Consider the following 57,671-nt stretch of genomic DNA (forward strand, 5'->3'; position numbering starts at 1 on the left):
TTCCCAAGCCATTTCTATGATACGATCGATCGACCGCTGGTCCAGATCTTCTAAAAGTTCTTTTGCTTTTGCCATGCCTTAAAAGTCGGAATATTACTGCAAGCTTACCGTTAGTTAAATGTAAAAATTAAGCCTCCCTCGATCCCTCCAGTGGAGGGAAGAATAGACGCAGCCACTCAGGTGTATCACATCACCACCTTCCTAAACGTCAGATTAATCCTCGGCTCGATCTTCCGGGCGGTTTTTGCGATTTGATGTTTGTAGGTATGCTGGGTCTGACCCGCCATGATCAGTAAACTGCCGTGATGCAGCTGGAATTTGAACCGCCATTCCTTATTGTGGTTATGTCGTAAATGAAAAAATCGCTCCTGGCCTAAGCTGACCGAGGCAATCACAGGATTTTCTCCCAGTTCCTTTTCATTGTCTGCGTGCCAGCCATTACTGTCTTTGCCGTCACGGTACAAATTCACTAGGCAGATATTAAAGGTCATTTTTGCGACTTTTTCTACATCTATTTTAATACTTTTCATCGTCTCAGACCAGGGCAGAGCTGCGAAGTCTATGCCGCTGTAGCCGTAACTGATACCCTCATCTCCATATAATTGAGTAAGTCTTGGTTCATCGTATTCCTTCCCAAATATCTTAATCTTATTCTGTCGCCAGGGGACTTCTTCAAGCAGGGTGTTTTTGAGGTGTTCCGCTTTCGCGAAAGCGTAAAAATCTTCATGATATTCTACCCGTGCATCTGGAATTTTGGGAAAAAGGTTAGGGAAGAACATATTATGCGTGCATACTAAAAGTGAGGTGGAACTCGCAAAAAACCTAGTGCTGAAAGTTATATTGCGGGAATGTACCAAAATTAAATTATGTACCGTTCAAAAATTGCAGGAGTAGGAAAATATGTGCCAGAAAATGTCGTGACTAATGACGATCTGAGCAAGGTGATGGATACAAATGACGCGTGGATCCAAGAGCGCACGGGTATCAAGGAGCGCAGGCACATTGATAAAAGTACGGACGACACTACAGCGACTATGGGCGTTAAAGCTGCCGAAATGGCGCTGGAACGTGCCAAAATCTCAAAAGATGACATAGACCTGATCGTTTTTGCAACGCTCTCTCCAGATTACTATTTTCCTGGCTGTGGCGTTCAGGTACAGGATTTAATGGGAATTCACACCTGTCCAGCGCTGGATGTACGCAACCAGTGTAGCGGTTTTATCTACGGTCTAAGCGTTGCTGACCAGTTTATTAAAACCGGTATGTATAAAAATGTATTGGTTATAGGTTCTGAGAATCATAGTGGTGGTCTGGATTTTTCCACAAGAGGTCGTGGCGTGACGGTAATCTTTGGTGATGGAGCGGGAGCAGCAGTACTCACCAGATCAGATAAAGACGAGCAGGGAATTCTCTCTACGCATTTGCACAGTGAGGGAAAACATGCGCTGGAACTTTCACTTAAGGGACCATCAACTAACCACTGGGTTCCTGAAATCATTGAGGAGAATCCGCAAGAGGATATTCCTTATTATCCTTATATGAACGGTCAATTTGTTTTTAAGAATGCGGTAGTGCGTTTTTCTGAAGTGATCATGGAAGGTTTGAAAACCAATAATCTTCAAGTCAGCGACATCGATATGTTGATCCCACATCAAGCCAATTTGCGTATTTCCCAATTCATTCAGAAAAAATTCCAACTCTCTGACGATAAGGTGTATAACAATATTCAACGCTACGGAAACACCACGGCAGCCAGCATACCTATTGCGCTTTGTGAAGCATGGGAAGATGGTAAGATCAAAGAAGGCGACACGGTGGTTCTTGCGGCTTTTGGTAGTGGATTTACTTGGGGTAGCGCGGTCTTGAAGTGGTAATATGATTAATAATTCAATATTGGATATTTTATATTTTGAACCTAAAATTTACCAATGATGCATTTTCTTTAATAGATTAGATTATTAGAAGAAGGATAAATATTTAATGGTTTATAAAACATTTCAAAAATGATTAGGTAAATAACTCATTTTTAGTTAGTTTACGAACTCTAAATTGTCATTATGAAATACCTATCCATCTTTTTGCTCATCTTTATCACAATTTCATGCTCCGAGCATAAACCAAGTATTGAGGAAAATCAAAATGAAAAAACAACTTTAGGGGATGCGATAACATCATCCAAGCAAGTAGACTTGAAACATAGAATTCAATTCATCAATCAAGTTCAAACTAATATTTCTAATCCTGACGCTCTTATTTCGATACTCAAGGAATTGAAGTCAAATTATCAATCGTCTGATTTTTACAATAATCATTTTGAAATGGGTGTTGCTGAAATTTTTAGGTCAAATGTTTATTTGGACTTCGATCAGGAGCAACTAAGCTTTCTACTTTCTGAATTTGACGAGGTAGATTCTGCTTTGCTAAATCTTAAGAATATTCAAACGATAGTAAAAATTTTAAAAGTAAAATATCCTGAGAACTATGACGATAGTAAATCCTTAGCTTTAAGAATCGTTAAAAAGAACAAACTCATGATCGAAAGTATGGAATGGGACAATTCGGATATTAAAGCTCAGAAGATCAAAGAAGTCAATCAAATTGAATTAAATCTCAATTATTATCGAGCCCAGATTTACCAGAATATTTGATGTTCAAGCAATTCTTAATATTTTGAAATTGAATCCCCATTTCTCCTTCTTATTTTTATTGTTCGTCGGTCTTTCAAACGCTCAAAACGACAAGGCTGCTTTTGAACATTTTAAAGACAGTTTGAATCAAAATTTCCACGGCGTGCAACTGTCGCCTTTGAGTCCAGCACAAAAGACCATTTTCAATCAGCTGAATTTTTATGAATTCAATCCTGATTTTGTAGTGGAAGCGAGATTTGAGCGAAATTTAAAAGATGATACTGTAGCCTTAAAAACAACCACTGCACGTATTCCAGTTTATGAGGTTTACGGTTACCTGCATTTTGAGCTGAATGGTAAAAAGCAAAAGCTAGCCGTTTTAAAAAGTTCAAATACCGCTCCTGATGATGAATATGCAGACTACCTAAGCGTGATGTTTACTGATGAGACTTCGGGTAAGGGTAGCTATTCTGTAGGGAGGTACATGGGGCTTCATGCGCCGCTTCCCGAAAAACTGGTTCTCAACTTCAACCATACCTATAATCCGTACTGTGCTTACAGCAACAGGTATTCCTGTCCCATACCACCCGCAGAAAATCATATCAATGTAGCGGTAGAGGCAGGAGTAAAACCCGGGTTTGAGTAATTGAAGATTTTATGTCTTTACTGACTTCTTACCACATTATTAACTACTCTTTGGCTTGTATGAAATTACTTTAGTCTCAAAATTCCAAGCATGGCATTACTGGGACCACTCGTCAAGACCGCACTCAATATTCACGACCGATTCACCACTACCACAGATCACGTTCAAGCGCAAGAAAAGGTGTTGAAACATCTGTTGGAACGCGCAAAGGATACCAGTTTTGGTCTGTATTACGGTTTTGATTCCGTTTTGAAAAGTGATGATATAGAGTCCGCTTTCGCGAAAGCGGTACCTTTTCACGATTATCACAAGATGAACGAGGAATGGTGGGAGCAAATGAAAACGGGAAAACCAGACATTACCTGGCCCGGACTGCCAAACTTTCTCGCTCGTTCCAGCGGTACGACCGGCAAAAAGTCCAAGACCATTCCCGTTACTGACGAGATGATCGACGCGATCAAGTCGGCTGGGACCAGACAAGTTAGTGCCTTGACACATTTTGATCTGCCTGATGAGGTTTTTGAGAGTGAGGTTTTAGCTTTGGGAAGTTCTACAGATCTGGATGAAAAAGATGGATTCACGATAGGGGAGATCAGTGGGATTTCTGCCAGTAACATTCCAGAATTTCTAGACTCGTTTTACCGACCGGGTAAGGAGATATCCTCCATTGAAGACTGGGATGAGCGCGTACAGCGCATTGCAGAAGAAGCTAAGAACTGGGATATAGGCATGCTCAGTGGGATCCCATCTTGGCTCGAGTTGATGCTGAAAAAGGTGATCGAATACAACGATCTGGAATCCATTCACGATATCTGGCCTAATCTGATGGTTTATACATCGGGAGGCGTGGCCTTTGAGCCGTACCGATCCAGTTTTGAAAAATTGTTCTCAAAAAAAGTACACGTGGTAGACACTTATCTCGCCAGTGAAGGTTTTCTCGCAGCGCAGCAACGACCAGAGACTGACGCTATGCAATTGCTTACAGATGGTGGTATTTATTTTGAGTTTGTCCCCTTTGAACCAAACTTCGTAAATCAAGATGGAAGCATTGCAGATGGTGCACCTGTATTGACCCTTAACGATGTTGAAGAAGAAAAAGACTACGCTCTGATTATCTCTACGGTAGCGGGTGCCTGGCGTTATCTAATAGGAGACACCATAAAGTTTACCGATAAAGAACGTGCGGAAATCAAGATTACCGGCCGCACAAAATTCTTTCTCAACGTAGTTGGGAGCCAGCTTTCCGTTTTAAAGATGGAGACGGCCATTACAGAGCTACAGCAAAAATTTGACACGACGATTAAGGAATTTACGGTCTGTGCCAAGAAGATCGACGGTGATTTCCATCACGTCTGGTATCTAGGTACAGATACAAACACTAGTGAAGAAGAACTTGCTGATGCACTTGATCAATCTCTGAAAGATGCCAATAAAAATTATTCAGTCGCAAGATCAAAGGCTCTGAAAGGTGTCCAGGTCCACAAAATAGATCCGTCTCGCTTTTCAGACTGGAACGATCACCAAAAGAAAAAAGGAGGTCAGGTAAAAATGGAAAAAGTGATGGACGAGGAGAAATTTAAAGAATGGGAAGATTTTCTTGCTAGCTAGATTAGAAAAGATTTCTCTAGAACCACTATTGACATTTCCGTAAGAAGATCGGTTCTTAATAGCGGCTGGAATTGCTTATTTTTGCGCACTTTATGGCGCGCATCCTTTCTATAGATTACGGCAAGAAAAGAACCGGCATAGCCGTGACTGACGAGCTGCAAATGATTGCATCCGGTCTCACCACGGTGTCCACTCGCGATCTTCAGAAGTTTTTGGAAGATTACCTGCAAAAGGAAAATGTCGAGACCATCGTTATAGGAGAACCTAAACAGATGGATTATACCGCAAGTGAGTTGGGAAGTGTGATTGACGCTTTCGCGAAAGCGTTACAACTCAAATACCCCAACCTTGTGATTGAGAGAGTCGATGAACGTTTTACCTCTAAAATGGCGTTCCAAACCATGATCGATAGCGGGTTGAAGAAAAAGCAACGCCGCAACAAGGCACTGGTTGATGAGATTGCCGCAACCATAATTTTACAGAGTTATCTAGACCGAAAAAGAATTTGAATAAACCCCCAATGATTCTACCTATAGTCGCATACGGTGATCCCGTTTTGAGAAAAAAAGCCACTGAAATCCCTCAAGATTACCCCAATCTGGATGAGTTGATTGAAAATATGTGGGAAACCATGGAAGATGCCTCTGGTGTAGGTCTTGCCGCGCCACAAATAGGTCTTCCCATAAGGTTGTTTCTTGTTGATACAACACCATTCTCACAAGATGATGAGCTCTCTGAAAAGGAGCAAAAAGAATTGGACGGATTTAAAAAGGTTTTCATAAACGCTATCATCTTAGAAGAAGAAGGCGATGAGTGGGCATTTAACGAGGGCTGTTTAAGTATTCCTAATGTGAGGGAAGACGTTTTTAGAAATGAAAAGATCACCATTAAATATTACGATGCCGATTTTAATGAGTACACCGAAACCTATGACGGATTACAAGCTCGCGTAATTCAACACGAGTACGATCATATCGAGGGCATTTTATTTACAGATCACCTCACCAGTTTAAAAAAACGCTTGATCAAAAGCCGCTTGAACAATATCTCCAAGGGCAAGGTTAAAGTAGATTACCGCATGAAATTCCCAGAATTAAAAGGTCGCAGATAGATTCTTTAACTTATCGGTCTTACCTTATATTTGGCCACGCTTAAAAAGAAAAATATGAGTTTGGGAAACATTCTTTCCATCACCGGCAAACCCGGTCTTTACGTTCTAAAAACCAAAGCCAAAAGCGGTTTTGTTGTTAAATCTTTACTTGACGATCGCACTTCTATCGTAGGTATGAATCACAATGTGAGTGTCTTGAAGGATATTTCCATCTATACCATGACGGGTGAGGTGCCTTTGAAACAGGTTTTTCAAAATATCGCCAAAAAAGAAGACAACGGTGCTTCCATAAATCATAAATCGAGTAAAGAAGAGCTTCAGAATTACTTTGAGGAAGTCCTCCCTGAATACGATCGCGACCGCGTTTATGCCAGTGACATTAAGAAAATCGTTCAGTGGTATAACATTATTCATAAAAATGATATGCTGGATAGCATTAGCGAAGAAGAATAGTCTTGTTTAGAGTAGATATCAAAGGGCTGGTGAAAACCAGCCCTTTTTTGTTGCAATATTTTGAATTATCTAAGTTATAAAAGGAATAGTTAATGGATAATGATACAGCCTCCCTTCAGAAGCTCTAACCGCTCCAATTACCGAAAAAATAACGCTGCAAATCACCACAGCGAGTATAATAAAATATCCTACAAGGAAACACGCCGTTATAATACCTATGAGGCAATATATAAAGCTGGAAATCATGAAGTTGATTACCATTTTACCATGAGCATCTATTTTAGAACTCATGTCTCTCTGAGTCAACCACATTACCAAGGGGAGAACAATTCCACCAAAGGGGATTATATATCCAGCAAACACTGAAAGGTGAAGAAACATACAGAATTGATCTTCACCGGTTCCCCAGGGTCTGTATTCACCTTGATTAAACGGATTATTGTTTGAGTAGTTTTGTTGTTCCATAAATTGATCGATTTACTTTTTATAAAGTGGAATGCGGTACAAGATTCCGTAAGAGTAACCCGAACCCACATTTCCATTGTCATAAGTCCTACCAAAACCGGGAACGTAGAGGTTGTCGAAGCCGTCTGGAATGGTTTCCGTAATCATTCTGCGCAACTGTATGTTTGCCACGAGATAGAGGTTATTTAATACCTCTACTTTAATCCCGGCATGTAATTCAAACCATACCGCACTCAACCCGGTAGTTTCTTGGTTGGTAAAGACATCTCTTGATGGCAGGTAAGTATTATCTGTGTTGTAGCTGTATCGTTTCAGAGTCTGGCTCATGTTTGCATAACCTAGTCTTGCTCCCGCATAGATCATGTTATCCATTTCCAGCCAATTATCGTAAAAATTATAATCGATACCCGCTTTTAGAAAACTACCATTGGTTTCAAAATCAACGCGCTCGTAACTTTCATCAAAAGTTTCATTACCTAGTTCTGCTGCAAAATAGATGTCATCAGTAAAGCGATAATCACCCATGATTTGAAATCCGGTATAACGATCATCCAGCACGGTGCGGGCTAGGCTTGCTGCATCTATACCCACGCGCAAACCGTATTTTTTCTGAGTGCGTAAGCTGTCTACGGGTTGCTCTACTTCTTGTTGCGCACTACAGAGACTCATTCCCGATAAGATTAAAAGACTAGTGAAAAATCTCAACATGCACTTCATTTCTATTGTTAACGGTACTGTCTATAACCTCTGTTTCAATAATCCAAGGTTGATTAGGAATTTCTTGTTGACGACTTGCTTGTAGGTCATTATAATTCACTTTGAAACCGCAGGCTCTGCTTACAAATTCATCTTGTCTCGTGTAGGAAAAATTGAGCCGGTCTATATTGAAGCCGTCTTCCTCATTATCGGTTTCGAAATCGTAAATGGTCTGGTCATCAAAATTTCGTAGTGGAATGTAAACAGTATCGGCCATTTCAAGTGAAGTGCTGCCCTCAAAATCCAGTGGTGCATATTCCGAAGCTCCTAAAACCCTCACTCTTAAATTTTCAACCGGTTTTACCGTATCAGGGTTCAAAAAATCTTTGAACACAACAACCATTCTGGATGAGGTTTCTTGATCTGGTGTACAAAGATCATCGCGCTCGCAACCGCTGGAAGCGAGGAGAAAAACAAAAAGAGTAAAAAACAGTAATTTATTCATCGGAACGGGTGAAGGCAACTTGGACACAAATCTAATTTTTAAGTTGCAGTAAAACCACATTTTCTACGTGATGTGTTTGCGGGAACATATCTACTGGTTGCACTTTTTGTATCTCGTATTTTTCTGCCAAAATCTCTAGATCACGGGCTTGTGTCGCACTGTTACAACTCACATAAACTATGCGTGGTGTCTCTAGTCGCAAGATTTCTGCAACGACATCTTTGTGCATACCATCGCGAGGAGGATCTGTGATGATTATATCAGGAGCGCCATGTTGATTGATAAAATCAGCGGTGAAAACATTTTTCATGTCTCCATCCACAAACGCGCAATTGTCTATTTTGTTATGTTTTGCGTTGCTGATCGCATCTTCTATGGCTACTGGAATGGCTTCTATTCCTACGACTTTCTTAGCTTTTTTAGCTACAAACTGAGCGATGGTTCCTGTTCCTGTATATAAATCGTAAACGAGCTCTTCTCCTGTCAACCCTGCAAAATCTCTCGTGATTTTATAAAGCTCATAGGCTTGTAAACTGTTGGTTTGATAAAAACTTTTTGCGCTGATTTTGAATTGGAGTCCTTCCATTTCTTCAAAAATGTGATCCCTGCCGTGATAGAGTACGACATCTTGATCGTAAATGGTGTCGTTTGCTTTCTCGTTAATGATGTACTGCAAAGAGGTAATTTCAGGAAACTCATTCTTTAGATGTTCCAGCAGTTTTTCTCGATCCTCTGGGCGGTCTTCAAAAAATTGAATCACCACCATGTTTTCGCCTGTCGAACTCATGCGCAACATCAAGGTACGTAGCATGCCCTCTTTGGTTCTAGGGTTAAAGTAGGGTAGGTTTTCCGCTTTCGCGAAAGCGTGAACTCCCAGCCTAATACGCTCTCCAATTTCAGGGTGAAGGTGACACTCATCCAGATGAAGGATCTTGTCCCACATTCCCGGAATATGAAAACCCAGCGCGTTTTTGTTCTCAATTTCACGATCGCTTTGAATCTCTTCCAGCGTGAGCCATCTGTTAGCCGAAAAGCTGAACTCCATCTTATTGCGATAATGGTACGTGTTTTCAGAACCAGCGATAGGAGTGATTTCTGGAAGGTCTAGATGGCCTATACGTCTCAGATTTTCAGAGACTTCCTTCTGTTTGAAATGCAGTTGATGTTCATAAGCCATGTGCTGCCACTTGCAGCCACCGCAAACGCCAAAGTGTTTACATACAGGCTCTGTTCTGCGCTCTGACTTCTTAATGTAATTGGTAACCTTGCCCTCGTAAAAAGATTTCTTCTTTTTGAAAGTCTGTATATCCACCACATCACCGGGTACCGCATCAGTCAGAAAGATGACTTCGCCGTTCTCGGTTTTTGCGACACTCTTTCCTCTAGAACCAGCATCTACTACTGGGACGTTTAGAAATGTTTTTTGGGCTCTTCTCCTACGTTTTGACATGCTGCAAAATTAAGCAAACCATACTCGCTGTCGCGACTTTTGAAATGGGATCAATTCTACTGTAGATGCAATTGAATTTATAATCATTTTGTAGTCCGTAAATGAACCTTTTGCAAAACAAAATCCCAAGCCTGCAAGCCTGGGATTTCTAAATCGTATCATAACACTAACCATTAATTATGAAAATACGATTGTGGTAAGGTTTTTCTTTTTCATAAAAACTTAGATCAATCAAATAAATCATGAGAACTTACCTCTCTCTATTAAAAAGACGATACCTTTATCAAATTGTTACAGTAAAAATGCTAAATGTCTAAGAAAACCCTCGTTTTAGGAGCGTCGTTAAAAGAAGTAAGATATTCTAATATGGCAATCAGGCGGTTGCGACAGAATAATGTTGAAACCGTAGCGGTAGGATTGCGAGAAGGCAGCGTTCTGGATGTTGAAATCGATACAGAAAATGTTCCTTATAAAAACATTCATACCGTAACGCTCTATCTCAATCCCACGAGACAAGAACCGTTTTACGATTACATACTTTCCTTGAATCCTTCACGAGTTATTTTTAATCCGGGAACGGAGAATCCTGAGTTTTACAAAATATTGGGTGATGCAGGAATCGAGGTTGATGTTGCGTGTACGTTGATTTTATTGAGCTCAAATCAATATTAATCAATCAAGTAGCACGGTAAGCTCATTCAGTTTAAGTTCAGGTTGATTTAAAGTTAGATTGAGATAGGTTTTTCCGTCTTGTTTTTTGATGCTCACCAGTACATCATCTTTAACGTGGTACAAATCCTGACCGCGATAGTTACCTATTCTCCCGTATAACAAATTAATCTTAAAAGTGCTTTTTTGAGCCGTGATTTGGTTTTCTATCACCGTTAGAGGCAAGAAATATTCCTCACGGTAGGGAGAATCAGCGATGGATGGGTCTTGGTTTTGGTCAAAAAGTATTTTCAGCTGGCGAGCACCTTCTTGCTGTTGAAGTTCTACATAACTTTTACTGAATTGATCCCTCTTTAATATGTATCGCTCATTTTCTAACACCTCTGTTTTACAGATTCCAGAGCTAGGACAATTCATGACCTGGGGCTGTTTGATGTTCAAACTAGAACAAGAATAAGTAAAGGTCACGAGAAGCCAGAATATAAGTAAAAAACGCATTAATTTCAATTTGTTCAAATAAATGTAGTGCTTTATCGAGAGTTTCGCTTTCGCGAAAGCGAAATTCTTAAAATTGCTACCGAAAATAGGAGATTACCGTATTTTAGGCGGCAAATTCCTCTAAATGTTTAAAAAGTTAATTTTTGGAACCTTGCTTTTAGCGTCAATTACGATAAACGCACAAATAAAACAGTTATGGTTCCCGTCCCAGATTCAAATTGATCAGCAAGATCTTAGGATAACTAAATCAGAGCCAGTAAAATTCCAGCAATTTATCCTGGACTTGTCTGGAATGGCGCAGCAACTGGAGTTTGCTAATGGCTTAGATCAAGATTCAAATCCCGTGGAACTTAAACTACCTACCGTTGCTGGGGAAAAGATATTTCTAATTAAAGAATCTAGCGTGATGGAAGATGCATTGCAAAATAGATTCTCTTCTATTAGAAGTTATAAAGGTACTAGTAAAGACGGTAGAGGTGATGTCGTTAGAATCAATATAAGTCCCTTCTCTTTTCACGCTGTAATTCAATCCATTGAAAATGGTCTACAATATATTGACCCTATAGACAAGGCTGGAAGTTTTTACAGATTATATAGCGTGGAAAGTTTGACTTCCCGAGGAGATAATGCAGTATGTCACTGGGAGGACGATGGATTGTCTCAAAGGTCGACACAACCGCAGACTACCGTATTAAATGCAAATGACAGTCAATTAAGGACCTATCGAACGGCGATTAGTGCCACAGTTGAATATTCCAGATTTCAATTCTTACAAGCAGGCTTGACTGTCGCCTCACCAGATGCTGATCGTCTAGCGGCGGTCTTGGCAGCTATTAATGTTACGCTCGCTCGGGTGAATAGTATCTATGAGAGGGATCTCGCAATTGAATTAATACTAGTAGCAAACAACGATCAGATTATATTTCTAGACACCGACAATTTGAATAACAACAGCGCGGGAATTGTTATCGATCAAAATCAAACTCTGATCGATAACGTAATAGGCTCTGCTAATTATGATGTAGGTCACATTTTTACTACAGGTGGTGGAGGTCTAGCTAGTTTAGGTAGCGTTTGTAATAGCCAGCGTAAAGCGCAAGGTGTTACTGGCAGGCCAGACCCTGTGGGAGATCCTTTTGATATTGATTTTGTAGCGCATGAATTTGGTCATCAATTTGGAGCAAGACACACTTTCAATGGTAATACTGGTAGTTGTCAAGGAGGGAACAGGAGTGGCTCAACAGCTTATGAACCTGGAAGTGGATCTACGATCATGGCCTATGCGGGAATTTGTGCACCTCAAAATGTACGACCCAATTCTGATGCTTACTTTCATCAGGCAAGTTTGAGGGAGATCTGGAGCTTTGTAAATCAAGGTGGCTTCTGTTCAACAGAATTGACAATTTCAAACGACCCTCCCACAGCTGAAGCTGGAGCGAATTTTACAATACCTGTAGGAACACCTTATCGTCTAACAGGTAGTTCTACAGACCCACAGGGAACGGCTTTGCATACCTACACCTGGGAGCAATATGATTTAGGACCTTCTGGATTACCTGATGGGAATAGTACAACTGGACCTTTGGTCAGATCTTTTGAAGGAACACTTTCCCCTACACGTTATATACCCAGACTTGAAGATGTAGTAGCAAGTGGTGGAAATTCTACAGAGTGGGAAAAATTACCTGAGGTCACTCGTGCCATTAATTACAGACTTACGGTAAGAGACAATGACGCTAGGGGAGGGCAAACCGCAGTTGATACAAAGCAACTGATCAGTGTAACGGCGGCGGGACCTTTTTTAGTAACCTCTCAAAACGCATCGGGAACTATTTGGCTGCCAGGTGCTCAAGAAACCATTACTTGGGATGTGGCAAATACTGATTCAGCTCCTATCAATTCTTCATTAGTAAATATTCTATTATCTACAGATGGTGGAGCTAATTTTGATACCGTTCTAGCTGCCAATACTCCTAATGATGGCTCAGAATCTATAACGGTACCCAGTAACATCGTTGCGCCGTTTTGTAGAATAATGGTTGAAAGTGTAGATAATATTTTCTTTAACGTTAATCAAACCGATTTCAGTATCAATGCTGAGGTGATCACTACCTGTAATACTTATGATTCTGGGGCGGTAAATATTGCCATACCTGATCGTGTCAATGGCCAAAACATTCAAGGAGTTGCTAATGTTATAACAGTAGGCCCATCAGTAATATCTACAGATGTAAACGTTTCAGTAGATATTAATCATACCTATATAGGTGATTTGATTGTAGAAGTGACTAATCCTGATGGGGTAACATCGAGATTGTTCAATCTTCAGTGTAATGACACAGATGATCTTATGGTCACGTTTGACGATCAAGGATCTCCATTTGATTGTAATAACAGTACGACAGGAACTTACGTACCCGCACAACCTATAGATCCTCTAGTGGGAAGTGATGCTCAAGGTAACTGGACTATGGTAATGGGTGATGCAGCGCCAGGTGATTTAGGAACTTGGAATACATGGTCTGTTGAGATTTGTTCTACTGAAGTGAGAGCGTTGAGTTCAGAATCTTTTGCTCAAATAGACTCATTTAAAGTTTATCCTAATCCATCTTTAGGATCTTTTACCATTACATCTTCTCTGTTTTCAAGAAGTTCTTCTCAATTAAATCTATATGATTTGAGTGGTCGACAGGTTTATGCTCAAAACATGACCGCGCAGACTTCTCAAGATGTGAATCTTCCTAGTCACATTTCCTCAGGACTCTATGTACTGGAATTGACTGATGGTGACACAAAGGAAAGCTTGAAAATCGTTATAGAATAAAACATAACTTCTAAAGCAATAAAAAAGGAGAGCTCACCAGCTCTCCTTTTTTATTGAAGCAAGAATTGTAATTAACTTTCTTGCGATGTTTCAGACCCTTTTTTGATATCGATCTTGAGTTCATTGCTGTTTTCATCCAGATCCATATGAATTGAGTCACCCTCGTGTAATTGACTATTTACAATTTCCCCTGCAAGAGCGTCTTCTATATACTTTTGGATAGCTCTTTTGAGTGGCCTCGCACCATATTGCTGGTCAAAACCTTTATCAGCGATATAATCTTTAGCTTTATCGGTAAGTGTGAGGTTATATCCTAAGTCTTTGATTCGAGCAAAAAGTTTCTCAAGCTCAATATCGATGATTTTGTGTATGTCCTCACGCTCAAGTGCGTTGAAAACAATCACATCATCGATACGATTCAAGAATTCAGGAGCAAAGGTTTTCTTCAAAGCAGACTCGATTACGCCTCGAGCATTTTCTCCTGCAGCACTTTTTCTTGCAGCAGTACCAAAACCTACACCAGAACCAAAGTCCTTTAATTTTCTCGCACCCACATTTGATGTCATAATAATTACCGTATTCCTGAAATCAATTTTGCGACCTAGGCTATCGGTTAAATAACCATCATCTAAAACCTGTAAAAGCATGTTGAATACATCTGGATGCGCTTTCTCAATTTCATCTAATAGTATTACTGAATAAGGTTTTCTGCGTACCTTTTCTGTAAGTTGACCACCTTCTTCATATCCTACGTATCCAGGAGGTGCTCCTATTAATCTTGAGATTGCAAATTTCTCCATGTATTCACTCATGTCAATTCTTATGAGCGAATTCTCAGAATCAAACAGTTCGCTAGCGAGAATCTTAGCGAGTTGAGTCTTACCCACACCAGTTTGACCTAAAAAGATGAAGGAACCGATGGGCTTGTTGGGATCTTTCAATCCAGCGCGGTTACGTTGTATAGCTTTAACAACTTGCTTCACGGCAGGTTCTTGACCTATTACTTTATCACCTATAATGTCACCGAGGTTGCTCAATTTCTTGAGTTCTTTAGTGGCAATACGGCTCACTGGAATTCCAGACATCATGCTCACGACTTCAGCAACGTTTTCTTCTGTTACCGTGTCCTTGTGAAGTTTAGACGCCTCTTCCCATTCCGCTTGAGCTTCGGCAAGTTGCTGTTCCAGCTTCTTCTCGTCGTCTCTCAGTTTTGCGGCCTGCTCATATTTCTGTTTTTTAACCACATTGTTTTTCTCGATCTTGACTTCTTCCAGTCTTTTCTCGATTTCAACAATCTGATCGGGCACTTCTATGTTGGTGATGTGGATGCGAGATCCGGCTTCATCGAGTGCATCAATCGCCTTATCTGGTAAGAAACGATCGGTTAAATATCGATTAGTCAATTTTACACAAGCCTCAATCGCCTCTTGTGTATATTCCACATTGTGGTGATCTTCATACTTAGCCTTAACATTATTAAGAATCGCAATTGTTTCCTCAACTGATGTAGGCTCCACTATCACTTTTTGGAATCTACGTTCCAGAGCACCATCCTTCTCAATACTGTTTCTATACTCATCTAGGGTTGTGGCGCCTATGCATTGAATTTCACCACGAGCAAGCGCAGGTTTAAACATATTTGATGCATCTAAGGAGCCTGCAGCCCCACCAGCTCCCACGATCGTGTGGATCTCATCTATAAAAAGAATAATGTCATCATTCTTTTCAAGCTCGTTCATAACAGCTTTCATGCGCTCTTCAAACTGACCGCGGTATTTAGTACCAGCAACTAGGCTAGCGAGATCAAGTGTAATGACCCGCTTGTCAAATAGCATGCGAGAAACCTTGCGCTGAACGATACGCAATGCGAGACCCTCAGCAATAGCACTTTTACCCACACCTGGCTCTCCTATTAGCAGTGGATTGTTCTTTTTACGACGGCTCAAAATCTGCGATACTCTTTGTATCTCCTCATTTCTTCCCACTACTGGATCGAGTTTGTCATCCTCAGCCATGCGTGTGAGGTCTCTACCAAAATTATCCAAGACCGGAGTTTTTGATTTTTTATTGGTTTTTTTATCTCCAGATCCGCCGAAGAGATTTTCCTTGCCTCCGTCTTTTCCAGCATCTCCTTCCTCTTCACTAAAGGATTGCGCTAGCGGTTGATCCTCACCATAATTATCATCGCTGGAAATCATGGCCTTGAATTGCTCTTTAGAATTGTCATAATCTACATTTAGCTTATTGAGAAGCTTGGTAGTAGGATCATTTTCATTTCTAAGAATACATAATAAGAGGTGAGCCGTGTTGATTGAAGTGCTCTGAAAAAGCTTAGCTTCTAAAAAAGTAGTTTTTAATGCGCGCTCTGCCTGTCGCGTAAGGTGCAGGTTTTTCTTCTCGTTGATGAGATTTTGAGGGTTAGGGTTAGCCGGACTCAAAATCTCTACTTTGCGTCTCAAATTATCCAGATCAACTGATAATTGATTCAAAATATCGATAGCCTTACCGTCTCCATCTCTCAGTACTCCCAGCATTAAATGTTCAGTTCCTATGAAGTCGTGACCCAGCCTCAGCGCTTCTTCCTTGCTGTAGGCGATCACATCCTTTACTCTTGGTGAAAAATTATCATCCATGTTTCTTTCTTTCTAATAACGTAATAAAGGTAAACATTCAAAAAGCATTCCGTATATAAAATGATGATAATAGTGTTCTCGCTTTCGCGAAAGCGTGCTCAAAAAAGTCCTTGTAGTCACACATACCGCCCGAGATTGAATTTATCCACAGTACATGTTGAAAAATGTTAATAAAAACAATGTGATAAACAGCATAAAGCTGCGTAAATACTGGCGATTTCAGTAAATTGCTTTCTGTTAAAATTTTATATCAATAAATCTGATTTTAGATGGCAGATGGAGAGAAGTTAATCCCGATCAATATCGAGGATGAAATGAAGTCAGCGTACATCGATTACTCGATGTCAGTCATAGTGTCACGTGCGCTGCCAGATGTGAGGGATGGTTTAAAGCCGGTTCACAGACGCGTACTGTACGGTATGTATGAGCTAGGTGTCCTTTCAAATAGAAGTTATAAGAAAAGTGCAAGAATCGTGGGTGAGGTTTTAGGTAAGTACCACCCGCACGGTGATACCTCAGTTTATGATACCATGGTGCGCATGGCCCAAGAGTGGTCATTGCGATACATGATGGTTGATGGCCAGGGTAACTTCGGTAGTGTCGACGGAGACCCGCCTGCAGCAATGCGTTACACAGAGGCGCGCATGCGCAAGATCTCTGAAGAAATGCTGGCTGACATAGACAAGGAAACGGTAGATACTCAGCTCAACTTTGACGATACGCTATCTGAACCTACTGTTTTACCTACTAAAATTCCTAATTTATTAGTCAACGGAGCCAGTGGTATCGCTGTGGGTATGGCGACTAATATGCCGCCGCACAACCTGAGCGAGGTAGTGGATGGTACTATAGCTTATATCGACAACCACGATATCGAGATTGACGAATTGATTCAACACATCAAAGCACCTGATTTTCCGACAGGTGGTATTATTTACGGTTACGATGGCGTGAAGGATGCCATGCATACCGGCCGTGGTCGTGTTAAGATACGCGGTCGAGTCAGAATCGAAGAGGTGAAGGGAAGAGAGTGTCTAATTGTAGATGAGCTGCCTTATCAGGTCAACAAAGCTGACATGATCAAGAAAACAGCTGATTTGATCAATGATAAGAAACTGGAAGGAATTGCGTCAATCAGGGATGAATCTGACCGTAAGGGGATGCGTATCGTTTACGTTTTAAAGCGTGATGCCATTCCTAACATCATTATCAATAAGCTGTATAAGCACACGGCGCTGCAATCCAGTTTTAGCGTCAACAATATTGCGCTGGTAAAAGGAAGGCCGCAATTGCTGAACATCAAGGAAATGATTCACCATTTTGTGGAACATAGACACGATGTAGTAACTCGTAGGACGACCTATGAATTGCGCAAGGCAGAAGAGCGTGCCCACATTTTAGAAGGCTTGATCATCGCAAGTGATAATATTGATGAAGTTATCGCCTTGATTAGATCCAGTAAGAATGGAGAAGAAGCCCGTGAGAAGTTGATCGAACGATTTGATTTGTCTGAAATTCAAGCCCGAGCAATCGTGGAAATGCGATTGAGACAGCTCACCGGTCTTGAGCAAGATAAACTGAGAACGGAGTATGAAGAACTTCTCAAAACGATAGAAGATTTAAAAGACATTCTTGCCAGAAAGGAGCGTAGGATGGCGATTATCAAGGAGGAACTTCAAGAGATGAAGGATAAATATGGGGATGAGCGTCGTTCTCATATTGAATATGCCGGCGGTGACTTGAGTATTGAAGACATGATTCCAGATGAGCAGGTAGTTATCACTATTTCTCATGCAGGGTATATCAAGCGTACCAGTCTTTCTGAATATAAAACTCAAAATAGAGGAGGAGTAGGTCAGAAGGCCAGTACTACCCGAGATGAAGACTTCTTAGAAGATTTGTTTGTGGGTACGAACCACCAGTACATGCTATTCTTTACGGAGAAAGGAAAATGTTTCTGGATGCGAGTTTATGAGATTCCAGAAGGTAGTCGTACTTCAAAAGGTCGTGCAATTCAGAACTTGATCAACATTGAGCAAGATGACAACGTTAAGGCGGTTATTTGTACTCAAGATATTAAAGATGAAGAATACATCAACAGCCATTATGTCATTATGTGTACTAAGAAGGGTGTTGTGAAGAAGACCTCGCTTGAGCAATATTCACGCCCTAGGACAAATGGTATTAATGCGATTACCGTGCGCGATGGTGATATGCTTCTTGAAGCAAAATTGACTACTGGTGATAGCCATGTAATGTTAGGTGCAAAGAGTGGTAAAGCCATTCGTTTTGACGAGTCTAAGACTCGACCTATGGGTCGTAATGCCAGCGGTGTGCGAGGAATCAAACTAGCAGATGAGAATGATGAGGTGATCGGTATGGTGTCTGTAAATGATATGGACTCTAATATTCTAGTGGTCAGTGAGAAAGGTTACGGTAAACGCTCGAGCTTAGAAGATTATCGTGAGACCAACCGTGGAGGAAAAGGAGTTAAAACGATTTCTGTCACTGAAAAAACCGGTGGTCTGGTAGCTCTGAAGAATGTTACTGATAAAGATGGTCTTATGATCATTAACAAATCAGGTGTTGCCATAAGAATCAATGTTGCAGATTTAAGAGTTATGGGACGTGCCACTCAGGGAGTTCGCTTAATAAATCTCAAAGGCAATGATTCTATTGCCGCTGTTGCAAAAGTCGTAAATGATGCAGACGCAGATGAAATCGATGAAAACGGAGACATCATCGTAGATGACCAAAACAAAGATGGCGCGGTTCCTGCAGATGATAGTGAAGAATAATTAAAAATGATAAACATGAAATATACTTTTTCAGCACTGTTTATAGCCATGACACTTATGGTAAGTGCTCAAAAACGTGAGTTGAGAAAAATTGAGAAGGCGGTTCAGTATGGTCAGATGACTGAAGCTCTTGAAATTTTCAATAGCATAGAAGAAAGTGAAGTTGAGGATAAATATAGTGGTCAGTATAAGTTTTATAAAGCTGCTGTGGTATCTGGGGTTGTAGGAGATAAAAAGCCTACTTACGAAGATATCCAGATGGCTGAAAATCTTATTGCTGAATCAAAGGCTGCCGGCTATGAGGACAAACAGTTAATGGCAATGGTAGAAAACGCGATCAATTCTCAAAAAATTCAGATTGTCAATTCAAAATTACAATCTGGGAAAACTGAAGAAGCGATCGTAATCGTTGAGGATATCTATGAAGCAGACAACAGTAATAAAGATATGTTGTTTACTTCAGCCCAGCTCTCTTACCAAGTTTCTGATTTTGATGCTGCCAGAAAGAAATTTCAAGAGTTATTTGATGCTGGTTACACTGGTGAGACCGTAACCTTTTATGCTAAAAACAAATCAACAGGTCAAGAAGAGGTTTTTCCGTCTAAAAAATTGGCAGAAGTAGCTATTAGCACAGCGAAATCCCACACTGATTTACGTGAAGATAAAGCGCCTTCTAAACTTGGTACAATCGTAAACAATTTGGTTTGGTTATATAAAAATGATGACCAGATGCAAAAAGCGAAATTTGTATTTGAAAAAGCGCAACAAAGATTTCCTGAAGACGCCTCATTGAAAATTGTCACTCCAGATATTTACAATACCCTAGGCATGACAGAGGAATATAAAAAAGCCATTGCAAATAGAGGTAATGATATTACTGATCCTCAAGTTTATAATAATCTAGCAAGTGCCGCCTTTAAATCAAAGGATTATGACAATGCTATTCAATATTATACTTCTAGTCTTGAATTGAAAGAGGATAGCTATGCAGCTCATGTTAATTTGAGTAATGCTTATTTAGAAAAAGGTAACTTAGAAGAAACTACTGCAAAAGAACAGCAAGTATTGTATAAGGAAGCTTTGTCTCATTTAGAAAGAGCTCATGAGCTTAAACCAGATGATAAGAATATTCTCCCTACTATGGTAAGTTTATACGGTGTTTTTGAAATGACTGAAAAAGCTGAGGCGATCAAAGCTAAGATGTAGATGAGCATAGGATAATCAAAAACAAAAAAGCTTCTAGATTAGTTCTAGAAGCTTTTTTTGTTTCCAGTTGATGTTAATGGGAGCAACGGTCTAGAGCGATTTAATAACTCTTAGTTTATGCGAGTGATAATTGAGCTGCTCGTTATATATGCCCGTTTGATCAATTCGATCCACTCGCACCTTGCCATGAGCATGAATGATATAGTTATTGGCCATAATGATTCCCACATGAGTAATAATGCCTTCAGCGTTGTCAAAAAATGCTAGATCACCTTCTTCCGCTTCTTCAACAAAACTGAGAGAATCTCCCGCTTCCGCCTGCTGACTGGCATCACGCTTGATTTCCTTCCCATTCATGCGATAGATGAGTTGCGTGAAACCACTACAATCGATACCAAACGGTGTCCTGCCTCCCCATAAGTATGGTGCATTTAACAAGCATAGAGCGTCTTTGACTATTCCCGCTTTCGCGAAAGCAGACTGGTTTCTAGACTTATGTATAAATGTATCACCTAAAAACACAGCAGACGAGATTCTGGAACCGTAGCTGATATGTGAAAGACTCTCATTGCTATGAGCCACTGGAGTCAGGATATCTTCACTATAAGATATGGACGAATTATTAAGGTTTTGAAAATCTTTTTCATCAATCTCAAGAACCATTTTTTTGTCTACCCAGCCCTCATATAAATCATGATGCAACCTTATGAGAAACCAGTTCTTTCTGGTGTCAATAATCTTAAACGTTTCACCATAGAGTAATTGAGACACCATTTCTGAGGCATCACTACATTCACTCCTCATGGGAGTTATGGAAGTAGGTGAGACTCCGTATCTCATATATTTAAGCTGGTCTTTCTAATACCATTGCACTAGCACCGCCACCTCCATTGCAAATGGCTGCAGCACCTAATTTCCCACCTTCTTGAGTCATGACACTCAACAAGGTACAAAGAATACGAGCACCACTACAACCTAGTGGATGTCCCAAACTTACAGCACCGCCATAAATGTTAATATTATCGTCTTTTAGTCCGAGAAGTTTTGTGTTGGCAAGACCAACGACCGAAAACGCTTCATTAAATTCAAAATAATCCACATCTTCAATCGCTACTCCAGCATTTTTCAATGCTACAGGAAGAGCTTTAGCTGGAGCTATCGTAAAGTCGACTGGCTTAGTAGCTGCATCTCCATATCCTTTAATGTAAGCAATAATGTCGAGTCCCAATTCTTTAGCTTTTTCTTCTGACATTAAGACTAAAGCTGCCGCTCCGTCATTAATAGTTGAAGCGTTTGCAGCGGTCACCGTACCATCTTTTGTAAACGCAGGTCTCAAAGCTGGAATCTTATCCATTTTTACATTTGAGAATTCCTCGTCTTTACTCATAACGATAGGTTCACCACGTCTTTGCGGGATTGAAACAGGAACTACTTCCTTATCAAATTTACCCGCGTCCCACGCAGCTGTAGATCTCTGATAGGATTGGATCGCAAATGCATCTTGATCTTCTCTGGAAAAATTGTGGTCTATGGCACACTGGTCTGCACATACTCCCATGGCTTGTTGATTATAAGCATCAACCAGTCCATCGCGCTGCATACCGTCCACCATAGTGTCAGGGCCAAATTTCTTACCGTTTCTTAAATGTAAATAGTGAGGGATCGAGCTCATGTTTTCCATACCACCGGCTACAACAACCTGTTGCTGACCTAGTGCTATGCTCTGTGCCGCCATCATTACTGACTTCATACCACTGGCACAAACTTTATTGATGGTTGTACAAGGCGTGTCCTCACTCATTCCAGCGCCTAGTGCGGCTTGTCGTGCTGGAGCCTGACCAGTATTAGCCTGTACCACATGACCCATAAAAACTTCTTGAACTTCCTTTGGGTCAAGGTCAATTTTTTTAAGAGCCCCTTCCGTCGCGATGGAGCCGAGCTTAACTGCAGATATATTTGAAAGTGACCCCATGAAACTTCCTATGGGTGTACGGGCGTATGATACTATGGCTACTTTTTTCATATAATTGTTTATCCAGCAAAAATAACGTTTTCGCCGTTGTTTTAAAATCAGTAAATACATAAGCTGTCCTGTATTTTATGGAAGATTTTAAGGATTGATTCGTTTATTTGTAGAATGCTTTCGTTTTTAAAGGATAATCAGATTACAACCCAGTGGATAGCGCGCATATCTCTCTTGATATTCTGCACAGCTTTTGTAATCTACTTTTTCCCAAAAAGCAATCGGTTTACCTATGAGTTTGAGCAGGGACAACCTTGGGAATATGAAACCCTATACGCTCCATTTTCTTTTCCTATTAAAAAAAGCGATGAAGAGATAAAGAAAGCTCAAAAGGAAATCAAGCAATCCACTCCTAGGTATTTTAAAAAGGATAAAGAGCTTTCTAAATTAGTGAAAAACGAGTGGAGCTCTAGGATCGAGCAATTAATCATAGATAGTATTATACCAAATAATTCGGGTGTAGGTAGAAATGGTATCTCACTTTTAGAATCCATTTACAAAAATGGTTTTCTAGAAAATCCCTTGGCCCTTGAGGATTCTCATCCTGTGTATATTGACGATGGCAACGAGGTGGTGACAGCAACTTATGGAGGTCTAATCTTACCAGCAGAACTCAATAAAAAACTCAATAGGGCTTTTAATACTCAGCCAGATTCGATCCAGCCTATTTTAAAAAGACAGCTTCTGGGAATCATTAGAGGTGATATTATCTATAATGAAGAACTTACTGAGCTCAACATTGAAGATGAGTTAGAAAACATAATTCCCACAAAAGGCTTGGTATCTCGTAATGCTAGGATTATCGCTCAAGGCGAAATAGTAGAGGGCGACAAGCTGCAAAAACTCAAGACCTTAAACGACCTTTACCAAGCTCAAACCTGGACAGAATCACAATACGGTTGGAAGCTGCTCGGTTACTTTATTTTGGTTGCTATGGCGATGATCATGTTGTTGCTGTTCATTCATAAATACCGGTACCAGATCTATCTCGACTTCAGGAAACTCGCTTTCGTATACTTCAACGTACTATTTTTTATACTACTCACTTCCATGGTGGTAAAGTTTCAGGACGATTATTTATACATCGTTCCGGTTTGTATGCTGCCCTTGATTATCAAAGCATTTTTTGATTCCAGATTGGGGCTTTTTACGCATGTGATCACCATCTTCGTTCTCAGCTTTATCGTCCCCAATAGCGCTCAGTATCTCTTCCTTCAAATGATGGCTGGTATCGTTACCATCCTCTCAGGATCTGAAATCTACAAACGAGCTAACCTCTTCATTACAGTAGGTCAGATCTTATTAGTCTATCTTGTTTCTTACACAGCATTCTATGCCATCAATCAAGGAGGAATCTTAGGTTGGGATTGGACTCAAGTTGCTTATTTCGGTTTGTCAAGTTTGGCACTATTGTTTGTATGGCCACTGATCTATGTTTATGAGCGCATTTTTGGTCTCGTGAGTGATGTATCCTTGTTAGAATTGAGTGATACCAACAGTAAATTGCTTAAAAAACTAGCAGACAAAGCGCCAGGAACTTTTCACCACTCGCTCAATGTTGCTAATATCGCAGAAACAGTTGCCAATGAAGTCGGAGCAAATGCTATGCTGGTGCGGGTAGGAGCACTTTACCACGACATCGGTAAAATGAAAAACCCTACCTATTTTGTGGAGAATCAGACCAGTGGAGTGAATCCTCATGATGATATGGATCCTGAAGAAAGTGCTCAAATCATCGTAAATCACGTGATTGATGGCATTGAAATCGCTCGCAAGAACAATCTGCCAGACCGTATTATCGATTTTATCAGAACCCACCACGGCGACAGCACGGTGTACTATTTCTATAAACAGGCAAAAGAGCAAGATCCTGAGGTTCCTAAAAAGCTTTTTCAGTACAAAGGCCCGCGACCGTTCAGTCTGGAAACGGCTATTTTGATGATTTCTGATAGTGTGGAGGCAGCTTCAAAAAGCCTTCCCAAACCTACGGCAATTCTCATCAACAATCTTGTTGACAACATTGTAAGCAAGCAGGTGAGCAACGATCAATTTCTGAATGCTGATATTACCTTCAAGCAAATCGAGACCATCAAGGCAGTAGTAAAGAAAAAACTGGCTAGCATCTACCACCTACGCATCGAGTATCCTGAGTAATTATTCTAATACTTTTTTGACAAAGATGCTTTGTAATGTACCGCTTTCGCGAAAGCGAGATAATAAACAACACCACCCAAAACGATCCGTTCTGAAAACTGCACAACCTCGATATTTAGGCATGAACCTTGAACATATATGAAGATATAAGTTGCAACTCTTTATATTTGATTTATGCTTAGATTTTTAGTGATTTTTCTCCTTTGCGGATTCATGGGCTCAGCGCAATATATTCTGGTTCCCATGGATCATGAATCTCAAACAGACCACCTCAAAGCTTATGGGGTTTCTTACTGGGTGTTGAGCAAGGGAACTAAAGTGAAATGGCTACTCAATTATCGTGGTGGCTCATTTCTCCTGCCTAATGTGGAGGAGATAAAGAAGGAACTGATCATAAGGGGAGTGAGTTATGAGGAGTTGAGTGATGCAGAAGTCTCTGGTATTCTTGAGCTTATCTCCAGCCCATCGCAAAACATGCAAGAGGTATTGCTGGAAAAAGCGCCTAAAATTGCCGTTTACACGCCCACGGGTAAATCGCCTTGGGACGACGCGGTTACGATGGTTTTAACCTATGCTGAAATTCCGTATACAAAAGTCTATGATACCGAAGTTCTGAACGATGAGTTGTTGCTCTACGATTGGTTACACCTGCATCATGAGGATTTTACAGGTCAGTATGGTAAGTTTTACCGCAATTTCCGTTCTGCGCCCTGGTACATTCAAGAAAAAAAGGAGGCTGAAGAACTTGCCGCTAGTCTAGGTTACGATAAAGTGAGCGAGGCTAAACGAGCCGTGGCACTCAAAATAAGAGACTATGTGGTGGGTGGCGGTTTTATGTTTGCCATGTGCAGCGCGACAGATAGTTTTGATATTGCGCTCGCCGCAGAGGGCGTGGATATTCAAGAAGCCATGTTTGATGGAGATCCCAGTGAGGCTGGTTATCAAAACAAAATTGACTATAGTAAAACCTTTGCATTTACTGACTTTTTGTTGGAACGATCTCCTATGGTTTATGAGTTCAGTTCCATCGATATGACTGCAAAAAGAAAAATTAAGAAAGAACTGGATTATTTCTCTTTGATGGATTTCAGTGCAAAATGGGATCCTATTCCCACCATGTTAAATCAGAACCATACCTCACTTGTCAAGGGTTTCATGGGACAAACAACCAGTTTTAACCGTCCCGAAGTCAAGAAAAATGTACTGGTTCTGGGAGAGAATAAAACTAATGGAGAAGCAAAATACATCCACGGTATAAGAGGAAAAGGTTTTTTCACCTTCTACGGCGGCCATGATCCAGAAGACTACCAGCATAGAGTAGGTGATCCACCTACGGAGTTGAGTCTGCATCCTAATTCACCTGGCTACCGACTGATCTTGAACAATATTTTGTTCCCAGCTGCCAAAAAGAAAAAGCAGAAAACTTGAAAGTGCTGATGGTAGCAAAGCAGTTTCTGCTGTTCTTAATGTTGACCGTAACAGTCCTTTCTGGTTGTGCTCAATCCGTGATTGATTCTACCACGACTCCATTTAAAACCAAAAAATCTTTTTTCAGAAAGGCGGCGCTTCCTCTCGGGATGATTGCTGGTGGTAGTTTATTGAGCAGCAGTGACCTGGAACTCGATTTACAAAAATTTGTCAGGCGACAGACTGGCGATGACTTTTTATGGAGAGCCGACGATTATACACGCTTCATTCCACTTGCAGAAATAGGCATCGCAAATGTTGCAGGAATCGAAGCAAAAAATCACTGGTTTGACCAGTCTAAAAACCTGTTCATTGCTGGATATGCCACTGATTGGGTCACATTTAAAATCAAAGAATGGATTTTTAAACGGCGTCCCACCGGCAGGCAGCCTAATTCATTTCCTTCTGGTCACACCTCTTTTGCTTTTATGGGTGCCAGCGTGCTCAGGCATGAGTATCAAGATACTGCACCATTGTTGGGATATTCCGGATATTTTTTTGCCGCTACTACTGGCGGATTCAGAATGGCAAATAATGAGCATTTCATCAGTGATGTGATCGTGGGCGCAGGTATCGCAATGCTGATTACTGAAATCGTATATCATTTTGATCCCATTATTCCTTGGAATCCGTTTAAGAAAACTAGAGGCGTCACTTTTTTTCCTACAATCGATGAGGATCGTTATGGAGTGGCTTTCAGTATGCAGTTTTGACAAGGTTTGTTATCCACTTGGGCTGAAAATTTTATAATAGAATCAGCTGCTCTCATAATTTGTGTGAAAATTCTGCATAAATCTGTTAAGCTCTTGTGTGATTTTAAAATAATTAAGGGAGTTGGTGTTATTTTTAAAAGAAAAACATGAAACGTTTATTTAAAGTACTTACCGTAGCACAACTTGCCTTGACCGCTTATAACTATTATATGGAGCACAAGCGCAATCAAGAGGTCAAAAAACTCAATAGAAAACTTGAGAAGTCTGGTTTGTAATTTGATTTTCATTTAGTAAAAATGACCCTCACTCCTGAACAAATCAAAGAGATGCTTACTGAGCCTGAATATGCTGCTCAGGTTGCCGATCTGGTCTATATCAATGATCACCACCTCAATATTTATCGCAAGCCCCATGGTAGGGGCTTTACTTATTTGATCAATAATAAGGATAGGCTTACAGATAAGGACCAGATCAAGCGCATCAAGTCTCTTGTGATACCACCTGCGTGGCAAGAAGTGCGCATTAGTGAACTTCCTAACGGTCATTTGCAAGTTGTAGGACGTGATGACAAGCAGCGCAAGGTATATCTGTATCACAACTTATGGATGATGCTGCGCAATCAGACTAAGTTTTTTAAGATGTCCGCTTTCGCGAAAGCGTTACCTAAACTAAGATCTCGAGTAGAACAGGATCTGGAACAAGAAGAAATGAACCTGAGCAAATGCCTGGCATTAGTAATTAAAATCATGGATGAAACCCACATAAGAGTGGGCAGTTCCTATTATGCTGAAACCAATAAAACCTACGGTTTGAGCACCCTGAGAACGCGACATGTTAGAGAAGATCACGGACACCTCAAATTTGAGTTTAAAGGCAAAAAGGGAGTCATGCAATCCCAAGAAATAGATGATCCTGAATTGATGCAACTCATCAAGGAGAGTGAAGAGATACCCGGCTGGGAACTATTTCAATATTACGACGCACGAGGTGGTCACCACTCAATTGATAGTTCTATGGTCAATGAATACATTAGAGAAAATGCTGGAGAGATGTTCAGCGCAAAGGATTTTAGAACCTGGGGCGCTTCTACTGAATTCTTCACTCACGTATCTGGTTTAGATATTACGAAAGAACTTAAACAGCGTGAGAAAAATATCATCAGCGGAATGGACGCAGCGGCAGAGGCACTGGGAAACACGCGATCTGTCTGTAAGAAATATTATGTTCATCCCCAACTTCCCGAGCTTTACCTGAAAGACGGTTATAAAGAGTTTCATGAGAACAGATCCAAATTCAGGAACTCAGATTTTTTCACTCGCGAGGAAAAATGGGTGCAGCACATTATCAATGCCTTTGAGATCAAGTTTGAGGAAGCACTGGATTAGGAGATAAAAAAAATTGTGATCGTTTTTTATTAATTGGATTTTTTAAACCTTAGCCAAGAGTCAAGAGTCAAGCTTCAAGCACTCAAAAATCACCACTTATACAGAATGATGTCCCGTTCATCTTGAGTGACTAGATACCTAAAATTAGATTTGGCTAAATCTAGACTCTTACTACCATAAACTGGTAGCCCAGCGATTAAATCGCCGTCCATGTCAAAGATGTAGATTTTGTTCTCTCCTTGTTCTAAAACAGCGACATAAGATTCTTTTTCAAAAGTAAAGATTTTCCCGTTTTCATAAGTTCCATAAGGGAGATCGACTTCCTTACCGTTGATGGATAATTCATTGTTCTTTTGTCTGAATTCTAGTCCAGCTTTAATAGCAAAGGCAGGTTTTTTTAGTACGTCTTTACTTTTTGAAATTGATCCATTACCTAGATCCACTTGAACGGTTTGTTCACCCGTGGAAGGAATTAAGGCTTTCCCGTCCTCAAAAAATAGACCTTGTGAAATGTTGATTTTCGTTTTGACAGGCGTCCTTATTTTTCCAACTCTGCTTAGAATTCTTAAGGTATTATCAGCAGTTCCAAAAACGATATAATCCTTGGTGCGTACTCTGTGATGTTGTGGTTGAGTAATGACATCTGACGTAGGCTGGTATTTGAAACCGGTAACTATTTTTCCGTCCCGATTGAGCATAACCAACTTGCTGCCACTCGTCGCTAGAAATCGGTAATTGCGATTGTTGTCATAATCAAAAACACTGAGAGGTTGGGTAATACCTCCTGAAATTTTGTACGGAAATGCATTTACATCCCGACCATTGCGATCTAGAAAGTAAACCGATTGATCCGTAGCAAAAACAAGTTGTTGCCTTTTGTTTTTGTAGGCATCTACAGCCTCGATATTTCCCAGAATAGGCGCGTCCAGCTGTTTGCTCCACAGCTTTTTGCCTTTGTTGTTGATAAGATGCAAATTGAGGTCTTCATCCTGATAAGCCACATCGTGTTGCTGAGTAAGGTGGTTTGGAAAAAGAAACGGACCAGAAATTATTTCTTTGTCAGTGCGATAACTCATCAATTGCCCGGTAGAAGCTTGTGCCGCGTTTTGATCCACTTGCGGTAGCTTGAAATGATAGTGGGCATATTCATCTTCATGAACGTACTGACTTACCAAAAACGGATACCTATCCTGATCCAGCTTTTTTAGCAGTTTCTTGTCCTGATCACTTTTAAGCGTCGGTAGATTTTGTAGTTTTTTAATATTAGTCAATCGCAGCAGTGTACTCTCATCACTCAGATCTTTTTTTAGGTTGATCCACCAGTTTTGGGATCCTACTACAGTACCATTTTGAATATTACTGACAATTTCCTCGAGCGACTTAATAGATTTAGCAAACACCATAAATTTTGAGGTTTGCAAGGTGTACTCATATTTATTGCTTTTTAAAAGCGGTTTGAATTTCTGGGTATTTAAAGGCGCATTCAATTTGAAGATTTGCTGGTTGCGGTAGGTGTATTTTTCAGAACTCAAAGAATCTAGGTCTACAAACAAAGTTTCGTAAGGCTTCAATGTGAAAGCAAGAGTGGTTTCGGCGCCCAACTCAATTTCGGTCATTTCTTGAGTATTTTCAAACAGCTGATTGACAAAACCACTCAGTCGTATTTCGTTAGAATGGTATTGCTCTAGATTATTTATAAGTTCATCAGCTTTTGAAAAAGTGATCGATTTTACTTCCCGAGCTGAGAGCGGAATAATCTCAGGAACCTCGTTCTTTACTGGAACTATTTTATTGAAAAGGGATTGATAAATCTTGACCGTATCGGGATAGGTGACAAGACCGTCCAATTCTAAACCACTGGAACCATAGCTAGGCTCCACTTGATACCAATAGGCATCCGTAAGGCGGTCATCTATATTGTTGCCTGCTAGATATTGCTTGAGCCATTCATCATTTGCCCCTTTAAAATACAGCGAAAATTCCCCACCACCCGTACGGCTGTAGATTTCTGAAAAACTCTGGTCAAAGACGTAATCGCTTATGGACCTTCTGATCAAGCTCTCCAGAACCAATCTGGAGGAACTGGCGAGAAGCACTTTATCTATTTGTGTAAAGTAATGATCCTTGTCTGCGCCTTGATAGATTTTCTGGTCGTTGTAGGTCAAGCTGTCAACTGCAATTGACCTTTGCTGTTGAAATACAGAATTTTCAGAGACAAGAGTAATCACGGTTTCATTCCTGCCTTCCATGCTTAGAGCGATGAAAGATTCCTCCTCAATAGGATAGTTTTTCAAAAACTGCATCGCACTTTCTATCTCCTGAACTCGCTCTAATTCCCTAACGGATTGATAAAGTTCGCTGCCTTGTAACCAATTTATGCTGGTTGAAACATCATCAGTATCGATGATGATTTTAGAATCTTCAGGAATGTAGTGGATCAGATCGCTGTCATAGCTGGAGGGTTGGTCCTCACACGCCATAATCAAACATATCAAAATCAATAGAATAGGGGCAATTCTCATAAAGAAACTTCTTATCCCAAAAATAAAAAATATAAATCCCAAGGAGCGTATTTAACTTTTATCTAAACGACAAACGCTACAGACTTATAGATAGTCCGTTTTTAGAGTTTCAAGGTCAGTTGCTGGGGCAATAATTTAAAACTTTTACGGTGGTACTTTGTAGCGCCGTGTTCTCTAATGGCTTCACGATGCGCGCGGGTGGGATAACCCTGATTGCGCTCCCAGCCGTATTCTGGGTATTCCCGTGCAATTTGCGCCATAAAATCATCACGATAAGTTTTTGCCAAAACTGATGCAGCAGCGATATGCAAATATTTCCCATCGCCCTTGATCACCGTGGTGTGGGGGATTTCTGCAAAATTTGTGAACCTGTTACCGTCTACTGCGATGTGTTCAGGTGTCATTTGAAGTCCTGAAATGGCAAGATGCATGGCTTTGATGCTGGCGTTTAAAATATTGATTTCGTCAATTTCTTCCATCATAACGTGAGCCACGTGATAGGCCATGGCTTCCTTTTCTATGAGTGGTCTGAGAAGGTCTCTACGCTTTCGCGAAAGCGTCTTACTATCATTCAACAGTTCACAGGCAAAATCATCTGGAAGGATAACGGCCGCTGCGGTAACAGGACCCGCAAGACAACCGCGGCCGGCTTCATCAGTACCGCATTCCAGTAATTCTTTATGGATTTTTGAAAGCAACATTGCGCCAAAAATACCGTTTGCTCACCAAAGTATCTAATACCGTGCAATACTCTAGAAGTTGTGCGTATTGCGTTACTTTTGACCTCTGAATATGAATTGCAATAAATTACTTCTTTTCTTTTGCTTTTTGATCCCTGTGGTGCTTTGCGCTCAGACCAGGCCAGACAAACTGACCAAAGTTCCCAATTCTCGTGGAACGATTGAACCGCTGGACAATAAAAGTGTGAATGTGGAAGGCGAGAAACCTCCCATTACGGACTATTTGATCATCTCCCAAGATCGAGATACCACTTTTGTGGACACTACGCTGAACATGAAAAAGGAGTATAAGTTCAATTATCTACGTCAAGATAATTTTGAACTGATTCCGTTTGCTAACATCGGCCGTCCGTATAACAAGCTCAGTAGGACTTATGATCTGGACAGGCTGGAACCGCGACTGGGCGCCAGAGCAAGGCATGATAATTATTATGAGGTGGAAGATGTGTATGATTACTATGTTCCCACACCGCTTACTGAATTATATTTCAAAACTGCGGTAAATCAAGGCCAGCAGCTCGATGCGCTTTTCACGACCAATTTGTCGCCTCAATACAATTTTTCAATCTCTTATAAAGGAATGCGTAGCGCGGGAGATTATGTGAATACGCTCACCAGTACGGGTAATTTTAAATTTACCTCGAGCTACTTTACTAAAGATAAACGCTACAGATTACGCCTACACACTACCTTTCAAGATCAATTTAACGAAGAGAATGGTGGCCTGACACCCGAGGCTCTGGAAGGTTTTTTAAATAATGATGAAGATTTTGACGATCGTGCAAGGCTTGATCCCAACCTAACCAATGCAGAATCGCTTCTCGACGGCAAGCGTTTTTATATCGATCATGATTATGAAGTCTTGCGTAATAAAGACAGCGCTTCTTATTATAGTGCAAGAGTTTATAATAAAGCTTATTACGAGGATAAGTTTTACCGTTTTTCACAAACTTCACCTAATGAGAGTTTGCTTGGTGAAGTTTACAGAAGCGGAGCTATCATCAACACTACGGATCTTGAAGAAGGAGAAATAGAGCTGGGTGCGACCTTTGACCACTATTTATTGGGTTATTTCCAGGCGGGATTGTCCAGAAAAAAATTCAACTATGGCTACTCACGCAGACTCAATCTGGAGGATCAAATCATTCCTAATAGAATCTTAGGGGAGATTTATCAGTTTCAAGGAGCGTTTGAGAAACAAATAGGCAAATTTGATTTCAAATCTGCTGCTGGGGTGAATTTTGCGGGCGACGTAGAAGGTCAATTTGTGAGAGCGAGCGCCGGTTATGAGATTTTTGATTCTCAGCTAGAGGCTGGGATTGCGGTAAACAACAGCAGTCCGGATTTCAACTACCTCCTTTTTCAGAGTAATTATGTGAACTACAACTGGTTCAATGATTTTGATAACGTCAGAACTCAAGAACTGTACTTCAAAGCCGAGTCTGAAAAATACCTGGATATGGAGTTAAGTCTGAACACCATTCAGGATCAAGTCTTTTTTGAAGAACGACTGCGGTTGAATGCTGCGATGGATACTTTAGGGTACGATGTACGCCCTGCTCAGGCAGGTTCTGGGATTACACATCTTAAAGTCAAGTTACACAAAGAGCATAAGTTGCCATGGAATTTTGGGATGGATCACACAGTGATGTATCAAAACGTCTCCCAAAGCGATAATGCGATCAATGTTCCCGAGTTTGTGACGCGCAACACTTTGTATTACAAAAACCGCTTCTTTAAGCGTGCCCTGCAGTTGCAAACCGGTATCACGTTTAAGTATTTTTCCAGCTATTTTATGGACGGTTACGATCCCGTGCTGGGGGAATTCTACAGTCAGCAGCGTGAAGAGCTGGGCGCGTTTCCATTAGTGGATTTTTTTGTCAATGCCCGCATAAGACAGACTCGTATATTCTTCAAGGTGGAACACGCAAATGCACCTTTTGGAGAGCAAAACTATTTCAGCGCTCCCAGACATCCCTATCGCGATTTGACGATACGGTTTGGTCTGGTTTGGAATTTCTTCCTATAATACAGCGCATATTTCATTCTTAAAAGCAACAATTTGAAAGCTACCATTATTACCATAGGCGATGAGATCTTGATAGGCCAGATCGTAGATACAAATTCGGCCTGGATGGGGCAGCAGCTCAATAACGTGGGGGTTTCTGTTTATGAGATTATCACGATTAATGACGATAGGGTGCATATTCTTTCCGCTTTCGCGAAAGCGGAACAACAATCAGACCTCGTCCTAATAACCGGCGGTCTGGGTCCCACAAAAGATGACGTTACCAAAAGCACGATCTGTGAGTATTTTGATGATGAATTAGTGCTGAACCAAACGGTACTGGAGCACATAGAGAATATTTTTTCAAAGTATGTGAAAGACGCTATTTTACCCGCAAATAGAGACCAGGCCCTAGTTCCCAGCAAAGCGAGAATCCTACATAATGACTATGGGACGGCGCCAGGGCTTTGGATGGAAAAGAACGATACGATTTTTGTATCCATGCCCGGCGTGCCTTTTGAGATGAAGGGAATCATGACCTCTGGAGTTTTGCCTGAGATCATCAAAAAAGGAAATCTACCGTTCATACACCACCGCACCATGATTACAGCAGGAGTGGGGGAAAGCACGATCGCAAAACGTATTGAAGCATGGGAAAATGCCCTGCCTGAAACGATCAAACTTGCCTACCTGCCTAGCTCAGGAATGGTCAGGTTGCGCCTTTCCAGTATCGGGATGGATCGTGTTGAGGTAGAAACTTCAGTTGCGGCTCAGGTAAAAGCGCTTTACGATTTGATAGGCGATATCATCGTAGGGGAGAGCAATGGTGAATCGCTAGTTCATACGGTTTTTAATCTACTCAAGGAAAAAAGGAAAACCATCGCCACTGCCGAAAGTTGTACGGGAGGCAAAATTGCAAATCTGATAACAGAAATCCCTGGGGCATCTACCGTTTTTAAAGGTAGTACGATCACTTATGCCACGCAGTCCAAAATTGATATTTTAGGAATTGAAGGGAAGTTGATCGATGAAAATAGTGTGGTCAGTGCTGAGGTAGCGACTGCCATGGCTGCTCAAGCTCGCGTAAAATTCAAAAGCGATATCGCTATAGCCACTACTGGGAATGCCGGTCCCAGCAAGGGAGACAGCGATGCTGAGGTAGGAACCGTCTACATAGGAATCGCCGATGAGAATGGTGCGGAAGCCTGTAAATTTCTAATGGGAAACAACCGAGAACGCGTAGTGCAGAAAACGGTAAACAAGTCGCTGGAGCTGTTGCAAAAAATATTAATCAAAAAGTGATGAATTCTTGCTTGTGAGTTCCATTTTATATTTGTTATTTTGCAATCCGATTTTAAACACCGAGAATCATGTCACGAGTTTGTGAACTTACTGGTAAAAAAGCGATGGTAGGGAACAACGTTTCCCACGCAATGAATAAGACGAAGCGTAAATTTGACGTGAACTTGTTCAAGAAAAAATTCTACCTGCCAGAAGAAGATAAGTACGTTACTTTGAAAGTATCTGCAAGAGCTATCAAAAACGTCAATAAAAAGGGAATCACCCAAATGATGAAGGAAGCTCGTGCAAACGGGTACACCACAAAGTAATCTGTTTAAAGAATTAGAAGATGGCAAAGAGTAAAGGAAATAGAATCCAGGTTATCCTACAATGTACTGAGCACAAAGAATCTGGACAGCCAGGTATGTCTCGTTACATCACTACAAAGAATAAAAAGAATACGCCAGATCGTCTTGAATTGAAAAAATTCAACCCGATCCTTAAGCGTATGACTGTTCATAAAGAAATCAAATAATTAAGTCATGGCAAAGAAATCAATCGCAACCCTACAATCAGGCTCGAAAAGATTAACTAAAGCGATCAAGATGGTCAAGTCACCTAAGACAGGTGCCTACACTTTTGTAAGTGCCATCATGGCTCCAGAACTTGTTAATGACTTCTTGAACAAGAAATAATTGGTTAATTAAGTTAGTTAAGTTAAAATGTGAAAAGCCATTCTGTGTCAGCAGAATGGCTTTTTTATTTTGACAATGCTTCAATACGGTCACATGCCATTTTGATTTCACTAAACGGATCAACCCATCACCACTCACAAACTCACAGGTGGATGCAATCCACTACTCACAACTCACTAACTCATCAACTCATAGGTGGATGCGATCCGCCGCTACTCATGAACTCAATAACCTCTCTTTAAATATGCTTGGTAATAATTATCGGTGCTTAGGTATTCCTGCCTCATTTCTTTGAAGAATTCAATAGCGCGATCCCGTTTTTCATGATCTGGATGTAAAACGTCATTTCGCTGGAAGTCTAGTAAATGCAACGCGATATACCAGGTATCACTTGTTCTGGTATAGCCCGTGCGATCAAATAGGGGCGATACGCCTTCATTTTCAAGGGCTTTATCTACTATCATACCGCCTAGATTCCAGGTAGAAGATGATTTATCAGTTTCATACCATGATAGATAATACAAATGATCATCTATGATGACGGGCACCATGTCATCAACATATTCATCGTTGCATTCATACTTAATATTGATGTAGTTGTAGAACTCGTCTACATCCTTTGGATCTCTAAAAATGTAGGTATAGACATCAGGCAAATCCTTTTTGAACTTCTTTCCCTTTGTGACTTTATCGTTTTTAAGTTTTGGTGCTACTTGAACGGGAACACATGATTGGAATAAAAATAGAGCTGTGATAAAGTAAAAGAACTTCATACTTAGGTTTTGTGAAATTTATCAACTATTGTTCCATTTAGAGGATAATACTACCGATTATTGTAGTGGAATAACAATCATCGCTGATGTGCCCGACTGGTGACTAGGCTCAAAATTGATACTCCCCTTAATCATGTCTATACGGCTTTTCATATTGAGCACACCATGCCCTTCCTCAGAAGAGCCTTTCATTCCCACACCATTATCATCTACCATAAGGATAAGGTTATCTTTTTGCTTGTAGAGTAGAACACTCATTTCTGTAGCACCTGAATGTTTAATTATATTATTGATCAATTCCTGCAAAACACGATAGAGACAAATCTCAATACGCTCTTCAAAGCGCTTGTCTTGAACACCATTATGCTCAAAATTATATGATATTTCCGAGTATTTGAAAGAGTTGTTCAGCAAATCTTCAAAGGCATTTACGAGACCGTTCTCCATTAAACTACGAGGCATCATTTGATGAGAGATGTCTCTAATATCATCGGCGCTTTTTGAGCAAGACTCATATATTTTATCGAGTTCTTCCTTCTTTTCAAGATCTTCCTCTCGATTTTTTATGTGATGAAGCGCCAGTTTAAGCGCTGACATTTCTTGACCTATTCCATCGTGCAGATCTTTACTGATGCGTTTTCGCTCATCTTCTGAAGCTTTTACAACTGCTTCAAATCCTCTTTCTTTTTCATGCAGCACTGCAGCTTGAAGCTTTTGTCGCTGCTTTGATCTGTAATAGTAATAAAAGAATATACCGCCCAAAATCAGAAAAGTAAGGCCGCCTGTCAAAGAAAGCTGTGTAAGTCTTTGTGAAGCAATCGTAGCGTTTTGAGTCTGAATTTCAAGATTCTGTTCAGTAATTTTGCGTTCTTTTTCAGCAGTCTCAAACTTGACTTCTAAGTTGGAGATCGTTTCCAGCTTTTGAGCATTTATAATGGAATCCCGATGTATAGTTTTTAGTTTGAAATAGTCGAGAGCCTTTTGATGATTTCCTTTAAGTTGCTCTAGCTCGTGTAAATAGCCATAAGTATCCACAATGTTTCTTCTACTGCCTAGCTTTTTGAAAATAAGTAATGCCTCTTTTAAGTATTTTTCCGCTGGCTCAAATTTTTTCTGGTTGTATAGCGCTTCACCTATATTTATCATCGCGATTCCCTCACTTACCTGATCGCCAAAATCCCTTGCCAGATCCAATCCAGTCGTATAGTATCCTATTGCAGCGTCTAGATCATTTTTGAAAAACATCACGGCGCCCATATTAGTATAGAGCGCTGCAATGCCTTCCAAGTGCTGGGTGTCTTGAACAATGCTCTCCGCTTTTTTGAAATGAAACATCGCATCATCAAAAGCTCCTTGAAAATAAAGTGTCGTTCCTTTCTCTAAAAACAGCCCGAAAGCCACATCGTTTTTCAGCTTGTGCTCTTCCGCTGTTTCTAATGCTTTATCAATATATTCTGTGGCTTTTTTTATATCACCTAGTCGCCAGTAGGTCTGGCATAAAGCCATCTCTGCAGTTGCTGCGGTTTTCCAGTCTCTCGCATTTCTGGAACGGTTCCTTGCCTTTTGAAAATATCCCAACGCTCTATCGTAAATACCTTGATATTTATAGACAACTCCTAGTCGCTGATACGCTTTTCCGCGCAAGAAATCGTTGTCTAGTGCTTCAGCGATCTCGAGGGCTTTTTCCTGTTCTTGTATCGATTTTTCATAATCAGATTTATTGAACGCATACAAGCCGCTTACAGAATGATATTTTGACAACCATACGGAATCACTTGGTTGAATGCTTTTCTCCAAAGCAGAAATGAAATAAGACATGCTGTCCAGCTTAGAATACTGGGTACGCACGATGTTCTCATACAGATACTCCAAACGATCCTCATATTCCTGCTGTCCATGAGCTATAGAGCTAAAAAATAGATTGAATAAGAGAATTATGATTCTGGAAAATTTCATGGTTGAATACTTTAAGCCAATTGCAAATTAAACAATCAGCTCAAGTTAGGTTATAGGGCATTTACCTGAAATATAGTTAGTTCTATTGGGAATTTTTACGCTGTCCCTCGGTCGCCATACTGCCTTCGTAGCCACTTCGGCGTAGTTGGCTAGGCTTGCCGAAGGCGCAGCGCGAAAGCGAAATATCTAGAATAAATCTCTTAACTTATTTTCTAGATCCATCACATCCTCTTTCCCGACTTGTAGATGCCAGGTTTTGATGCCTTATTTATTCGCGGCATCAGTGTTTTCTACGGTATCATCTATGAAAAGAGTGTCTTCGGCCTTGATATTATTCTTATTCAGGACAAACTCATAGATGTCAGTATTAGGCTTGCGTAACCCTATTTCATGAGATAAGTAGAAGCCATCAAAAGCATTTTTGAAAGTCTCAAAATCTGCTCCCATATTTTCTTTTATATTCTCAATATGGAGATCATTGGTATTGCTTAGCAGAAAAATTTTATGAGTACGCTTTCGCGAAAGCGTCACCAAAAAATCAAGTCTGTTTGTTGGAAAATCCAGCAACATGCCATTCCAAATTTCTTTCAATTGCTGCGAGTTAAGTTGAGGGATAGCCTCGTGCAGCGAGTTCAAAAACTCCTTTGTGCTGTTGGAACCTACCTCATATAACTTATTGAGCCGATCCAAAGCTCTACGTCCACTTTCATGAACTGAATAAGAGTCGAGTTGCCTCGAGACATAGGTTTTGTCCAGGTTCACAAATACATCACCAAAATCAAATATGATGTTTTTTATAGGCATATCATCTTATTTATAGTATACTTAAGATGTTAGACAGCTTTTTTCAACTTTGACTTTTTCCCTACCAATCTATTCAAGCTTTTCTGGATAATCCTCTTTTTAAGATTTATAGGGTAATTCCGGTCGCCACAGAAGACAGCGGTCATGTAGCGAGCAAATTTTGCACCATAGTGTTTGATCAGGAAACTCCGAAGTTTGGGTTTTCCGTAGAACCAGGCTGCTAGAGTACGGCCGGTAGCGAGCTGTGGTAATAGCTTCTCGTCGAGAATGTCTTGATACCTTTTTGCAGCACTATATGGATCTCCTTGACTTGAAATGATCGCTTGAGCTGCATACCGGCCAGAAAAAATAGAATTTGATATACCTTCTGCGGTAATGGGATCTGCAAAGCCGGCAGCGTCACCAGTGAGAAACACACCATTTTTCACAAAACCTTCTTCTCGTGGCGTTATAGGAATATTGAAACCAAATTTTTTTATCTCTACGATATTTTTGATGTTCATGTCATCAATATATTTCATGCATGCCGATTTGAGATCCAGCTTTCCGCCACCGTTTCCAAAACCACCTACGCCTACAGAGAGATGGCCATTTTTGGGAAATACCCAACCGTAACCGTGAGGTACGGCACCCATGTCAAATCGCACGTTGCGGCAATGCTTTTCATACTCTTCTGGACTCACGTAGATCTCATATTCCAGCGCAGGTATGAGTGTGCGGGAATCTGTGGTCCAGCCAGCCATTTTTGCGGTAGGGCTGTACGCGCCATCTGCGGCTACGACCATTTTTGTTGAATAAGCATTTTTATCTGTGGTTAGTAAAATTTGATCTGACTTATGCTGTAAGGCAGTCAGCTTTTCTCCCTGTTTTAAAACAGATCCTTTTTCAATAGCCTTTTCAGCAAGTAGATAGTCAAATTTATCTCGCATTACCATGCTGATCACGGGACGATCGTCAGAAGCAACTAGATGCGTGCCATCATCAAAATAAATGTCTACTTCTTTGAATTGAAGGTCTACCACTTCTGCCGCATCAAAAGGAAGATCTCTTAGGCCTCTATATACAAAACCGCCACCACAGACCTTGTAGCGTGGCAATTCTCGCTTCTCGATAACAAGAACTTTTAATCCAGCCGCAGCGAGATCATAAGCTGCCATACTTCCCGCAGGTCCGGTTCCTATTACCGCAACGTCATATAATGTGGCTTCATTCATGATTAATGGTCGACATTTAAATGGAGCGTAAAAATCGTAAATATTTAAGAGTTTTTAACATTGACAGTCTCTTTACTTCAATCGATAATTTCTTGACCGGTGGTAATTGAGTAATTGAAGACAAGATGTTGATCCAGAGATCTTAATCGGGAAAACAATGACTTTACTATTGTAAGTGTTATGAATTTGTGGGTGTGGCTCAATGAGCTGACAAATGTGCATTTATTGATAGCTTCAGATGATTTTAAGCACCTTATTGTCAATTACTAATAGATGATTTTTTTTACATATGAAATCTCACCATTTAGTTAGCTCAAAAAATGTAATTATGAGTTTAATCCTATTGTGGTGTGGAAGTAGTCTTGAATTATGACTTGAATAATTGGCAACGAATTAATTTTCTTTTAAGGCTCTTTAACAACGTTCTCAATAGATTTGTCGAAAAATAAATAACTATGAAAAAGCTATTTTTATCAGCTATGGCACTTGTTGCCGCAACAACAATGAGCGTGGCTCAAGAAATCGACTTTGGTGTACAGGCTGGGGTAAACTTTGCAAAACTTCAAGGTGATAGTGTAGAAGATGCAGATGGCCGTACTGGTATCAATGTCGGTTTAACAGGTGAATACATGTTCAACGATTCATTTGCTCTATTTACTGGAGTAATCTATAGTCAGCAGGGATTACAGTCTGAAGATGCCGGAATCGAACAAAAATTAAAATTAGACTATTTAAATGTACCGGTGTTGGCTAAATTTTACATAGCTGATTCAGGTTTCAGTATTGATGCAGGACCTCAAATAGGTTTTATCGTAAATGATGAATACACCGTAGAAGGTGGGCCACTGGCCGGTGAAACCGATCTGGATGCTGCAACTATCGACCTTAGTGCTGGTGGAGGCGTAAGCTATAAATTTTTGGAAGGAACCACTCTTGAAGGTTTATCTATTGGAGCACGTTACATGATAGGATTGAGCAATATCTATGATGATGATGAAGCTTTTGGTGATGACTTGACTAACAGTGTGTTATCAGTAAATCTAGGTTACAGATTCTAATCTTAAATTAATTTGATAATGAAAAGCAGCTCAATCGAGCTGTTTTTTTTGTCCCTAATTCAAGCTCTGGGGTGGTGTTTTTCCATAACTTGAGCAAGGTGGGAGCGATCTACGTGCATGTAGATTTCTGTGGTAGTTATGCTCTCGTGACCCAACATGATTTGGATACTGCGCAGATCAGCTCCGTTTTCCAGCAAATGGGTTGCAAAACTATGCCTAAACGTGTGCGGGCTAATACTTTTTTTAAGACCAGCCTTGATCGCGAGTTGTTTGATAATGTGGAAAATCATCGCTCGGGTAAGACCTTTACCACGTCGATTGAGAAATAGCGTGTCCGTAAACTTAGGATCGACATTCACATGAGTGCGTATCTCATTTTTATAGAGGTTGATGACTTTGATCGTGTAGGGGCTTATAGGTACAAAGCGCTGTTTGTTCCCTTTTCCCGTTACTTTTACAAAACCCTCATCAAAAAACAAGTCACTTATCTTAAGTGATGTAAGCTCACTCACGCGCAAGCCGCAACTGTACAGCGTTTCTAAGATGGCGCGGTTGCGTTCTCCTTCTGCTGTTGAGCGGTCTATGTGGGTGATGAGGTTGTCTATTTCTTCTAGCGAGAGTGTATCGGGTAATTTGCGAGGTGTTTTGGGCGATTCCAGCAAATCCATTGGATTAGTCTCACGGTAGTTTTCAAGAACCAGATATTTAAAAAATGCTTTTAAACTACTGATAAGACGCGCTTGAGATCGTGGATTGATCTCCTTTGCCATATGATAGATGAACTCTCGTAGATGTTGCGTCTCTAGTCGATCTGCGGGCAGTTCAACATCATTTTCTTCTAGCCATAGTATGAGCTTACGCAAATCCCGCGCATAGGCTTTGATGGAATTTTCTGCAAGACCACGCTCTAGAGTGTTGTAGTTATTGAAAGATTTAACGGCGTGTTCCCATTTCATGCATACAATGATTGAATAGACTTTAATAAACGATTATTTATTCCGCTTTCGCGAAAGCGAGAACGCAACCCATCCCGTTGTAAACTTAATCAGTTAGAATTAATCAACCTGTTCCTACTTAAAAAAATCAACGCAATTTTGATGCTTTCTCTACCATGCCGTTAACAAGCCCTAACTTAAAGTTAACGCCTGCCACGGCTCTATCAAGTTATCTTGCATGAAAAATAGTACATGAAAAAGATATTTACAACCGTAGCGCTAGTCCTTACTTGTTTTATCAGTCAGGCACAGGTGGATCAAGATGAAAATTCTGCCGTGGTGGGCGATCAAGATTTTGCCATAGGTGGGATGGCTGCCTTACCCATAGGAGACCCTGCTGATTTTGCAGATTATGGTCTTGGAGTCGAGTTGATGTACCTGAAATCTTTATTCAATGGGAATCTTAATCTAGGAGGTACTGTGGGTTACTCACACTATGTTACTGATAAAGATGTTAATCTCGATGATGCCCAGTTTTTACCTATAGCGCTAACAGGATTATACCCTATAGGTGATTTAGGTTTCGGTGCCGGTCTTGATGTGGGATATGCCATAGGTATCAATGATGGGAATAATGGAGGATTCTTATATGAGCCTAAAGCCTATCTTGAAACTTCTAGATTTATTTTTTCTCTAGGCTATAGAGGGATCGTATTAGAAAATGATACTTTTGATACTATTAAGCTAGGATTTGCAGTGAAACTGAACTGATCTATCAAAAACTAATTTTAAAAAGTCCCTTGATGGGACTTTTTTATTGCTCTATATCTAAGCGAAACAGCTATTTTGATTAATTTGGTCTGAAAACATTGTTATGCGATTGCTCATTGTTAATGGTCCTAATTTGAATCTATTAGGCACTAGAGAAACTGATATTTATGGTAGTAAAACCTTTGAGGACTATTTTGTAGAGCTCCAGTTTAAATTTTCAGAAGTTGAGTTAGCACAATTCCAAAGCAATACAGAAGGTGAGATCATCGATCAACTCCATCAAGCGCATGATGGCAAGTTTGATGGTGTGATTCTTAATGCTGGTGGTTATACACATACTTCAGTTGCCATTGCAGACGCTGTAGCTGGTATAGATCTGCCAGTGGTAGAAGTTCATATTTCAAATGTTATGGATCGAGAAGAATTCAGGCATACTTCTTACATCTCTAAATATTGCGTGGGAACGATCTCGGGTTTCGGTTTAGAAAGTTACTTGCTGGGCATACAAAGCTTTCTCAACGATAGCAAAGACAAAGATTAGATCGTAAGTTTTCTTACAATCATGTTGGTTTTTCTACGTCTAGAATAGTAGAAAGTCTAACCAACATGAAAAAAGCAAGTATATTAATCATGACGACCGTATTATTACTATTTAATTACAGTTTCAGCCAAGAAACTTCTCAAGATTCAACGCAAGTTGCTAAACCATTTGAACCTCGATGGAGTTTTGGTGCTCAGTTGCAGTAAGTACTTGCGTTTGACTACTATGATTACGAGGTAGAACGTTACCACGGTAGTACTGGATATAATTAGAATTAAGGTTTTCTAGCAAATTACAATTGGCATGAACGGCACGCATTACATACCGAGCTCAATTTTCTGATTGGTCAAAGAAATGCGGCTCTGGGAGCAAACCTATAATACGAGTATTCACCTTCTGATCGCTGAAGCATTTATGGAGGTTTAGGAATGGAGTATACTTTTTCCTTTAACTATGAAAGTCCTAATTTGGGGACAGAACGCAGGTTTGTTCCTGCCGCAATGCTTTGTATAAGGTACAAAGCCAGCAAATGGATTACATCGGTTCTAAGATACCAGCGCGATTTGATGGATCGATTCAGTCCACCGACAGATCTTACCTATCCTCAATTGAGGAAAGTCAATCAGGTTGCTTTAGGTATTTCGGTAAGATCCTAAAAAATGGGATTGTTAATATTAAGGCTAGCAACCGCTAGCCTTAATTCAACTTTTAAGATCTTTTATTCCCTATTCCATACAGAAACTGCCATTGTCAGCTAACAGCTAACAGCTAACAACTTATAAGTGAATCACTTCATCATAAGCATCTGCTACGGCTTCCATTACTGCCTCACTCATCGTAGGGTGTGGGTGAACTGCCTTTAAGATCTCATGACCTGTGGTCTCCAGCTTACGAGCTACAACTGCCTCAGCAATCATATCAGTTACACCAGCACCTATCATGTGACAGCCGAGCCACTCACCGTACTTAGCGTCAAAAATCACTTTTACAAAACCGTCAGGCTTTCCGGCAGCTTTTGCCTTACCTGATGCGCTGAACGGGAATTTACCCACTTTGATCTCGTAACCTTCTTCTTTAGCTTGAGCTTCAGTAAGTCCTACGCTCGCGATTTCAGGAGTAGAGTAGGTACAACCTGGGATGTTCCCGTAATCGAGTGGCTCCACGTGCATGTCAGCTATTTTCTCCACACAGAGAATACCTTCTGCACTGGCTACATGAGCAAGAGCTGGTCCAGCGGTAATATCACCTATGGCATAATATCCCGGCATATTCGTCTGGTACCACTTGTTGACAAGTACCTTACCACGATCTGTAGAAATCCCTACTTCTTCCAGACCTATATTTTTGATATTGGTTTCAATTCCTACGGCGCTCAATACGATGTCTGCCTCAAGAACCTCTTCGCCTTTTTTAGTCTTAACGTGAGCTTTGACGCCGTCACCACTGGTATCTACCTTAGTCACTTCGCTACTGGTCATCACCTTAATTCCAGACTTTTTGAAGCTGCGCTCCATTTGCTTGGAAACATCGGCATCCTCAACGGGTACGATACGATCTAGATATTCTACGATCGTTACCTCAGTTCCCATAGCGTTGTAGAAATAAGCAAATTCAACACCTATCGCTCCTGAGCCTACTACGATCATTTTTTTCGGCTGGCTTTCCAGCGTCATTGCCTCGCGATAACCTATCACTTTTTTACCATCTTGTGGTAGTGAAGGTAACTGTCTGGATTTTGCTCCAGTTGCGATGATGATGTGGTCTGCCTCAACGGTAGAAGTGCTACCATCTTCAGCTTTTACTTCTATTTTCTTTCCTTTTTTAAGCGTACCGTAACCCATGATTACCTCGATCTTGTTCTTTTTCATCAAGAACTGTACACCTTTGCTCATGCCATTTGCCACGTCTCTAGAACGTTTTACGACCGCATCAAAATCCTTATCTACATTGTCAGCTTTAAGCCCGTAATCTGCTGCATGGTTTAGGTAATTGAAAACGTCTGCACTTTTGATAAGTGCCTTAGTAGGAATACATCCCCAGTTGAGACATACACCACCTAGCGATTCTTTTTCTACGATCGCCACCTTCATTCCCAGCTGTGAAGCTCTTATCGCGGTTACATATCCACCAGGTCCACTACCTAAAACTATTACATCATATTTACTCATATCAGTCAGATTTTAAGAGCCACAAAAATATAGAATAAACGGCTATTCCTTGTATTTTTGGGCAACCTTATTCCCATGTACAAATCACTCGTTAGACCGCTACTTTTTCGTTACGATCCAGAGCAGGTACACCACTTTTCATTCAAATCTTTGAAATTGTTGAATAAGCTGCCTGGAGTAGGTACGCTTTCGCGAAAGCGTTATCACATCAAGCACCCCAGTCTAGAAAAAGAATTGTTTGGAATCAAGTTTCCCAATCCTGTGGGTCTCGCTGCAGGTTTTGATAAAAATGCCGTTGCCTTCAAGGAATTTTCAAATCTGGGTTTTGGATTTATTGAGATAGGAACCTTGACGCCCAAACCGCAGGACGGAAATCCTAAAAAGCGCTTGTTCCGTTTGAGGGAAGATGAGGCAATCGTGAATCGCATGGGATTCAATAATGGGGGAGTGGATGCTGCGGTCGAGCGGTTGAAGCAAAACAAGCCGATGGGACATCCTGATCATGTGATTATAGGTGGGAATATTGGGAAGAATAAAGTGACCCCTAACGACCAGGCGGTAGATGATTATGTGATCTGTTTCAACAAACTTTTTAATTACGTAGATTATTTTACGGTGAATGTGAGCTCGCCCAATACGCCAGGTTTGCGGGAACTCCAAGACCGTAAACCGCTCACGCATATTTTACAGACCTTGCAGGATCTCAATGATCAAAAAACTTGTCGTAAACCTATCCTTCTCAAAATAGCTCCAGATCTGACTGATGATCAATTGCTAGACATCATAGGAATTGTTGCCGATACAAAAATTGATGGCGTTATCGCTACTAACACGACTATCGAGCGCAAGAATCTCAAAAGCGACATACAACTTCAACAAGAAGCGGGTGGTCTGAGTGGTAAGCCACTTACAAACCGAGCTACTGAAGTGATTAAATTTCTCCACGAGAGAAGTAACGGAGCTTTCCCAATTGTGGGAGTAGGCGGGATCATGAGCCCTAAAGATGCTCGGGAGAAGCTAGAAGCTGGTGCAAGTCTTGTCCAATTGTACACGGGTTTTGTTTATGAAGGCCCGGCACTTGTAAAAAATATCAATAAGTCGATCGCTGCTCAAGCACGCAGCTAGATTTTTCTAGCTAAATTGTTCTAATATTTTAATCTTATGAAAGCTACCGTATTCTTATTGTTGTTCATCATGGCCAATCTTGGATTTGCTCAAAATGAAATGCTTAAAGTTGTATCAGGCAAAATAGATCGTATTGAGAACTTCAAATCTGAATATGTAACTGCTCGTAATGTAGATATCTGGTTACCCGAAGGATATACAGACGATAAAAAATATGCTGTACTCTACATGCACGACGGTCAGATGTTATTTGATGCAGAGACAACCTGGAACAAACAGGCTTGGAATGTGGATGACATCGCTAGCAATCTCATGAATGCTGGAAAAGTGCGGGACTTTATTGTAGTGGGAGTATGGAATGGAGGAGCCACCAGGCATCCCGATTATTTCCCGCAGAAACCATATAAATCGCTTAGCGATGCACAATTAGAGCAATTGTACAAGCAATTCAAGGCAGATGATTTGAAAATTGCCAAAAACTTCAAGCCTAACTCTGATAACTACCTTAAATTCTTAGTTGAGGAGCTTAAACCCTATATCGATAGCAAGTACAGTGTGTATACCGATCAAGAACACACCTTTGTTGCCGGAAGCAGCATGGGCGGCCTGATATCGATGTATGCGATTTGTGAATATCCAGATGTTTTTGGAGGTGCTGCATGTTTATCTACGCACTGGCCGGGCGCCCATTCTATTAAGGATAATCCCATCCCTCAAGCATTTTATGATTACATGGACGAGAATCTTCCAAACCCAGAATCTCATAAGATTTACTTTGACTATGGAGATCAAACACTTGACGCATTATACCCTGAACTGCAACAACAGGTTGACAAGGTGATGCAAAAGAACGGATACGATTCAAACAACTGGATTACAAAATTTTTCCCAGGGGAGAACCATAGTGAGATTGCGTGGGAGAAACGCTTTCACATACCGCTGGAGTTTTTATTGGGGAATTGATCATCGATCTCAAAATTAGTGATGTGTTAAATTTTAATGGATTTTCAAAACCTCCTTACATTTTCACTTTTCACATTAGGACTTGCACTATCCCCTGGACCTGATAATATCTTTGTCCTCACCCAGTCCATGGCGCGAGGTGCTAGAACGGGCATCGCCATTTCTAGTGGCTTGATTACTGGCTGCATTTTCCATACAACTCTTGTGGCACTGGGATTTGCGGTAGTGATTAGAGATAATGAGTGGCTACTCTGGACCATCAAACTGCTGGGGGCTGGTTACTTGCTCTTTCTCGCCTATCAAGTTTATCGCTCAGATGCATCGATCGATTTACAGGCAGAAACAGAGGCTGATAAAAGCTTGTGGGAGTTCTATCGTATAGGTGTGGTAATGAATGTGCTCAACCCTAAGGTGACCCTTTTTTTTCTCGCGGTTCTTACAGGATTTGTTCAGCCAAATCAAAAACCAGCTGAGTGGATACAGATATTTGTTCTGGGTGGGATTTTCATGGCGGTGTCACTTTTCGTTTTTTATGCGATATCATTCTTGGCTGGTAAAGTCTCTAGGTTTATCAAAACGGCAAGAGGGTTCTCGAGTGTTATGAAATGGTTGCAGATTTTAGTCTTTCTCGCCATTGTAGCCATGCTTTTGTTTTTCTAGTCGGTAGAGGTATATCAACAGTATATTGTTAATAAAAGTCCCTCTACTTTTTCATATTTTTATATGCTAGTGTATCTTTGCAGCAAATTGAAGAATCATGCTTTTTGAATTTGATCAGTATTTAGGGTTTTTGGCATTTTTAGCTATATTGACCATTGGTTTTTGGTTAATGTTGTTCTTAACCCTTTTTGCGATTCCTTACTGGATTACTGGTTCAGCTCTTGAGAAGAGAAAGATGAAAAAGGAAGCTAAGAAAAAGCAACTTGAAGAATCGAGATAAATAGTATCCTAAATAAAAACAGCCCGATCTATCCGATCGGGTTTTTTTTGTACCTCAATTATCGTGTAAACCCATAGTGAATGCAGCGTCTAATGCGTATATTCACATTTAAATAGAATTATATGGATTATTCCTCTGCTTCTGCATTTGAAGAAATGAACCGCATTATTGACAATGCTTTGCGTGAAGATTTAGGAGATGGTGACCATAGCAGTCTGTCGTGTATACCTGAAACGGCACATGGTAAAGCCAGATTGCTCGTGAAGGACGAGGGTGTTCTTGCTGGTGTCGCTTTCGCGAAAGCGGTATTTCATAAAGTAGATCCAGAGTTAAAACTGGACGTAATCATAGACGATGGAGAGGAAGTAAGTTATGGCGATGAAGCATTTTACGTGAGCGGCTCGTCTCGTAGCATCTTAAAAGCAGAACGACTCGTTTTGAATTCTATGCAGCGCATGAGTGCGATTGCCACCAAGACCAGAAAATTTGTACACGCACTTGAAGGTACAAAAACTAAGATTTTAGACACGCGTAAAACCACACCTGGAATCAGGTTGTTAGAAAAGTGGGCGGTAGATATAGGTGGAGGAGTGAATCATCGATTTGGTCTATACGACATGATCATGCTCAAGGATAATCATATTGATTTTGCGGGTGGGGTAGAACAAGCTATCAAAAAAACCAAAAAGTACCTGAGTGAGACGGGTAGGGACTTAAAAATCATCGTTGAGGCAAGAGATCTAGCCGAAATCAAGAAGATTCTCAAACACGATAACATCTATCGCATCTTGATCGACAATTTCAACTATGAGGATACGCGCAAGGCGGTAAAATTAATTGGAGACCAGTGCCTCACCGAGAGTAGTGGTGGTATCACGCTCGATACTGCTAAGCACTATGCAGACTGTGGTGTAGATTTCATTTCAAGTGGATCTCTTACACATAGCGTGTACAATCTGGACTTGAGCTTAAAGGCGGTGCATGGCTAGATTGCGAGAAGTCCTGAAGCGTATTCCCGTTATATCATGGTTTGTAGCAGTCTCCACATCATGGAAGCTGCCAGGCTTTGAAGGGATGACCGCTTGGGATCTCTGGGAGACTTATTCAATGGGCATTGTAAAGGGCGCTTTTTCTTCAAGGGCCAGTGCCATATCCTACAGCTTTTTTATGGCTCTGTTTCCATTTATTCTTTTTGTTCTGAATCTGATTCCTTTTATTGATATAGAAAATTTTCAGGCTGAGGTCTTACTGTTTGTCAATGATCTGTTACCTACTCAAGCTGCAGGAGCCTTTGACAACATCTTTAATGAAATTGCGATGCAGGAGAATACAGGTTTGCTCACGATTTCCTTTGTTTCCTCGATTGTTCTGATGACTAATGGTGTCAATGCTATTTTTGACGGTTTTGAAGGCAGCTATCATTCTGAGATCAACAGAGGTTTTATTAGGCAGTATGCGGTCTCATTAGTTGTTTCTTTGCTGCTAGTCTTGTTTTTGCTGGTAGGTGTGATTTTAACCGTGGGTGTTGCCTACTGGATTGCTGAAATGCGAGCACAAAACTTTATGACTGAAAACAGTATGGTCTTTTGGCTCTCAACTGTGCGGTATATCATTCTCGGTATCATGGTATATGTATTTATCTGCACATTGTACTATACGGGAACCAGAGATGGTCGCAACACAAGGTTTTTTTCTATAGGTGCGGTAATGTCTCTCATCCTAATTGTAGCTTTTTCATACCTATATGGTCTTTATATTGACAACTTTAGCTCTTATAATGAGATCTATGGTTCCATAGGCGCTATACTTATACTCATGGTTTATATATGGTTGAATTCCAATATTTTACTGTTGGGTTTTGAATTAAATGCTTCTTTGCGCTCATTAAAGGCACGGAATTTGGTTTTAGAATAGTATATTTAAAAAGTAAATCTGATATAATGAAAAAAATACTTTTAGTAGCAGTCGCTTTTCTAGGAACATGGGGAGCACAGGCTCAAATGAAAATCAATGGAGTAACGTTGGAAAAAAACCTTACGGTAGATGGTGAGGAACTGATTCTAAACGGCGCTGGAATGAGAGAAAAACTTTGGTTTGATCTTTATGTAGGTGCTTTATACCTTAAAAGTAAAACGGAAGATGGAGAAAAAGTACTTAAAGCCGATGAACATATGGCTATTGTGCTTGTCATCACAGATGATAAAGTGACTCAAAAAAAGCTTGAAGATGCTGTAGAAGACGGTTTTGAAGACAGCTGCACCGACAAAGAAAGAGCTGCGATCAAATCAGAAATCAATCAGCTACTTGCTTTACTTAAAGATCCGATCAAGGAAGGACATCATTTTGAATTTGCTTACGTCCCTAATAAAGGAACGATGATAAGTAAAAATGGTAAAAACCTAGGCACTATAAAAGGTTTAGCTTTTAAAAAGGCGTTCTTTGGTATCTGGTTAGGGGAAGATCCTGCAGATAGGGATTTGAAAGAAGCAATGTTAGATCAGTAAGTAGATCAACATAATTATATGACAAACCCGTCTCTATAGACGGGTTTTTTAGTATTTAAGATTATCATTTCTTTATCAAGGGTAGTAGATTGTAATAGGTATTTTAGCAAAAAGAACAATGATGCGAGCGATACTTATTTTTTTAATTACCACTTTTACCTTCATTACTGCTAGTTGTCAGGATAAAGGAAAAGTACCTCAAAGTGTTCTTAAAACATTCCAGGAAATGTATCCTAATGAGGATGATCCTGATTTCAAACAAGATGCTCATGGATACTGGGAAGCTCATTTTAAAAAGGATGGCGAGAAATATCGTGCAGATTTTCTAGCCGATGGTTCATGGAGAGAAACGGAAAACTCGATTAAGGAAAAGAATTTACCTAAAGCTGTTAAAGCGGCCATAAAAAAACACTATGGTGACGAAGAGATCACAGAAGTCGAACACGTTTTAAGTGCAAAATATGGTGAGTTCTATGATGTTGAGTTCAAGCAAAAAGGCAAGAATAAAGACGTTATGTACCGTAAGGACGGTTCTATTATTCAGGAGTGATTTTGTGGAAAAGTGATTTTAAACTCAGTCCATTTGCCTAATTCTGAGGTAACTGATATTTTGCCTTCCATGTGTTCCAAAAGCCTTGCTACTGTTGCCAGACCTATTCCGGTTCCTTTTTTACCGTGGCGATCCTGTTCAGATGCGACATAAAATAACTTGAAAACCTGATCAATTTTATCAGGAGCAATACCGCTACCATTATCCTTTACTGAGATGTGGTAATTTTCTTCATCCATTTCTAGATAAATTTCTATCACCGTCTTTTCCTTATCGCTATACTTGACCGCATTAGTCACAAGGTTGATTAAAATTTGCTCGAGGGCAATTGCATTAGTATGAAGGGTGGTCTCCTCAGTGGGTTTGTAGATCACTGTGACGTTTTCGTTGAGAACGGTCATCGCAATCACATCTTCTACCAGGTCTATATAACTTACTTCATCTACCTCCTCACTAACCATCTCATCGCTCTTATAAAAAGTAAGCATACCGTCTATATAGCGACTTAGACTGGCTGAACTTTCTTTTAGACTTTCAAGATAACTGATGGATTTTTCACTCAGATCTTTTTCAGTTTTCTTCAAAAGATCTGTTACCATCATTATGTTGCTTAGCGGTGCTTTTAAGTCATGGGAGACGATTCCGGCAAAATCCTTTAGTTCCTCATTGCGCTCCTTCAGCCTTTTACGGGCTTCCTTTAATTTGAAGTTCTGGTACCGCTGTTCAAAGAGGAGCATGACTTGTTTTGCCATGGATTTAAGGGCATCGGATTGACTTTCTGTTAGAGATCTCTTTTTATGATCGTAAACACACAAAGTCCCTAGTCTATAGCCGTTTTTATCTATAAGTGGTGCACCGGCATAAAAAATAATTTCAAATTCCTCAGCCACTGGATTACCCTTGAATCGCTCGTCTTCACGTGCATCTTCTACAACCATAATCTCATCAGGATTGTTCAGGGCATGACCGCAAAATGACAAGTCTCGAGGGGACTCTGTGAGATCTACACCAAACCGGGATTTGAAGAAATTCCTGTTATTATCAATTAAAGTGATCAGCGCGATGGGGGCATCACAAATAGATGCAACAATAGAGGTTATATTATCATATTGCTCCTCAGGCATCGTGTCCAGTAACTGGTATTTTTTTACCGCAGCGACGCGCTTCTGCTCGTCTCTACCTATTGTGGGTGCAATCATGATTCAACTTTGGACAAATATAATGAGATAAGTGGTTTTATGTGGTTCTTCCTACATGATTCAATGAGTACTTTATTGAAATTACGCTTTCGCGAAAGCGTAACAACTCAAATTATCCTACATTTTTTTGGAAAGGTTTTACATAGATGAACCAATGCGATAAGTGCTTTTAGAATAAAAATGGATTTGATTCAGATTCTAGAGATTGATCTGAAGCTCATTAACGGTTTAGACATCTTCAATGTGTGGCATATAAGAAGAGATAAAGCGAGTGAATGGCGTGGAGGGAATGCTGATAATATGAAACAAGAATTCAAAGATTACGGTTTGCCGGTGGCTACAATGTATGCGGTAGGCGTTTTAAAATGTCTTTTTTTGATAATGCTGTTAGTGTCAATTTTTATCACTGAACCCATGTGGTTTGAGACGGTAGCTGGATACGGTATAGCAGTACTTATGGCTGGAGCTATTTTAATGCATGCTTATATAGGAGATGAAGCAAAGAAATGATTGCCTGTTTTTTCTTTAATGACACTCTCGATCCTCGTTACACTGATCTAGGAAATGTTTAGAAAAAATCTGTAGGCAAGAATAAGGTTGAGGATCAAGTATATCAATGCTGGTGAACTGCGATAGATCGCATCTTTAATTCTCAGTCTTACGAAAGCTCCAGCTGTTATTAAAAGAGCTAATTCCAGAGAGGCAAATAATCCTATTACGGTAAATTTTATACCGACAAAGAGACCCGAAACACCTATTAATTGAAGTATGCCGGTGAGGATTCTTTGATTTTTTGTCAATTTGAGCCGTTCATATTCGGTTATCATTCTTTTACCAAACAAACAAGTTAGCCTAAAAACAATAATGAAATGATATTGAAATAATGAAGTAGCTCAATAGTTTTCACTTCATCGTGGTGCGATCAATTATTATATTTAAGAAACCTCTGTAAGTATAGGCATTTCTACAGTAATCCTAGTTCCGTGATCATTCTCTGAGATAAAAGAGATATTTCCTTTATGTACGTTAGTAATCAATTTAGATAAATGATTAGTCAAACCATTTTCTAAACCTTTCCCAAAATGAGCATTTTTATCAAAGAATCTGAGTTTCATTTTCTCAGAAATGACAGATTCAGTCTCGATATAGACACTGAGCTGTCTTTCTTCAAATATTGTGATATTAATAGTGCTGTTTTGGGGAGCGCTCGTTATTGCGTTCTTGATTAAGTGTTCAAAAAGGTACTCCAGGTAAAACTCGTCGCCTACCACAATCAACTGATGCCCGTATGGATCAATTAGATCTTGATCTTGATTCTTAATATTGATTCTAATGCCCTTCTCATCTGCCATTTCAGCTGAATCCATGATTTGATTACAGATGAGATTAATGAAGTCAAAGTTGCTCAATTGAGGCTTAAAGCTACCCGTTTCCATAGCTTCAAAATCATCTGCGCTGCTTAGGTGCCTCAAGGTATCCTTACCTATGTCCATGATGATTTTGAGCCATTGCTCTTGCTTTAAGGTGAGATCGGTTTCTTTGAGAAGGTCGGCAAAGGTGAGTAGAGAACTTACCTTGCCGCTCATAGATTCTTTTTCAGCTTTTTTTTCCAGACTCAAATCATCAGTAATTACTTTTTCAAGAATGTCTAGTGTGATACTTAATCTCTTGAGCGTGACATCAGTTTGATCAGCTTTGACGACTAGAGTCATTTTACACTTACCGTCATCCTCACCATCGTCTAGGTAAGCCGCATTTGTGATAATTTCAAATAGATTGTCCTTTTTATCCTTGACTAGCCACCTACCTTTTAATTCAAACCGTTCTTGTAGAAATTTTTGATGCAATTCTACTAAGTGGGATTGATGGTCATCTGGTACCACAATGGTAAAGTTCTTACCTATGAGTTCTTCCCGGGTATAGCCATAGATGTCACAATAGGTTGCATTAACATCGGTATAGATTCCTTGTTCATTAGTGACACAAATACCTATAGGCATCAGTTCAAAAACCTGATACATAACATCCTGATGATCCTCAAAGAAACTTACGATTTTCTGAAGGTCTTTTTCTGTGCTTTTATCCTTGTTCATTATTAGGGTAAAATAATACCTGGGTAAAGCGGTCAATCAATCATTCTAAAGCTTGTATCCCACAAACATAACGTACAAATATACTCCCAATTCTCATATTTCAGATATAATGGATAGTTGTACCACGATTGTAGCACCATACTTATTATGAATTATGAATGAGATGGCTCTTTTGAGAGTTATAGAAATGAGTCTTGCGATATGTGTTTTTAAACCAAGGATTTCTTTCTCATCAGCAACTACTACGAGATACAGTTTGTTTTTTTAACTTCTCAATTTTGAAGAAATTGAGCATTTATAATAATGGCAATCTAAGAAAATCGGTTCCAGTGTCAAGTTTGTTTCACTACAACTCAACTGATCAACAATTTTATTTCATAGCTCTAATACGCTGCGATAAAGAGGGATGCGAGTAATGAAACCACACATAGGCTGGGTGCGGTGTTAAGTTACTCAAGCTGGTTTTTGAAAGTTTCTTCAGTGATGATATAAGAGGTTGTTCAGAGTATGTATTCTTGGCATAATCATCTGCTTGATATTCAAATTTTCGCGAAAGCAAATTCATACAAATACCCGTTATCGTGGATATAGGAGAGTATAACAGTCCAAATGCAACCAGTCCTATATGAAAAGTGCTATTTTCTACTCCCAGAGCTCCTGCCAGCAACTCGCTATCGACAACTAGAGAAAAAATAAATAAGGTCAGTCCCGTAGTGAGTGCACTCGCAATTAAGTTAAATATGATGTGTTTTTTCTTGTAATGGCCTACCTCATGGGCTAGAACTGCAACAATTTCTTCTTCATCGAGTTTCTCGATAAGTGTATCGTACAACGTGACTCTCTTTTCACTACCAAATCCGCTGAAGTACGCATTTGCCTTAGTTGAACGTTTACTGCCATCAATCACAAAAATCTTGTCGAGCTGGAACCCCACGCTAGCGGCATAATCAGCGATTTTTTCGCGTAAGCTTCCATCTTCAAGTGGCGTCTGTTTGTTGAACAATGGCACAATTAACTTAGAATAGAACATATTCATAAGCAACGAGATAACAAATACGAGAATCCACACATACCACCAAAAATTTTCTGCCGTAAGACTGTAGATATAAATGATCGCAGCAAGAATCCCGCCTCCTAGAATCAGTGACATCAAATAACCTTTGATTTTATCCAGAATAAAGGTTTTAGGCGTCGTTTTATTGAAACCAAAACGCTCCTCAATCACAAAAACTCTATAAATCCCAAATGGTAGAGAGATCAACTCGCTCGCTGCTCCTAAGATTCCAAAAAATACCAGCGCGACAAGAATATAGTGATCAGTAATCTGGTAGGCAATCTCATTAACAACTGCAAAACCATCTAGAAATAGAAAAGCGAGCAACAAAACAAAGGAAAACACACTGGACAGCAGTCCAAATTTATAGTTCACCATTTTATAACGCTGTGACTTCTCATATTCCTCCTGATCGTAAACATCAGCGAGTTCTTGAGGTATAGGTTGAGAATACCAGGTATAATTTAGGTAGCCCAGAACACGTTCCAGAACAAAATCAAAGGCGATAATCGCAATGATGATATAAAATAGGGTCGTTTCGTTCATTTAAAATTTCTTTGTCGTTTGGCTTCAAAAAGCAATATCGCAGCACTTACTGATACATTCATGGAGTCTATCGCTCCTCCCATCGGGATGATCACGTTTGCTTTTGCGGCATCTCTCAAAGCCTGATCTAGGCCGGTAGCCTCAGTTCCCACAGCAATCGCGCAACCATTTGTGAAGTCTTGCTGGTCGTATCTGGTGCTATTTTGTAAGGTAGCTGCGAATAGGTCAATTTTTTTAGTTTGCAAGAAGTCGGTTAGTTCAGCAGCTGTTTCAACAGTTACCGTGGGAACCGTGAAAAGACAGCCTACGCTGGATCGTATGACATTTGGGTTGTACAAGTCTGTGGTGGGCGCTACCACGATCATGGCATCTACTTTGGCAGCGTCTGCAGTACGTAACAAGGCACCTAAATTTCCAGGTTTTTCAGGTGACTCTGCGATGAGTATTAATGGCTTTTCAGAGAGTTGTAAGTCTTGAAGTTTGAAGTTTTTCGCTTTCGCGAAAGCGAGACAACCCTCAACACCACCACGATAAGCGATATTTTCATAAACCTCGCGAGAAACCTTGATGACTTGCGGACTTTGCTTGATGTTCAGTTTATGGTAAATGTTCTGGGGGTCAGTTGTGTCTGTATCCTGAAACAGATCATCGCAGACAAATAAAGTGTCCAACTCGTAATAACCCTGATCTGCCAGCATGATCTCACGACGGCCCTCAATCACAAAAATGCCCTCAGATCGCCTGGCGCGGCTCTTGCGCTGCAATTGCTCAATTTTTCTGATGGTCGCATTATGAGGACTGGTAATCAATTTCATGCGACAAAAATAGGGATAAGCCAGCATCAAGGTTGCTCATGTTTATGAAAACTTAAGCGCAGGCTTCTCGGGTTGGGATCTAAGTTCTCGTAAATTTGTGAGAAACTCAAATTATGAACTTTCATACTAGAAAATGGGTGAAACCGGAGGATCTGAATCCTAACGGAAGCCTCTTCGGTGGTAGGCTGCTGGAATGGATCGATGAGGAAGCGGCGCTATACACGATCATCCAGCTGGAAAATCAGCGTGTCGTGACAAAGTACATGTCTGAGATCGATTTTAGAGCAAGTGCAAAGCCAGGTGATATTGTTGAGATCGGTTTAGAGGTAGTTTCGTTTGGAAAATCCAGCATTACTTTGAAATGCGAGGTTCGCAATAAGATGACCTATGAGTCGATCATCACTATTTCCAAAATCATTTTAGTAAATCTGGATGAAGCTGGAAAACCAGCTCCTCATGGTAAGACAAAGGTAGAATACCAGCAT

Annotated in this window: 56 protein-coding genes (2 of these 56 cut by a window edge); 34 read left to right on the plus strand and 22 right to left on the minus strand. The window is 40.4% G+C overall.

Going from position 1 to position 57,671, the window contains the following annotated elements:
• Both BST97_RS00530 and BST97_RS00535 read right to left on the minus strand, forming a co-directional pair.
• On the minus strand, nucleotides 1–75 hold the start of the coding sequence (locus tag BST97_RS00530; RefSeq protein ID WP_085765410.1) for a TIGR03643 family protein. 222 nt of this gene lie to the left of the window's left edge; only the first 75 of its 297 coding nucleotides appear in the window; it begins with the start codon at nucleotides 73–75; its stop codon lies beyond the left edge, outside the window.
• A 110-nt stretch (nucleotides 76–185) separates the two neighbouring features.
• A complete protein-coding gene (locus BST97_RS00535; RefSeq protein WP_085765411.1) occupies nucleotides 186–779 on the minus strand; it encodes an alpha-ketoglutarate-dependent dioxygenase AlkB family protein in 594 nt (197 codons plus the stop codon).
• An 87-nt stretch (nucleotides 780–866) separates the two neighbouring features.
• Here BST97_RS00535 and BST97_RS00540 point away from each other — a divergent pair, with 87 nt between their 5' ends.
• The 7 genes from BST97_RS00540 (at nucleotide 867) to BST97_RS00570 (ending at nucleotide 6,445) form a co-directional block, all read left to right on the plus strand.
• Entirely contained in the window at nucleotides 867–1,874 is a 1,008-nt protein-coding gene (locus BST97_RS00540) for a 3-oxoacyl-ACP synthase III family protein (RefSeq protein WP_085765412.1), read from the plus strand.
• Nucleotides 1,875–2,057: 183 nt separating this feature from the next.
• Entirely contained in the window at nucleotides 2,058–2,648 is a 591-nt protein-coding gene (locus tag BST97_RS00545) for a hypothetical protein (protein ID WP_085765413.1), read from the plus strand.
• Nucleotides 2,649–2,670: 22 nt separating this feature from the next.
• Nucleotides 2,671–3,273 carry a DUF1684 domain-containing protein gene (locus BST97_RS00550; RefSeq protein ID WP_169711508.1) on the plus strand — a complete coding sequence of 201 codons (603 nt, stop codon included), beginning with the start codon at nucleotides 2,671–2,673 and terminating at the stop codon, nucleotides 3,271–3,273.
• Nucleotides 3,274–3,363: 90 nt separating this feature from the next.
• The gene (locus BST97_RS00555; protein WP_085765415.1) at nucleotides 3,364–4,881 is read left to right on the plus strand and encodes a GH3 family domain-containing protein; all 1,518 of its coding nucleotides are present in this window, start codon (nucleotides 3,364–3,366) and stop codon (nucleotides 4,879–4,881) included.
• 92 nt (nucleotides 4,882–4,973) lie between these two features.
• Entirely contained in the window at nucleotides 4,974–5,390 is a 417-nt protein-coding gene (ruvX, locus tag BST97_RS00560) for a Holliday junction resolvase RuvX (protein WP_085765416.1), read from the plus strand.
• Between the two features lie 11 nt (nucleotides 5,391–5,401).
• Entirely contained in the window at nucleotides 5,402–5,992 is a 591-nt protein-coding gene (gene def, locus BST97_RS00565; protein WP_085765417.1) for a peptide deformylase, read from the plus strand.
• A gap of 54 nt (nucleotides 5,993–6,046) precedes the next feature.
• A complete protein-coding gene (locus BST97_RS00570) occupies nucleotides 6,047–6,445 on the plus strand; it encodes a DUF5606 family protein (RefSeq protein WP_085768096.1) in 399 nt (132 codons plus the stop codon).
• A 69-nt stretch (nucleotides 6,446–6,514) separates the two neighbouring features.
• On the opposite strand, the gene BST97_RS00575 is transcribed toward BST97_RS00570, so the two are convergent.
• From BST97_RS00575 to rlmD, 4 genes are read right to left on the minus strand one after another with little or no spacing between them, the layout of a single operon-like run.
• Nucleotides 6,515–6,910, minus strand: coding sequence for a DUF4870 domain-containing protein (locus BST97_RS00575; protein ID WP_085765418.1), 396 nt, complete (start codon nucleotides 6,908–6,910; stop codon nucleotides 6,515–6,517).
• 12 nt (nucleotides 6,911–6,922) lie between these two features.
• Nucleotides 6,923–7,579, minus strand: coding sequence for a DUF6048 family protein (locus BST97_RS00580; protein WP_245833614.1), 657 nt, complete (start codon nucleotides 7,577–7,579; stop codon nucleotides 6,923–6,925).
• A gap of 19 nt (nucleotides 7,580–7,598) precedes the next feature.
• Nucleotides 7,599–8,138, minus strand: coding sequence for a DUF6452 family protein (locus BST97_RS00585; RefSeq protein ID WP_157111362.1), 540 nt, complete (start codon nucleotides 8,136–8,138; stop codon nucleotides 7,599–7,601).
• Between the two features lie 4 nt (nucleotides 8,139–8,142).
• Nucleotides 8,143–9,561: a 23S rRNA (uracil(1939)-C(5))-methyltransferase RlmD gene (gene rlmD / locus BST97_RS00590; RefSeq protein WP_085765421.1), complete on the minus strand. Its 1,419-nt coding sequence runs from the start codon at nucleotides 9,559–9,561 to the stop codon at nucleotides 8,143–8,145.
• Nucleotides 9,562–9,870: 309 nt separating this feature from the next.
• Between rlmD and BST97_RS00595 the strand changes: the two genes are divergently transcribed.
• On the plus strand, nucleotides 9,871–10,233 hold the full coding sequence (locus tag BST97_RS00595) for a CoA-binding protein (RefSeq protein WP_085765422.1): 363 nt from the start codon (nucleotides 9,871–9,873) through the stop codon (nucleotides 10,231–10,233).
• Here the strand turns inward: BST97_RS00595 and BST97_RS00600 are convergent, their stop codons facing one another.
• Nucleotides 10,234–10,728, minus strand: a complete 495-nt coding sequence (locus BST97_RS00600; RefSeq protein WP_157111363.1) for a hypothetical protein — start codon at nucleotides 10,726–10,728, stop codon at nucleotides 10,234–10,236. It lies immediately after the preceding gene.
• Nucleotides 10,729–10,852: 124 nt separating this feature from the next.
• Between BST97_RS00600 and BST97_RS00605 the strand changes: the two genes are divergently transcribed.
• Entirely contained in the window at nucleotides 10,853–13,552 is a 2,700-nt protein-coding gene (locus BST97_RS00605; protein ID WP_085765424.1) for a reprolysin-like metallopeptidase, read from the plus strand.
• A 71-nt stretch (nucleotides 13,553–13,623) separates the two neighbouring features.
• Here the strand turns inward: BST97_RS00605 and BST97_RS00610 are convergent, their stop codons facing one another.
• The gene (locus BST97_RS00610) at nucleotides 13,624–16,185 is read right to left on the minus strand and encodes an ATP-dependent Clp protease ATP-binding subunit (RefSeq protein ID WP_085765425.1); all 2,562 of its coding nucleotides are present in this window, start codon (nucleotides 16,183–16,185) and stop codon (nucleotides 13,624–13,626) included.
• Nucleotides 16,186–16,454: 269 nt separating this feature from the next.
• Between BST97_RS00610 and gyrA the strand changes: the two genes are divergently transcribed.
• Nucleotides 16,455–18,983: a DNA gyrase subunit A gene (gyrA, locus tag BST97_RS00615; RefSeq protein WP_085765426.1), complete on the plus strand. Its 2,529-nt coding sequence runs from the start codon at nucleotides 16,455–16,457 to the stop codon at nucleotides 18,981–18,983.
• Between the two features lie 15 nt (nucleotides 18,984–18,998).
• Nucleotides 18,999–20,189: a tetratricopeptide repeat protein gene (locus BST97_RS00620; RefSeq protein WP_169711509.1), complete on the plus strand. Its 1,191-nt coding sequence runs from the start codon at nucleotides 18,999–19,001 to the stop codon at nucleotides 20,187–20,189.
• Nucleotides 20,190–20,279: 90 nt separating this feature from the next.
• Here BST97_RS00620 and BST97_RS00625 read toward each other — a convergent pair whose 3' ends face one another.
• Both BST97_RS00625 and BST97_RS00630 read right to left on the minus strand, forming a co-directional pair.
• Nucleotides 20,280–21,029, minus strand: coding sequence for a C40 family peptidase (locus BST97_RS00625; RefSeq protein ID WP_085765428.1), 750 nt, complete (start codon nucleotides 21,027–21,029; stop codon nucleotides 20,280–20,282).
• Nucleotides 21,030–21,033: 4 nt separating this feature from the next.
• A complete protein-coding gene (locus BST97_RS00630) occupies nucleotides 21,034–22,212 on the minus strand; it encodes an acetyl-CoA C-acyltransferase (RefSeq protein WP_085765429.1) in 1,179 nt (392 codons plus the stop codon).
• A 114-nt stretch (nucleotides 22,213–22,326) separates the two neighbouring features.
• On the opposite strand from BST97_RS00630, the gene BST97_RS00635 reads away from it, so the two are divergent.
• The 5 genes from BST97_RS00635 to BST97_RS00650 all read left to right on the plus strand — a co-directional run bounded on the left by BST97_RS00635 (nucleotide 22,327) and on the right by BST97_RS00650 (nucleotide 27,931).
• Nucleotides 22,327–24,366, plus strand: a complete 2,040-nt coding sequence (locus BST97_RS00635; protein ID WP_085765430.1) for an HD family phosphohydrolase — start codon at nucleotides 22,327–22,329, stop codon at nucleotides 24,364–24,366.
• A gap of 243 nt (nucleotides 24,367–24,609) precedes the next feature.
• Complete coding sequence (locus tag BST97_RS00640) at nucleotides 24,610–25,794, plus strand: asparagine synthetase B (protein ID WP_085768097.1); 1,185 nt, start codon at nucleotides 24,610–24,612, stop codon at nucleotides 25,792–25,794.
• Between the two features lie 8 nt (nucleotides 25,795–25,802).
• Nucleotides 25,803–26,546, plus strand: coding sequence for a phosphatase PAP2 family protein (locus tag BST97_RS00645; protein ID WP_085768098.1), 744 nt, complete (start codon nucleotides 25,803–25,805; stop codon nucleotides 26,544–26,546).
• 146 nt (nucleotides 26,547–26,692) lie between these two features.
• A complete protein-coding gene (locus BST97_RS16205) occupies nucleotides 26,693–26,821 on the plus strand; it encodes a hypothetical protein (RefSeq protein WP_262497052.1) in 129 nt (42 codons plus the stop codon).
• Between the two features lie 21 nt (nucleotides 26,822–26,842).
• Nucleotides 26,843–27,931, plus strand: a complete 1,089-nt coding sequence (locus BST97_RS00650) for a DNA topoisomerase IB (protein WP_085765431.1) — start codon at nucleotides 26,843–26,845, stop codon at nucleotides 27,929–27,931.
• Between the two features lie 89 nt (nucleotides 27,932–28,020).
• Here BST97_RS00650 and BST97_RS00655 read toward each other — a convergent pair whose 3' ends face one another.
• Both BST97_RS00655 and BST97_RS00660 read right to left on the minus strand, forming a co-directional pair.
• Complete coding sequence (locus BST97_RS00655; protein WP_085765432.1) at nucleotides 28,021–30,453, minus strand: hypothetical protein; 2,433 nt, start codon at nucleotides 30,451–30,453, stop codon at nucleotides 28,021–28,023.
• A gap of 101 nt (nucleotides 30,454–30,554) precedes the next feature.
• Nucleotides 30,555–31,154 (minus strand): ribonuclease HII, encoded by a 600-nt coding sequence (locus BST97_RS00660; protein ID WP_085765433.1) that lies wholly within the window; start codon nucleotides 31,152–31,154, stop codon nucleotides 30,555–30,557.
• A 91-nt stretch (nucleotides 31,155–31,245) separates the two neighbouring features.
• On the opposite strand from BST97_RS00660, the gene BST97_RS00665 reads away from it, so the two are divergent.
• The 5 genes from BST97_RS00665 to BST97_RS00685 all read left to right on the plus strand — a co-directional run bounded on the left by BST97_RS00665 (nucleotide 31,246) and on the right by BST97_RS00685 (nucleotide 35,177).
• Nucleotides 31,246–33,222, plus strand: coding sequence for a putative porin (locus BST97_RS00665; RefSeq protein ID WP_085765434.1), 1,977 nt, complete (start codon nucleotides 31,246–31,248; stop codon nucleotides 33,220–33,222).
• Between the two features lie 33 nt (nucleotides 33,223–33,255).
• Nucleotides 33,256–34,503 carry a CinA family nicotinamide mononucleotide deamidase-related protein gene (locus tag BST97_RS00670; RefSeq protein WP_085765435.1) on the plus strand — a complete coding sequence of 416 codons (1,248 nt, stop codon included), beginning with the start codon at nucleotides 33,256–33,258 and terminating at the stop codon, nucleotides 34,501–34,503.
• A gap of 68 nt (nucleotides 34,504–34,571) precedes the next feature.
• Nucleotides 34,572–34,811, plus strand: coding sequence for a 50S ribosomal protein L28 (gene rpmB, locus BST97_RS00675; RefSeq protein ID WP_085765436.1), 240 nt, complete (start codon nucleotides 34,572–34,574; stop codon nucleotides 34,809–34,811).
• Nucleotides 34,812–34,831: 20 nt separating this feature from the next.
• Nucleotides 34,832–35,017, plus strand: a complete 186-nt coding sequence (gene rpmG, locus BST97_RS00680; protein ID WP_085765437.1) for a 50S ribosomal protein L33 — start codon at nucleotides 34,832–34,834, stop codon at nucleotides 35,015–35,017.
• A 7-nt stretch (nucleotides 35,018–35,024) separates the two neighbouring features.
• Nucleotides 35,025–35,177 (plus strand): DUF4295 domain-containing protein, encoded by a 153-nt coding sequence (locus BST97_RS00685; RefSeq protein WP_085765438.1) that lies wholly within the window; start codon nucleotides 35,025–35,027, stop codon nucleotides 35,175–35,177.
• A gap of 224 nt (nucleotides 35,178–35,401) precedes the next feature.
• Here the strand turns inward: BST97_RS00685 and BST97_RS00690 are convergent, their stop codons facing one another.
• From BST97_RS00690 to BST97_RS00705, 4 genes are all read right to left on the minus strand, one after another.
• Complete coding sequence (locus BST97_RS00690; RefSeq protein WP_085765439.1) at nucleotides 35,402–35,950, minus strand: hypothetical protein; 549 nt, start codon at nucleotides 35,948–35,950, stop codon at nucleotides 35,402–35,404.
• A gap of 57 nt (nucleotides 35,951–36,007) precedes the next feature.
• Nucleotides 36,008–37,906 (minus strand): tetratricopeptide repeat-containing sensor histidine kinase, encoded by a 1,899-nt coding sequence (locus BST97_RS00695; protein ID WP_085765440.1) that lies wholly within the window; start codon nucleotides 37,904–37,906, stop codon nucleotides 36,008–36,010.
• A gap of 264 nt (nucleotides 37,907–38,170) precedes the next feature.
• Nucleotides 38,171–38,710 carry an HAD family hydrolase gene (locus BST97_RS00700; protein WP_245833615.1) on the minus strand — a complete coding sequence of 180 codons (540 nt, stop codon included), beginning with the start codon at nucleotides 38,708–38,710 and terminating at the stop codon, nucleotides 38,171–38,173.
• Nucleotides 38,711–38,739: 29 nt separating this feature from the next.
• Nucleotides 38,740–39,924, minus strand: coding sequence for an NAD(P)/FAD-dependent oxidoreductase (locus BST97_RS00705; RefSeq protein WP_085765441.1), 1,185 nt, complete (start codon nucleotides 39,922–39,924; stop codon nucleotides 38,740–38,742).
• A 455-nt stretch (nucleotides 39,925–40,379) separates the two neighbouring features.
• Here BST97_RS00705 and BST97_RS00710 point away from each other — a divergent pair, with 455 nt between their 5' ends.
• Complete coding sequence (locus tag BST97_RS00710) at nucleotides 40,380–40,982, plus strand: porin family protein (RefSeq protein ID WP_085765442.1); 603 nt, start codon at nucleotides 40,380–40,382, stop codon at nucleotides 40,980–40,982.
• Between the two features lie 59 nt (nucleotides 40,983–41,041).
• Here the strand turns inward: BST97_RS00710 and xerD are convergent, their stop codons facing one another.
• A complete protein-coding gene (gene xerD, locus BST97_RS00715) occupies nucleotides 41,042–41,938 on the minus strand; it encodes a site-specific tyrosine recombinase XerD (protein WP_085765443.1) in 897 nt (298 codons plus the stop codon).
• Nucleotides 41,939–42,169: 231 nt separating this feature from the next.
• On the opposite strand from xerD, the gene BST97_RS00720 reads away from it, so the two are divergent.
• Nucleotides 42,170–42,688, plus strand: coding sequence for a hypothetical protein (locus BST97_RS00720; protein ID WP_085765444.1), 519 nt, complete (start codon nucleotides 42,170–42,172; stop codon nucleotides 42,686–42,688).
• A gap of 103 nt (nucleotides 42,689–42,791) precedes the next feature.
• Nucleotides 42,792–43,229: a type II 3-dehydroquinate dehydratase gene (aroQ, locus tag BST97_RS00725; protein WP_085765445.1), complete on the plus strand. Its 438-nt coding sequence runs from the start codon at nucleotides 42,792–42,794 to the stop codon at nucleotides 43,227–43,229.
• A gap of 776 nt (nucleotides 43,230–44,005) precedes the next feature.
• Here the strand turns inward: aroQ and lpdA are convergent.
• On the minus strand, nucleotides 44,006–45,397 hold the full coding sequence (gene lpdA, locus BST97_RS00730) for a dihydrolipoyl dehydrogenase (RefSeq protein WP_085765446.1): 1,392 nt from the start codon (nucleotides 45,395–45,397) through the stop codon (nucleotides 44,006–44,008).
• Between the two features lie 75 nt (nucleotides 45,398–45,472).
• On the opposite strand from lpdA, the gene BST97_RS00735 reads away from it, so the two are divergent.
• The 8 genes from BST97_RS00735 (at nucleotide 45,473) to BST97_RS00770 (ending at nucleotide 51,479) form a co-directional block, all read left to right on the plus strand.
• Complete coding sequence (locus tag BST97_RS00735; protein WP_085765447.1) at nucleotides 45,473–46,522, plus strand: quinone-dependent dihydroorotate dehydrogenase; 1,050 nt, start codon at nucleotides 45,473–45,475, stop codon at nucleotides 46,520–46,522.
• A 36-nt stretch (nucleotides 46,523–46,558) separates the two neighbouring features.
• Complete coding sequence (locus tag BST97_RS00740) at nucleotides 46,559–47,485, plus strand: alpha/beta hydrolase (RefSeq protein ID WP_085765448.1); 927 nt, start codon at nucleotides 46,559–46,561, stop codon at nucleotides 47,483–47,485.
• Nucleotides 47,486–47,521: 36 nt separating this feature from the next.
• On the plus strand, nucleotides 47,522–48,145 hold the full coding sequence (locus tag BST97_RS00745) for a LysE family translocator (RefSeq protein ID WP_085765449.1): 624 nt from the start codon (nucleotides 47,522–47,524) through the stop codon (nucleotides 48,143–48,145).
• Nucleotides 48,146–48,242: 97 nt separating this feature from the next.
• Nucleotides 48,243–48,425 carry a hypothetical protein gene (locus tag BST97_RS00750; RefSeq protein ID WP_085765450.1) on the plus strand — a complete coding sequence of 61 codons (183 nt, stop codon included), beginning with the start codon at nucleotides 48,243–48,245 and terminating at the stop codon, nucleotides 48,423–48,425.
• Nucleotides 48,426–48,547: 122 nt separating this feature from the next.
• Nucleotides 48,548–49,414 carry a carboxylating nicotinate-nucleotide diphosphorylase gene (gene nadC, locus BST97_RS00755; protein ID WP_085765451.1) on the plus strand — a complete coding sequence of 289 codons (867 nt, stop codon included), beginning with the start codon at nucleotides 48,548–48,550 and terminating at the stop codon, nucleotides 49,412–49,414.
• Nucleotides 49,407–50,339, plus strand: a complete 933-nt coding sequence (locus tag BST97_RS00760; RefSeq protein WP_085765452.1) for a YihY/virulence factor BrkB family protein — start codon at nucleotides 49,407–49,409, stop codon at nucleotides 50,337–50,339. The genes nadC and BST97_RS00760 overlap by 8 nt, the downstream gene beginning before the upstream one ends.
• 26 nt (nucleotides 50,340–50,365) lie before the next feature.
• On the plus strand, nucleotides 50,366–50,929 hold the full coding sequence (locus tag BST97_RS00765; protein ID WP_085765453.1) for a chalcone isomerase family protein: 564 nt from the start codon (nucleotides 50,366–50,368) through the stop codon (nucleotides 50,927–50,929).
• A gap of 118 nt (nucleotides 50,930–51,047) precedes the next feature.
• A complete protein-coding gene (locus BST97_RS00770; RefSeq protein ID WP_245833616.1) occupies nucleotides 51,048–51,479 on the plus strand; it encodes a PepSY-like domain-containing protein in 432 nt (143 codons plus the stop codon).
• Here the strand turns inward: BST97_RS00770 and BST97_RS00775 are convergent.
• On the minus strand, nucleotides 51,470–52,678 hold the full coding sequence (locus tag BST97_RS00775; RefSeq protein ID WP_085765454.1) for a GAF domain-containing sensor histidine kinase: 1,209 nt from the start codon (nucleotides 52,676–52,678) through the stop codon (nucleotides 51,470–51,472). The genes BST97_RS00770 and BST97_RS00775 overlap by 10 nt on opposite strands.
• A gap of 180 nt (nucleotides 52,679–52,858) precedes the next feature.
• On the opposite strand from BST97_RS00775, the gene BST97_RS00780 reads away from it, so the two are divergent.
• On the plus strand, nucleotides 52,859–53,188 hold the full coding sequence (locus BST97_RS00780; protein ID WP_085765455.1) for a DoxX family protein: 330 nt from the start codon (nucleotides 52,859–52,861) through the stop codon (nucleotides 53,186–53,188).
• Between the two features lie 425 nt (nucleotides 53,189–53,613).
• Here the strand turns inward: BST97_RS00780 and BST97_RS00790 are convergent, their stop codons facing one another.
• From BST97_RS00790 to BST97_RS00800, 3 genes are all read right to left on the minus strand, one after another.
• Nucleotides 53,614–54,771, minus strand: coding sequence for a PAS domain-containing sensor histidine kinase (locus BST97_RS00790; RefSeq protein ID WP_085765457.1), 1,158 nt, complete (start codon nucleotides 54,769–54,771; stop codon nucleotides 53,614–53,616).
• 370 nt (nucleotides 54,772–55,141) lie between these two features.
• A complete protein-coding gene (locus tag BST97_RS00795) occupies nucleotides 55,142–56,371 on the minus strand; it encodes a M48 family metallopeptidase (protein WP_085765458.1) in 1,230 nt (409 codons plus the stop codon).
• On the minus strand, nucleotides 56,368–57,186 hold the full coding sequence (locus BST97_RS00800; RefSeq protein ID WP_085768100.1) for a TrmH family RNA methyltransferase: 819 nt from the start codon (nucleotides 57,184–57,186) through the stop codon (nucleotides 56,368–56,370). The genes BST97_RS00795 and BST97_RS00800 overlap by 4 nt, the downstream gene beginning before the upstream one ends.
• 113 nt (nucleotides 57,187–57,299) lie before the next feature.
• On the opposite strand from BST97_RS00800, the gene BST97_RS00805 reads away from it, so the two are divergent.
• On the plus strand, nucleotides 57,300–57,671 hold the 5' portion of the coding sequence (locus BST97_RS00805; protein WP_085765459.1) for an acyl-CoA thioesterase. Its footprint extends 33 nt past the window's final position; 372 of the gene's 405 nt are visible here — the first part of the coding sequence; the start codon lies at nucleotides 57,300–57,302; its stop codon lies off the right edge, out of view.

It is taken from the genome of Nonlabens spongiae (genome assembly GCF_002117125.1).
GTDB lineage: Bacteria > Bacteroidota > Bacteroidia > Flavobacteriales > Flavobacteriaceae > Nonlabens > Nonlabens spongiae.

Excerpts from the sequence above, each read along its gene's own strand:
- BST97_RS00535 (WP_085765411.1), bottom strand. The coding sequence starts at position 779 with ATGTTCTTCCCTAACCTTTTTCCCAAAATTCCAGATGCACGGGTAGAA.
- BST97_RS00540 (WP_085765412.1), top strand. The coding sequence starts at position 867 with ATGTACCGTTCAAAAATTGCAGGAGTAGGAAAATATGTGCCAGAAAAT.
- BST97_RS00545 (WP_085765413.1), top strand. The coding sequence starts at position 2,058 with ATGAAATACCTATCCATCTTTTTGCTCATCTTTATCACAATTTCATGC.
- BST97_RS00555 (WP_085765415.1), top strand. The coding sequence starts at position 3,364 with ATGGCATTACTGGGACCACTCGTCAAGACCGCACTCAATATTCACGAC.
- ruvX (WP_085765416.1), top strand. The coding sequence starts at position 4,974 with ATGGCGCGCATCCTTTCTATAGATTACGGCAAGAAAAGAACCGGCATA.
- def (WP_085765417.1), top strand. The coding sequence starts at position 5,402 with ATGATTCTACCTATAGTCGCATACGGTGATCCCGTTTTGAGAAAAAAA.
- BST97_RS00570 (WP_085768096.1), top strand. The coding sequence starts at position 6,047 with ATGAGTTTGGGAAACATTCTTTCCATCACCGGCAAACCCGGTCTTTAC.
- BST97_RS00575 (WP_085765418.1), bottom strand. The coding sequence starts at position 6,910 with ATGGAACAACAAAACTACTCAAACAATAATCCGTTTAATCAAGGTGAA.
- BST97_RS00580 (WP_245833614.1), bottom strand. The coding sequence starts at position 7,579 with ATGAGTCTCTGTAGTGCGCAACAAGAAGTAGAGCAACCCGTAGACAGC.
- rlmD (WP_085765421.1), bottom strand. The coding sequence starts at position 9,561 with ATGTCAAAACGTAGGAGAAGAGCCCAAAAAACATTTCTAAACGTCCCA.
- BST97_RS00595 (WP_085765422.1), top strand. The coding sequence starts at position 9,871 with ATGTCTAAGAAAACCCTCGTTTTAGGAGCGTCGTTAAAAGAAGTAAGA.
- BST97_RS00600 (WP_157111363.1), bottom strand. The coding sequence starts at position 10,728 with ATGCGTTTTTTACTTATATTCTGGCTTCTCGTGACCTTTACTTATTCT.
- BST97_RS00605 (WP_085765424.1), top strand. The coding sequence starts at position 10,853 with ATGTTTAAAAAGTTAATTTTTGGAACCTTGCTTTTAGCGTCAATTACG.
- BST97_RS00610 (WP_085765425.1), bottom strand. The coding sequence starts at position 16,185 with ATGGATGATAATTTTTCACCAAGAGTAAAGGATGTGATCGCCTACAGC.
- gyrA (WP_085765426.1), top strand. The coding sequence starts at position 16,455 with ATGGCAGATGGAGAGAAGTTAATCCCGATCAATATCGAGGATGAAATG.
- BST97_RS00620 (WP_169711509.1), top strand. The coding sequence starts at position 18,999 with ATGAAATATACTTTTTCAGCACTGTTTATAGCCATGACACTTATGGTA.
- BST97_RS00625 (WP_085765428.1), bottom strand. The coding sequence starts at position 21,029 with ATGAGATACGGAGTCTCACCTACTTCCATAACTCCCATGAGGAGTGAA.
- BST97_RS00630 (WP_085765429.1), bottom strand. The coding sequence starts at position 22,212 with ATGAAAAAAGTAGCCATAGTATCATACGCCCGTACACCCATAGGAAGT.
- BST97_RS00635 (WP_085765430.1), top strand. The coding sequence starts at position 22,327 with ATGCTTTCGTTTTTAAAGGATAATCAGATTACAACCCAGTGGATAGCG.
- BST97_RS00640 (WP_085768097.1), top strand. The coding sequence starts at position 24,610 with ATGGATCATGAATCTCAAACAGACCACCTCAAAGCTTATGGGGTTTCT.
- BST97_RS00645 (WP_085768098.1), top strand. The coding sequence starts at position 25,803 with ATGGTAGCAAAGCAGTTTCTGCTGTTCTTAATGTTGACCGTAACAGTC.
- BST97_RS16205 (WP_262497052.1), top strand. The coding sequence starts at position 26,693 with ATGAAACGTTTATTTAAAGTACTTACCGTAGCACAACTTGCCTTGACC.
- BST97_RS00650 (WP_085765431.1), top strand. The coding sequence starts at position 26,843 with ATGACCCTCACTCCTGAACAAATCAAAGAGATGCTTACTGAGCCTGAA.
- BST97_RS00655 (WP_085765432.1), bottom strand. The coding sequence starts at position 30,453 with ATGAGAATTGCCCCTATTCTATTGATTTTGATATGTTTGATTATGGCG.
- BST97_RS00660 (WP_085765433.1), bottom strand. The coding sequence starts at position 31,154 with ATGTTGCTTTCAAAAATCCATAAAGAATTACTGGAATGCGGTACTGAT.
- BST97_RS00665 (WP_085765434.1), top strand. The coding sequence starts at position 31,246 with ATGAATTGCAATAAATTACTTCTTTTCTTTTGCTTTTTGATCCCTGTG.
- rpmB (WP_085765436.1), top strand. The coding sequence starts at position 34,572 with ATGTCACGAGTTTGTGAACTTACTGGTAAAAAAGCGATGGTAGGGAAC.
- rpmG (WP_085765437.1), top strand. The coding sequence starts at position 34,832 with ATGGCAAAGAGTAAAGGAAATAGAATCCAGGTTATCCTACAATGTACT.
- BST97_RS00685 (WP_085765438.1), top strand. The coding sequence starts at position 35,025 with ATGGCAAAGAAATCAATCGCAACCCTACAATCAGGCTCGAAAAGATTA.
- BST97_RS00690 (WP_085765439.1), bottom strand. The coding sequence starts at position 35,950 with ATGAAGTTCTTTTACTTTATCACAGCTCTATTTTTATTCCAATCATGT.
- BST97_RS00695 (WP_085765440.1), bottom strand. The coding sequence starts at position 37,906 with ATGAAATTTTCCAGAATCATAATTCTCTTATTCAATCTATTTTTTAGC.
- BST97_RS00700 (WP_245833615.1), bottom strand. The coding sequence starts at position 38,710 with ATGCCTATAAAAAACATCATATTTGATTTTGGTGATGTATTTGTGAAC.
- BST97_RS00705 (WP_085765441.1), bottom strand. The coding sequence starts at position 39,924 with ATGAATGAAGCCACATTATATGACGTTGCGGTAATAGGAACCGGACCT.
- BST97_RS00710 (WP_085765442.1), top strand. The coding sequence starts at position 40,380 with ATGAAAAAGCTATTTTTATCAGCTATGGCACTTGTTGCCGCAACAACA.
- xerD (WP_085765443.1), bottom strand. The coding sequence starts at position 41,938 with ATGAAATGGGAACACGCCGTTAAATCTTTCAATAACTACAACACTCTA.
- BST97_RS00720 (WP_085765444.1), top strand. The coding sequence starts at position 42,170 with ATGAAAAAGATATTTACAACCGTAGCGCTAGTCCTTACTTGTTTTATC.
- aroQ (WP_085765445.1), top strand. The coding sequence starts at position 42,792 with ATGCGATTGCTCATTGTTAATGGTCCTAATTTGAATCTATTAGGCACT.
- lpdA (WP_085765446.1), bottom strand. The coding sequence starts at position 45,397 with ATGAGTAAATATGATGTAATAGTTTTAGGTAGTGGACCTGGTGGATAT.
- BST97_RS00735 (WP_085765447.1), top strand. The coding sequence starts at position 45,473 with ATGTACAAATCACTCGTTAGACCGCTACTTTTTCGTTACGATCCAGAG.
- BST97_RS00740 (WP_085765448.1), top strand. The coding sequence starts at position 46,559 with ATGAAAGCTACCGTATTCTTATTGTTGTTCATCATGGCCAATCTTGGA.
- BST97_RS00745 (WP_085765449.1), top strand. The coding sequence starts at position 47,522 with ATGGATTTTCAAAACCTCCTTACATTTTCACTTTTCACATTAGGACTT.
- BST97_RS00750 (WP_085765450.1), top strand. The coding sequence starts at position 48,243 with ATGCTTTTTGAATTTGATCAGTATTTAGGGTTTTTGGCATTTTTAGCT.
- nadC (WP_085765451.1), top strand. The coding sequence starts at position 48,548 with ATGGATTATTCCTCTGCTTCTGCATTTGAAGAAATGAACCGCATTATT.
- BST97_RS00760 (WP_085765452.1), top strand. The coding sequence starts at position 49,407 with ATGGCTAGATTGCGAGAAGTCCTGAAGCGTATTCCCGTTATATCATGG.
- BST97_RS00765 (WP_085765453.1), top strand. The coding sequence starts at position 50,366 with ATGAAAAAAATACTTTTAGTAGCAGTCGCTTTTCTAGGAACATGGGGA.
- BST97_RS00770 (WP_245833616.1), top strand. The coding sequence starts at position 51,048 with ATGATGCGAGCGATACTTATTTTTTTAATTACCACTTTTACCTTCATT.
- BST97_RS00775 (WP_085765454.1), bottom strand. The coding sequence starts at position 52,678 with ATGATTGCACCCACAATAGGTAGAGACGAGCAGAAGCGCGTCGCTGCG.
- BST97_RS00780 (WP_085765455.1), top strand. The coding sequence starts at position 52,859 with ATGGATTTGATTCAGATTCTAGAGATTGATCTGAAGCTCATTAACGGT.
- BST97_RS00790 (WP_085765457.1), bottom strand. The coding sequence starts at position 54,771 with ATGAACAAGGATAAAAGCACAGAAAAAGACCTTCAGAAAATCGTAAGT.
- BST97_RS00795 (WP_085765458.1), bottom strand. The coding sequence starts at position 56,371 with ATGAACGAAACGACCCTATTTTATATCATCATTGCGATTATCGCCTTT.
- BST97_RS00800 (WP_085768100.1), bottom strand. The coding sequence starts at position 57,186 with ATGAAATTGATTACCAGTCCTCATAATGCGACCATCAGAAAAATTGAG.